This is a genomic window from Micromonospora sp. DT63 (assembly GCF_049841615.1).
Classification (GTDB): domain Bacteria; phylum Actinomycetota; class Actinomycetes; order Mycobacteriales; family Micromonosporaceae; genus Micromonospora.
In genome coordinates this window covers 495,136-551,410 of sequence record NZ_JBNCKQ010000002.1, presented here as the reverse complement: position 1 = coordinate 551,410, position 56,275 = coordinate 495,136, and the positions used below count along the sequence as shown (strand labels likewise).

The following is a 56,275-nucleotide window of genomic DNA, read 5'->3' as shown; positions in this document are numbered from 1 at the left end:
CGGTGCCCAGCGCTCGGGCGGTCGCCTCCAGGTCGGCCGCCGGCACGCCGGAGAGCTGTTCCGCGCGGGCCGGCCACCACGCGGCGACGCTGCGGCGGACCGCGTCGAAGCCGCTGGTCCGCTCGGCCACGTACGCCTGGTCGACCCACCCTTCGGTGAGCGCGATGTGCAGCAACGCGTTGGCCACGGCGAGGTCGGTGCCGGGCAGCGGTTGCAGGTGCAGGTCGGCCTGGCGGGCGGTGGCGGTGACGCGGGGGTCGACGACGATGAGCCGGCCGCCACCCCGGCGCTGCTCGGTGAGCCAGCGCACCAGCGGCGGCATGGTCTCGGCCGGGTTGGCGCCGACCAGCAGCAGGGTGTCCGCCCGGCCGAGGTCGGCCAGCGGAAACGGCAGTCCCCGGTCGACACCGAAGGCGCGCAGGCCGGCAGCGGCCGCCGAGGACATGCAGAACCGTCCGTTGTAGTCGATGTTGCGGGTGCGCAGCGCGACCCGGGCGAACTTCCCCAGCGCGTACGCCTTCTCGTTGGTCAGCCCGCCGCCGCCGAAGACGGCGACCGCGTCCCGACCGGAGCTGCCCTGGATGGCGCGCAGGCCGGTGGCGATCCGGTCCAGCGCGGCGTCCCAGGTCGCCGGGCGCAGCTCGCCGCTGACCGGGTCGCGCAGCAGCGGGGTGGTCAGCCGGTCCGGGTGGTCGAGCAGCTCGGCGGACGTCCAGCCCTTCTGGCAGAGCCCGCCCCGGTTGGTGGGGAACTGGCGGGGGAGCACGCTCACCCCGGTGTCGTCCTCGCGCAGCGTCATCCCGCACTGGAGGGCGCAGTACGGGCAGTGCGTCGCCACCTCCCGGGGGGTTCGCCCCGGTCGAGTTGCCGGCCGTGCACCGTCTGTCATGTCCCGAAAGCGTGCCGGCGGGCGGTTTCCGGTCCGGGTCTCTTCTGTTTCGGTCCTGTCAAGTGGGGCTCACACCGCACAGGGGCAGCGGACGTGACGGGTGGGTCGGTCCGCCGACCTGCCGTCCGCCGCCCGTGGCGAGCGCCGCCCGCGTCCCATCCAGCGGTCGGTGCTGTGCCGACCCCACGCCCGTCGCTTAGTATGTGGGAAAGTTGTCTCACTAAATGGGAGTGGCGATGAGCGTGACGGACGTCTTCGACGCGGTGGCGGGCACCTACGACGAGGCGCGTCGGCGGCTGATTCCCTGCTTCGACACCTTCTACGGAGCAGCGGTCGAGGTGGCGGCGCCACCACTGCGCGCCGCGCTGGCCGCCGGTCGTACACCTGAGGTGTTGGACCTGGGCGCGGGCACCGGCCTGCTCTCGCTGCTGCTCGCCGCGGCGGTGCCCGGGGTCCGGCTGACCCTGGTGGACGGTGCGCCGGCCATGCTCGCCCGCGCCACCGAACAGTTGCGCGACCGGGGCGTGCCGCACCGGAGCGTGCGCGCCGACCTGTCCGACGAGCTGCCGCCCGGGCGGTACGACGCGGTGGTCAGCGCGCTGGCGATCCACCACCTGGACGACGACGGCAAGCGGGCGCTCTACCGGCGGGCCGCCGCCGCGCTGGCGCCGGGCGGGGTGTTCGTCAACGCCGAGCAGGTGGCCGGTCCGACGCCGGCTCTGGACCGGCGCTACGACGAGGTGTGGCTGGCGCGGATCACCGAGCTGGGCGCGTCCCCCGACGAGATCGCGGCCTCCCGGGAGCGGATGCGGCACGACCTGCCGGCGACAGTCGCCGACCAGTGCCGGTGGCTCGGCGAGGCCGGCCTGGTGGACGTCGACTGCTACGTCAAGGAGTGGCGCTTCGCCGTGTTCGGCGGCCGGGCCCGGTGACGGTATGTGCGTTTCGGCGGCCGGGGACGAGCCGGCCGGCGCGTGGATGACTGATGGTCATACCGCTGGGTAGTCTCAGCGGCATGACTGCCAAGGTGACGCTGTCGTTCACGGACGAGACGATCGAGGAGGCCCGACGCTTCGCCAAGCGCGAAGGGCTGTCCCTCTCGGCGTGGATGGACCAGGCCGCCCGCGAGAAGGCGCTGCGCGAGGTCTTCACCGCGCACGCCGCCGCCGTGGGCCGTGCCGGCCTCGACCTGGAGTCCGCCGCCCTCGCCGACGCCCGCGAGGTCGGCATGGTCAACGACCTCTTCTCCGGCGGACGGCCAAGTGCTGCGTAGGGGTGAGGTCTGGCGCATCGAGGGCGCCCGGGAACGCCTCGGGCTCGTGATCAGCTCGGACGTCTACAACTCCACCGACGTGCCCATCGTGATCGTCGTCGAGGTGGTCGAGGAGTCGCTCCTGCGCGACTCGCCCCTCGCCGTGCCGATGGGCCGGTACGTGGTGATGCCCGACCGGATCTCCGCACCGATGAAGAAGTGGTTCACCGACTGCGTGGACGTCGCCGACACCGACACCATGCTCCGGGTCGGCCGCGCCCTGCGTATCCTCCAGCAGCTCTGAGCCACCGGACCTCACCACCGCCGCCGGCCCGTGGTGCGGTAGGCGTATCCGAGCCGACCCGTGACGGGCACTGCCAGGTAACCCCGCCTTCCTAGCGTTCCTCCTCGTCGCATCGACGAGGAGGAGCCGCCGTGAGCACGCTCACCAGCACCGCAGTCACCGCCGAGCCACCTGCCGTCGCCGGGCGTCGGCGCCCGCTGGACGACTGGCGGCCCGAGGACCCCGACTTCTGGCGTACGACAGGCGCACCCATCGCCCGCCGCAACCTCTGGGTGTCGATCTTCGCCGAGCACGTGGGCTTCTCCGTGTGGAGCCTCTGGTCGGTGACCGTGCTCTTCCTCGGCCCCGCGTACGGCATCGACCCGGCCGGGAAGTTCCTGCTCACCGCCGTGCCGGCCGCGCTGGGGGCGGTGCTACGGCTGCCGTACACCCTGGCGGTGGCCCGCTTCGGCGGGCGGCGCTGGACGACAATCAGCGCGCTGCTGCTGCTGGTCCCGACGGTGCCGATGACTGTGCTGCTGGAACCGGGGGTGTCCTACTCCACGCTGATGGTGCTCGCCTGCCTCACCGGCGTCGGCGGCGGCAACTTCGCCTCCTCGATGGCGAACATCAACCTGTTCTACCCGTCCCGGCTCAAGGGGCGGGCCCTCGGGCTCAACGCCGGTGGCGGCAATCTCGGGGTGCCCGCGGTGCAGCTGGTGGGGCTGGCGGTCCTGGCCACCGCCGGGGCCGCGTACCCCCGGCTGGTGCCCGCGGTCTACCTGCCGCTGATCGTGCTGGCCGCGCTGGCGGCGGCCCGCTGGCTGGACACCGTGCCCGGCGCGCGCAACGAGCCCGGGGCGCTGCGCGAGGCTGCCCGGGACCCGCACACCTGGGTCATGTCGCTGCTCTACATCGGCACCTTCGGCTCGTTCATCGGGTTCGGCTTCGCGTTCGGCCAGGTGCTCCAGCTCCAGTTCGCCGAGCGGTTCCCCACAGCCGTCGACGCCGCCTGGCTGACTTTCCTGGGGCCACTGGTGGGCTCGCTGATCCGGCCGCTGGGTGGCCATCTCGCCGACCGGCTCGGCGGGGCCCGGGTGACCTTCTGGAACTTCGTGGCGATGGCGATCGGCGCCGGCACGGTGCTGTACGCGGCCCGGGAGCGCTCGTTCGGGCTCTACCTGACCGGGTTCCTCGCCCTCTTCGTCTTCTCCGGCGTCGGCAACGGCTCCACGTACAAGATGATCCCGGCGATCTTCCGGGCCCGGGCGGCCGACGCCGTGGCCGCCGGCACGCGTGACCCGGAGGCCGCCGCGCGGTGGGCCCGGCGGATGACCGGCGCGTTGATCGGCATCGCCGGGGCGATCGGCGCCTCCGGCGGAGTGCTGGTCAACATCGCCTTCCGCCAGTCGTTCCTCGGCTCCGGCAACGCCGATGCCGCCTACCTGGCGTTCATCGGCTGGTACGCGCTGTGCTTCGCGGTGACCTGGTTCGTCTACCGTCGTCCGGGGTCCCACCGGCTCGCCGGGGTGTGATCCGGGTCATGGTCGGCGCGTCGCCGCGCGGCATCCCACCCCCGTTTTGACCTGCCGATGGGGCGCCGGGTATCGTTGCCTGCTGTTGTACGACATCCAGAGGCGTGCCCTATCAGGTACGCTTGGTCGTTCGTGCGCGCTGGTCCGGCCTGCTAGATCTGGTCACCTCGGCGCGCGACCCCAGACCGACGACGAGACAAGGTAGACCTGTGCGTACGTACAGCCCGAAGCCGGGTGAGATCGAGCGTCAGTGGCACGTCATCGACGCCTCTGATGTCGTGCTGGGCCGCCTGGCCACCCACGCCGCCACGTTGCTGCGTGGTAAGCACAAGCCGACTTTCGCGCCGCACGTCGACACGGGCGACTTCGTCGTCATCGTGAACGCGGGCAAGGTTGCGCTGACCGGCAACAAGCGCCAGACCAAGGTCGCTTACCGCCACTCGGGTTACCCGGGTGGTCTGAAGCAGGTCGGCTACGACGAGCTGCTGACCAAGCGTCCCGAGCGGGCCATCGAGCTGGCCGTGAAGGGGATGCTCCCGCACAACAAGCTCGGCCGTCAGCTGATCAAGAAGCTGAAGGTCTACGCCGGTGCCGAGCACCCGCACCTCGCGCAGCAGCCGGTGCCGTTCGAGATCAAGCAGATCGCGCAGTGAGCGCGGGCGAAGGAAGCAGCATGACCGACATCACCACCGAGACCGAGGTTGCCCCGGAAGCCCCTGAGGCCACCGAGGCGCCGGCGCCCGTCGCCCGCGCGCCTCGTGGTGACCGGCCGATCCAGACCGTGGGCCGCCGCAAGGAGGCCATCGTCCGGGTCCGCATCGTCCCGGGCACCGGCAAGATCACCTGCAACGGCCAGGACCTCGAGGCCTACTTCCCGAGCAAGGTGCACCAGCAGCTCATCAAGGACCCGCTGGTCACCGCCGAGAAGCTCGAGCAGTTCGACGTCATCGCCAACCTGCGTGGCGGCGGCACCACCGGCCAGGCCGGTGCGCTCCGGCTGGGCATCGCCCGCGCGCTGATCATCAACGAGCCGGACGACCGCCCGGCCCTCAAGAAGGCCGGCTTCCTCACCCGGGACGCCCGGGTCAAGGAGAGCAAGAAGTACGGCCTCAAGAAGGCCCGTAAGGCTCCCCAGTACTCGAAGCGCTGATCTTTCCCAGCGCGTTGTACTTCTGACGGACGGCCGGTCCGCCTCCCCTCGACCGGGGAGGTGGTCCGGCCGTTCCGCTTTCTCCTTCTCGGTAGTGCTCATCGGAGGTTGGCGGGTATGGGTCGGTTGTTCGGCACGGACGGCGTACGCGGGCGGGCGAACGCGGATCTCACACCCGAATTGGCGCTCGCACTCGCCGTGGCCGCCGCGCACACACTCGCCGAGACGGACCGCAGCCACCCGCCGCTCGCCGTTGTCGGCAGGGACACCCGGGCCAGCGGCGAGATGCTGGAGGCCGCCGTCGTGGCCGGGCTCACCAGCGCGGGCGCCAACGTGGTCCGCGTCGGCGTGCTGCCCACCCCCGCCGTGGCGTTCCTCACCGCCGAGTCGAAGGCCGACCTCGGGGTGATGCTCTCCGCGTCGCACAACCCCATGCCGGACAACGGCATCAAGCTCTTCGCCGCCGGCGGCCACAAGCTGCCCGACGAGATCGAGATGCGGATCGAGGCGGCCGTCGAGACGAACGCCACCACTGCCTGGGACCGGCCGGTCGGCGCCGGCGTCGGCCGGGTGCACGACCTGCTCGACGGGGCGGACCACTACGTCCAGCACCTCGTCGGCACCGTGCCGCACCGGCTCGACGGGATCAAGGTCGTCGTCGACTGCGCCAACGGCGCCGCCGCCGAGGTCGCCCCCGTCGCGTACCGGGAGGCCGGGGCCGAGGTCATCGCGATCCACGCCGAGCCCGACGGGCTGAACATCAACGACGAGTGCGGCTCCAACCACATCGAGGCTCTGCGCGAGGCCGTCGTCGAGCACGGCGCCCACCTGGGCATCGCCCACGACGGTGACGCCGACCGCTGCCTGGCGGTCACCGCCGACGGCGACGAGGTCGACGGCGATCAGGTGATGGCGATCCTCGCGCTGGCCATGCGCGACGCCGGCACGCTCACCCAGGACACCCTGGTGGCCACCGTGATGAGCAACCTCGGCCTGCGGTTGGCGATGTCCGCGCAGGGCATCCGGCTGATCGAGACCAAGGTCGGCGACCGGTACGTGCTGGAGGAGCTGCGCGCCTCGGAGTTGGCGCTCGGCGGCGAGCAGAGCGGCCACATCGTCATGCCCGCGCACGCCACCACCGGCGACGGGGTCCTCACCGGCCTGCACCTGATGGCCCGGATGGCCGCGACCGGCAAGACCCTCGCCGAGCTGGCCTCGGTGGTCACCAAGCTGCCGCAGGTGCTGATCAACGTGCCGGTCGGCGACCGTACCGTCGGGGCGAACGCGCCGGCCGTCCGCGCCGAGGTCGAGCGGGCCGAGGCGGAGCTGGGCGAGACCGGCCGGGTGCTGCTGCGCCCGTCGGGCACCGAGCCCCTGGTCCGGGTGATGGTCGAGGCCGCCACCGAGGCGACCGCCCGCGAGGTCGCCGAGCGGATCGCCGCCCTGGTGCGTACGGCCAGCCCCGTCGGGTCGTAGTCGAGTGGACCGGGGCTCGCGCCCGGCGCGTCAGCGGGTCAGGGCGCGCAACCGGGTGACCGCCTCGGTCAACACCTCCGGGCGCTTGCAGAACGCGAACCGGACCAGTCGTCGGCCGGCCTCGGCATCGTCGTAGAAGACCTGGGTCGGCACGGCCACCACGCCGCAGCGCTCCGGCAGCGACCGGCAGAACTCGACCCCGTCGGAGCCGCCGAGCGGCGTGATGTCGGCGGTGACGAAGTACGTCGCCTCCGACGTCAGCACCTCGAACCCGGCGTCGGTGAGGCCGCCCACGAGCTGGTCGCGACGTTGCTGGAGCCCGTCGCGGAAGCCCGTGTAGTAGTCGTCGGGCAGGGCCAGCGCCACGGCGACCGCCGGTTGCAGCGGGGCGGCGTTGACGTAGGTGAGGAACTGCTTCACGCGCAGCACCGCCGAGACCAGCGCCGCCGGGCCGCTCACCCAGCCGACCTTCCAGCCCGTGCAGGAGAACGTCTTGCCGGCCGACGAGATGCGCAGCGTCCGCTCCCGCATCCCGGGCAACGCGGCCAGCGGCACGTGTGGACCGGACGCGTCCGTGAACACCAGGTGCTCGTAGACCTCGTCGGTGACCGCGTACGCGCCGTACTCCTGGCACAGCTCGGCCACCAGCGCCAGCTCGGCCGGCGTGAACACCTTGCCCGTCGGATTGTGCGGTGAGTTGAGCAGCACCAGCCGGGTGCGCGGCCCGAACGCCGCCCGCAGCGCCGCCGGGTCGAACGCGTACCGACCGTCCGCGGCGGGACGCAGCGTGACCGGCCGCCGGACCGCGCCGGCAAGCGCGATCGAGGCGGCGTACGAGTCGTAGTACGGCTCGAAGCAGACCACCTCGTCGCCCGGCTCGCACAGCGCGAGGATGCTGGCCGCCACCGCCTCGGTCGCGCCCGCCGTGATCACGATCTCGCCGTCCGGGTCGTACGACAGGTCGTGGAACCGCCGCTGATGGGCCGCGACGGCCGCGCGCAGGGCGGGTATCCCCGGGCCGGGCGGGTACTGGTTGTGCCCGCCGCGCAGCGCCTCGGCGGCGGCGGCGAGCATCTCCGGCGGGCCGTCCGTGTCCGGGAAGCCCTGGCCCAGGTTGACCGCCCCGGTCCGGACGGCGAGGGCGGACATCTCGGCGAAGATCGTCGTGCCGAAGGGCCGCATCCGGGCCACCAGCGGGTCGACATCGGTGCTCGTCGTCACCTGCGCCAGCCTACGGGCACCCGCCGGCGCAACCCCAGCCTCACTCGGGCTCACAGCGGGTCATCCAGTACCCCTGGCTCTTGTCGATCACCGGCTTTCCGACGCCGGTGATCGTGATCGTGCAGTCGAGGGGCTTCTCGGCCACGCCGTCGGGCCAGGTCGCCTCCACCATGATCCGGCTCTGGCCGTTGGTGCGGATCGTCGTACGCCAGGGCAGCTTCGCGCTGTCGACGTGGATGAGGTCACTCTCGGCGTCGTAGTAGGCGATGTCCGCCTCACCCGCGCCGGACACCTGGTAGACCACTGTCACCGGCGCGGGCCCCGACGTGGGGCGCGTGATCGGTTTCTTGGTGGGCGTCGCGGTGGTGGTCTCGGGATCGGTGGGCGCGGTGGGCTCCGGCGCGGCGCTCGGCGGCCAGCCGTCGTCGTCGAAGGGGCCGGTGTCGTACGGGTCCTCGGCCACCGTGTCCGGGAGCAGTTGGCCGAGCAGGGGTCCGCCCACGCAGAAGCAGCCGCAGGCGCCGAGGACGAGCGCCGCGACGACAGCGGCGACGATCCCGACCACCCGACCGTTGCCGGAGGGCCGGCCGGGCGGCGGATAGCCCGGGTAGAGATAGCCCGGCGGCGGGTAGCCCGGCGGCGGGTAGCCCGGCGGCGGATAGCCGGGGTAGAGATAGCCCGGCGGCGGGTAACCCGGCTGCGGATAGCCGGGCTGCGGATAGCCGGCCGGCGTGGGCTCCGGTGACGGGGGTGGTGGCCAGGGGGTCGCCGCGGTGGGCGTCCACCCGGTTCCGGCGGGATCGGGTGTCCACGGCGCCGAGGGCGACGCGGGTGTCCACGGCGCCGGCGGCGCCCAGGGCTGGCCCGGAGCCAGTGGATCGGGCATCGGGAAGGAGCCCGGCGCGGCCCACTCGGACGGCGGCGTCGGCGGCTGTCCCGCAGTCGGATCCGGCGGCGTAGGGGTTGGTTCCGGGGGTGGCGTCGGGGACGCCTCGGGCGGCGGCGCGTCGGACATGGCTGCTCCGGGCGGGAGTGGGTATGGGCCAACGGGCCGGGGGAGCGCGCGCCGAGCCCGCCGGAAGACTGTCGTACCCGCTGGCCGTCCGCAACCCCGTCGGGTCGGTGGCACCGCGACCGGTCCCGTGACACTCGTCCCATTACTGTCCGCCAGCCACCGATCGCTCAAATTCGGTGCTTGTTTAGCCGACTTTCGAGCACCCACACTGAGCGAAACTGGGTTAGGCTGCGGGCCATGTGTGGAATCGTGGGATACGCGGGCGCGCGCCCGGCACTGGGCATCGTGCTCGACGGGCTGCGGCGGCTGGAATACCGGGGCTACGACTCGGCGGGCGTGGCGATCGTCTGCGACGGCCAACTGCTGACCGAGAAGAAGGCCGGCAAGCTCTCCAACCTGGAGAAGGTGCTCTCCGAGCGCGCCGCCGACGACCCGACCTCCTGCGCGGCCAGCCCCATCGGCATCGGTGACGGCACCACCGGCATCGGGCACACCCGGTGGGCCACCCACGGCGGCCCGACCGACCGCAACGCGCACCCGCACCTGGCCCCCGACGGTCGCGTCGCGGTGATCCACAACGGCATCATCGAGAACTTCGCCAAGCTCCGCGCCGAGCTGGAGGCCGACGGCGTCCAGTTCACCAGCGACACCGACACCGAGTGCGCCGCGCACCTGCTCTCCGCCGCGCTCGCCGACCTGCGCGCCGCCGGCCAGCCGGACGGTCCGCAGCTGCTCGCCGCCGGCATGCGCGTCGTGTGCCAGCGGCTGGAGGGCGCGTTCACCCTGCTCGCGGTCGACGCCGGGGTGCCCGGTGCGGTCGTCGGCGCCCGGCGCAACTCGCCGCTGGTCGTCGGCCGTGGCGAGGGGGAGAACTACCTGGCCAGCGACGTGGCCGCGTTCATCGAGCACACCCGCGAGGCCGTGGAGCTGGGTCAGGACCAGATCGTCCTGATCACCGGCGACAGCATCGAGATCACCGACTTCGACGGTCAGCCCGCCAGCGGCAAGGACTTCCACATCGACTGGGACTCGTCGGCAGCCGAGAAGGGTGGCTACGACTGGTTCATGCTCAAGGAGATCGAGGAGCAGCCGCAGGCCATCGCCGACACGCTGCTCGGCCGGCTCACCGAGACCGGTGAGATCGCCCTCGACGAGGTCCGCCTCAGCGACCAGGATCTGCGCGACGTCGACAAGATCTTCATCGTGGCCTGCGGCACCGCGTACCACGCCGGCATGGTCGCCAAGTACGCCATCGAGCACTGGACGCGGATCCCCTGCGAGGTGGAGCTGGCCAGCGAGTTCCGCTACCGCGACCCGGTGCTCGACAGGTCCACGCTGATCGTGGTGATCTCGCAGTCCGGCGAGACGATGGACACGCTGATGGCGCTGCGCCACGCCAAGGAGCAGAAGGCCCGGGTGCTGGCGATCTGCAACACCAACGGCTCGACCATCCCCCGCGAGTCCGACGCCGTGCTCTACACCCACGGCGGGCCGGAGATCGCCGTCGCGTCCACCAAGGCGTTCCTCACCCAGGTCGTCGCCTGCTACCTGATCGGCCTGCACCTGGCGCAGGTGCGCGGGATCAAGTTCGCCGACGAGGTCGGCGCGGTCGTGGCCCAGCTCCAGGAGATCCCGGGCAAGCTGCGTGAGCTGCTGGACCGCATCGAGGGAGTCCGCGAGCTGGCCCGGGACCTGAAGTCCGAGCCGACAGTGCTGTTCATCGGCCGGCACGTCGGCTACCCGGTGGCCCTGGAGGGCGCGCTGAAGCTGAAGGAACTGGCGTACATGCACGCCGAGGGCTTCGCCGCCGGTGAGCTGAAGCACGGCCCGATCGCCCTGATCGACAAGGGCACTCCGGTGATCTGCGTGGTGCCGTCGCCGGTGGGCCGCGGCATGCTGCACGACAAGGTCGTCTCCAACATCCAGGAGGTCCGGGCTCGTGGCGCGCGGACCATCGTGATCGCCGAGGAGGGCGACGAGGCAGTCGTCCGGTACGCCGACCACCTGATCTACGTGCCGCGTACGCCGACCCTGCTGGCCCCCCTGGTCACCACGGTGCCGCTGCAGGTGCTCGCCGCCGAGATCGCCGCCGCCCGGGGGCACGACGTGGACCAGCCCCGCAACCTGGCCAAGTCGGTAACCGTCGAGTAGTCGCCGCCCACGTCCGGGGCCCCGGCGCACCGCACCCGCGGTGCCCGGGGCCCCGTCGTGTGCGCGGTGCCGACCCGGCGCGGCCCAGCGGTGTCCGGGGCTCCATGGTGTGAGCGGTGCCGAGCCGGCGCGGCCGAGCGTCGACGGCGCGTCGTCAGCGGCCCAGCACCACACGGGCCATCCCGTCGAGCGCCGGGTTGCCCGGCTCCCAGTAGCCGGTGTGCCCGCCACGACCGCTCGGGAACACCCGGCCGCCGAACCCGGAGTCCGCCGGGTCGTGACCGAACCACAGCTCGTGGTCCGTCCGATCCGGCCACCCCGGCACGGCCGCGAGCGGAGCGGCGCTCAGCAGGGCCCGGCGGCCCAGCTCGTCCACCGGCCGGGCCAGGCGGATCACGTCGTCCGGGGCGCTGCTGGCCCACACCTCGGTGGCCGGGACGCCAAGCTCGACCGCGTGCTCCGCACCGACCCCCGGTGAGCCGACGAACATCAACGCGTCGGCCGCCAACCCGTGCTCCCGGGCGGCGATGCCCACCACCAGCGACCCGTAGCTGTGCCCGAGCACGGTCTGCCGCGCCGGCGGCCCCTCGTGGGTGGCGCGCAGCCCCTCCTGGAAGCGGTGCAGCGCCCCGCCGGCGTCCCGGGCCTGGTCGGCCGACGCCGCCTCGGTCAGGAAGTCCGGTGCGTCGTAGTCCAGCCACAGCACCGCCGCGCTGCGTTCACCCGGCGCGAGCGTCGCGCAGCGCTCCAGCACCCGGGCCGCTCGCCCCAGCTCGCCGGGGGCGTCGTCCAGGCCGGCGGTCATTCCCGGCACGTACGTCAGCACCCGGTCGGCATGGTCCGGGTCGCCGAGCGCCACCACCACCCGACCCTCACCGGCCGGGTTCAGCCCCAGCAGGTACGCCCGCGGCTCCCCGGTCGCCAGGCGCTCGGCCAGCGCGTCCAGGCCGGCCAGCCGCGCCGCCACCCCGCGCAGCCGCAGCGAGGCGAGCGGCCCCGGCGGCACCCGGGCCAGCAGCCGTCGACGTTCGGCCAGCAACTCCGCGCGTCGCGCGCCGAGGAGCAGGCGGTTGGCCTGGTCGCGGGCGGCCACCGGCACCCCGTCCAGGCCGCCGACGAGGGACGGTTCGTGCCCGACCAGCCACCGTCGCTGTGCCGGGGTCAACCCGGACCACCAGGCTCGCACCAGCGCCGGCGTCGCTCCGGCGGCCGGTCGGCCGGGCGGCGGTGGGGACGCCCAACCGGTGCCGGCGGCCCCGGCCAGCTCGTCCAACCGGTCGGCGGCCTGCCGGTCCGCCGCGTCGGCCAACTCCAGCGCTCTCCGCAGAGCCGCCCCCGCGCCCGCTTGGGCCGCGCCGGCCCGCTCGGTCGGTCGCAGGCGAGTCGGATCGACGTGCACAGCACCGGACCGGTCCACCACCAGGCCGGCCGCGTCGGCCCGGGCGACCGCCTCGGCGAGCCGCGCCTTCGCCACCAGGAGGCACCCGGCCAGCTCGGACAGCACCTGATCGGCCTCGATCAGCGCGGGCGCCACCGAGGTCACCTCGCCTCGCAGACCGCCCAGCCGAGCATCTGCCGCCACCGCGGCCGCGCCGGACCAGCCGCCCCGCAACCGCCCGGCGGAACCGGTTAGCGCGTCGGCATGCCGCTCGACCGGACCTGTCAACCCGGCCCAGGCCGCCCCGGCCACCCGCCAGCCGCCCGGATCGGCGGCCCAGAGCTGGCGGTAGCCGACGCCGCTCACCGGGGCAGGACGGCGAACCGGCCGGCGGCCCGGTCGTCCACCGTCTCGTACGCCTCGGCGGCGGCCCGGACCCCACCGGCGGTCAGCGCCACGTCCGCCCCCAGCCGGCAGAACCACGCGTGCGCGGCCGATTCCAGCCCCGCGAGGGCCGTGGCGGCCCGCCAACCCGGCGCCGGCACCAGCAGGCCGGCCGCCCGGGCCAGGCCCCACGCCAACCGGTACGCCTCGTCGTCGAGCGCACCGGCCACGGCGCGCAGCTCCTGCGGCCGGACGGCGAACGGCTCCTCGGTCATGACCCCACCCCCGTGCACGATCGGCATCCACGCGCTGACGCTAGGCAGGGCCGGGCCGTGCCGGAGTGCCCTGTGGACAGCCGGCTGCTGTCGTACTCCGGTGTGTCCACAGGCGTTGCCCACGGCGGGCCCGACGGCTAATCTGCCGCCCCGGCCGCCGGTAGGGTGGTCTGGTGATCGTCGCTGTCGGCATCGACGTCGTCCTGGTCGACCGGTTCACCCGGTCCCTGGCGCGGACGCCGCTGCTTGCCGACCGGCTCTTCACCGCGGCCGAGCGGGCCACCCGCTCCGGCACCCCACGCTCGCCCGAGTCGCTCGCCGCCCGGTTCGCCGCGAAGGAGGCCGTCGCCAAGGCGCTCGGCGCCCCGGCCGGGCTGAGCTGGCACGACTGCGAGATCGTGCCCGATGACACCGGTCGACCCTGGCTGACCGTCTCGGGCACCGTCGCGACGGCGGCCGTCGAGCGGGGCATCAACCACTGGCACCTCTCGCTGTCGCACGACGGCGGGATCGCGTCGGCGATGGTGGTCGCGGAACGGTGACGTCGGCCGGGTGGCCGTGACGGCCCACTCGCGAGCGGAATGGGGCACGGTGACATGAGAGCGGTGTGGCGGGCGGCTGACGTACGGGCGGCCGAGGCGGGGCTGAAGGGCACCCTGCCGGAGGGCACGCTGATGCAGCGGGCCGCCGCCGGGTTGGCCCGCCGGGCCGCCCTGCTGCTCGCCGAGCGGGGCGGGGTGTACGGCGGCCGGGTGCTGCTGCTCGTCGGCTCGGGCGACAACGGCGGTGACGCCCTCTACGCCGGGGAACGGCTGGCCCGCCGGGGCGTCGAGGTGTCCGCCCTGCTGATCTCCCCGGGACGGGCACACGCCGCGGGCCTGGCCGCGCTGCGCGCCGCCGGCGGCCGGCTCGTCGACCGCCCGACCGGCCCGGTCGACCTGGTCCTCGACGGCATCGTCGGTATCGGCGGCACGGGCGGACTGCGGGCGAACGCCGACGGGATGGTTCAGCGCCTCGACGACCTGCGCGGGCGCGACGGCGCTCGGGCCACCGTGCTGGCCGTGGACGTGCCGAGCGGGGTGGCGGTGGACACCGGGCACGTGCCGCTGGCCGCGTCCGGCCGGCCCACCGCGGTCCGCGCCGACGTGACGGTGGCCTTCGGCGCGTTGAAGCCCGCCCTGGTCGTCGGACCGGCAGCCGCCCTGGCCGGGCAGGTGGAGCTGGTCGACATCGGGCTGCGGCCCTGGCTGCGGGGCACCCCCGCGCTCCAGGTCACCGAGTGGTCCGACATCGTGCAGTGGTGGCCGGAGCTGGGCGCGGCGTCGGAGAAGTACACCCGGGGCGTGGTCGGGGTGGCGACCGGCTCGGCGACGTACCCGGGCGCGGCGGTGCTCTCCGTCGGTGGGGCGCTCGCCGGGCCGACGGGGCTGGTCCGCTACGCCGGTGGCGCACGGGCCGAGGTGCTGCACCAGCACCCCTCGGTGATCGCCACGCCGCGGGTCGCCGACGCCGGCCGGGTGCAGGCCTGGGTGTGCGGCTCGGGGCTGGGCACCGGCGACGACGCGGCTGCCGAACTGCGGGCCGTCCTGGCCGCCCCGGTGCCGGTGGTGCTCGACGCGGACGCGCTGACCCTGCTGGTGGACGGCTCGCTCGCCGACCGGCTGCGCGGCCGGGACGCGCCGATCGTGGTCACCCCGCACGACCGGGAGTTCACCCGGCTGTGCGGGGAGGAGCCCGGCGCCGATCGGGTCGGGGCCGCGCTGCGGCTGGCCGCCTGGATGAACGCGGTGGTGCTGCTCAAGGGGGACCGCACGGTGATCGGCACGCCGGACGGCCGGGCGTACGTCAACCCGACCGGGACCCCGGCGCTGGCCACCGGCGGCACCGGCGACGTGCTGGCCGGACTGCTCGGCTCGCTCCTGGCGGCCGGGGTGCCGGCGGACCGGGCGGCGGCCTCGGCCGCGTACCTGCACGGGCTCGCCGGTCGGGAGGCGGCCCGCGGCGGTCCGGTGACCGCGCCCGACGTGGCGACCGCGCTGCGCCCGGTCATCGCCCGGCTGGGCTGATCGTTGCTGTTCGGTGCCGGTTGGCCGGCTCGGCGGGCCGGGCCGTGCGTCGCCGCCCAACCGGATCGGGGCGGAAAGTAGGCTGGGCGTATGTGGCAGGCCGAGGTACGCGTCGATCTTGACGCGATCCGCGAGAACGTGAGCCGGCTCCGCTCCGGCACCACCGCCGAGCTGATGGCGGTGGTCAAGGGTGACGGGTACGGCCACGGCATGCTCCCGTCCGCCCGCGCGGCACTGGACGCGGGGGCCGACTGGCTCGGCGTGTGCACCCTCGACGAGGCGCTCACGCTGCGCCGGGCCGGGATCACCGCGCCGGTGCTGGCGTGGTTGCTCGCGCCGGGGTTGCCGTTGCACGAGGGGGTCGGCGCCGGGGTGGACCTCGCCGCCGCCAGCCTGCCGCAACTGGACGAGATGATCGAGGCGAGCCGGCGTGCCGGACGCCCGGCCCGACTGCACCTGAAGATCGACACGGGGTTGTCCCGGGGTGGCGCGACCGTCGACGAGTGGCCGGAGCTGCTCGACGCCGCCGCGAAGGCGCAGGCCGACGGCCTGGTCGAGGTGGTCGGTGTGTGGAGCCACTTCGTGTACGCGGACATGCCCGGCCACCCGACCACCGACCGGCAGCTCGCCGCCTTCCACGAGGGGCTGGCCATGGTCGAGCGGGCCGGGCTGCGCCCCCGCTGGCGGCACCTGGCCAACTCGGCGGCCACCCTGACCCGCCCGGACACCCACTTCGACCTGGTCCGCCCCGGGCTGGCCGTCTACGGCCTGTCCCCGGTGGCCGGCGACACCTACGGGCTGCGGCCGGCGATGACCGCGCGGGCCCGGGTGATGCTCACCAAACGGGTGCCCGCCGGCACCGGCGTCTCCTACGGGCACACCTACACGACCGAGGCCGACGCCAACCTGGCCGTGGTGCCCCTCGGGTACGCCGACGGTGTGCCCCGGCACGCGTCCAACACCGGGCCGGTGCAGCTCGCCGGTGCACGGCGGACGATCTCCGGGCGCGTCTGCATGGACCAGTTCGTGATCGACTGTGGCGACGACCCGGTGGCCGACGGCGACGTGGCGACCCTGTTCGGCAGCGGTGCCGACGGCGAGCCGACGGCCGACGACTGGGCCGAGGCGGTCGGCACGATCAACTACGAGATCGTCACCCGGTTCGGCAGCACGCGGGTGCCGCGCGTCTACGACGGCGAGCGCCCCTCGTGACGTACCGCATCCCGCGTCCGCGGACCGCCGTCGGCCGGGTCGCCGGCCTGGTCGGCGCCGCGGTCGGAGTGGCGGCGGCCGGCCTGGCCGCCGGCGTCGCGACCGAACGCACCCTGGTCCGCCGGCTCAAGGCCGACCCGGCCGACCCCTACGCGCACGAGAGGTTCGGCGAGCAGCGGTACGACGAGGCGTTCCGGCTGGAGCTGCCGGACGGCACCGACATCCACGTCGAGGTGGTCGAGCCGACCCGCCCGGTGCAGGGGCACCCGACGGTGGTGCTGGTGCACGGCTTCTGCCTGGACATGGGCACCTTCCACTTCCAGCGCCGGATGCTCGCCGCGCGCGGCGACTACCGTGTCGTCGCGTACGACCAGCCCGGTCACGGCCGGTCCGGCCGGTTGGAGACCGGGGAGTACGACCTGGCGGTGCTCGGCCGGACGCTGCGCCAAGTCATCGACCGGACCGCCCCCGAGGGGCCGCTGGTGCTGGTCGGCCACTCGATGGGCGGCATGACCATCATGGCGTTCGCCGAGCTGTTTCCCGAGCTGTTCGGTGACCGGGTGGTGGGCACGGTGCTGATGGCCACCTCGGGCGGGTTGATCGCGGAGACCAAGCTGGTCGCGCCGGCGCTGCTCGGCCGGGTCGGTGGCCCGATGCTCTTCATGGTCAGCAACGCCACCCGGTACGGCGGCCCGGTGATCGACAAGGCCCGCAAGTCCACGTCCAACGTGGCCTGGTTGCTGACCCGCAAATACGGCTTCGGCACCCGCAAGCCCAGCCCGGCGCTGGTGTCGTACGTGGAGACGATGAACTCCCGGACCTCCGCCGACACGGTGACCCGCTACCTGCGGACGCTGGCCACGCACTCGCGTTTCCCGGCGCTGGCCGCCTTGGCGAACGCGCCGGTGCTGGTGGTCGTCGGCGACAAGGACATGATCACTCCGGTGACACACTCGGAGGAGATCGTCCGGCGGTTGCCGCACGCCGAGTTCATCAAGATCAAAGACAGTGGTCACGTGGTGATGCTGGAGCACGCCGACGAGGTCAACGCCGCGCTGGCGCGGTTCCTCGAGTCACTGGAGAGCATGGAGGACCGGTGAGTTTCGTCGTCAAACTGCCGACCGTCGAGGACACTCGGGAGTTCGGCCGCCGGCTGGCCGGGCTGCTGCGGGCCGGTGACCTGGTGCTGTTGACCGGTCCGCTGGGGGCCGGCAAGACCGCGCTCACCCAGGGCGTCGGCGCGGGTCTCGGTGTTTCCGGTGACGTCACCTCGCCGACGTTCGTGATCGCCCGTGTGCATCGGCCCGACCCGGCGCGGGGTGGTCGGGTGGCCCTGGTGCACGCCGACGCGTACCGGCTGGGCGCCGCCAGCGACCCGCGTGCCGAGATCGACGACCTGGACCTGGACGCCTCGGTGGACGAGTCGGTGACCGTGGTGGAGTGGGGCGAGGGTCTGGTGGAGCAGTTGGTCGACGCGCATCTGCGGGTCCGTATCGACCGCCGCGACGACGACACCCGGATCGTCGAGCTGGACCCGGTCGGTGGCGACTGGGCCCGACGGATCGCCGAGCTGGGTTGAGGCCTGTCGGCGCGGGAGCTGTCGGACCCGGTGCCTAGAGTGCGGGGGACCGACCCGCGCTGGAAGAGGTTCCTGATGCCCGACGACGCCCCCGCCCTGGATCTGCTGGCCCTGCTGCCGGAGCAGTGGCGTGCCGTGCTCACCCCGCACCTCGATCCGGCTCGCACCGCCGCGCTTGCCGAGTTCGTCGCCCGGGAGTACGCGACGCAGACCGTCTTCCCGCCGTTGGAGGATCTCTTCTCGGCGTACCGGCTCTGCCCGCCGCAGAGCACCCGGGTGCTGATCCTCGGGCAGGATCCCTACCACCGCGCCGGACAGGCCCACGGGTTGAGCTTCAGCGTCCGCGAGGGGGTGGCGGTGCCGCCGTCGCTGCGCAACGTCTTCAAGGAGCTGGGCGAGGACGTGGGCGTGGCCAAGCCGCGCAGCGGCAACCTCGACGGCTGGGCCGCGCAGGGCGTCCTGCTGCTCAACGCGGTGCTGACGGTGCGCCAGGCCACGCCGGGTTCGCACGCCAACTCGGGCTGGGAGGAGTTCACCGACGCCACGATCCGGGCTCTGGACGCCGCGCCGGAGCGGGTGGTCTTCCTGCTCTGGGGCGGCTACGCGCGCAAGAAGGCGGCCCTGGTCACCAACCCGCAACACGTGGTCTTGGAGGCCGGTCACCCGAGCCCGATGAACCCGCGCGGCTTTCTCGGCAGTCGCCCGTTCAGCGCGGCCAACAAGGCGCTCGCCGACGCCGGCCGCCCCACCATCGACTGGGAACGCACCGCCGGCTGACCCCGGTGCCGCGGCCCGCGTCGTCGTGGGTTCAGCTCTCGACGGCGCGGTGCCGGGCGCGGTAGCGACGCAGAAGGTCGGCGGCCCGCGAATCGGTCAGCTCCAGCTCGACCAGCGGCACCACCCGATAGTCCCGCCCACCGTGACGCACCTGGATCGTCTCGGGCAGCTCGTCGCACATGGTGGCCCTGATCTCGCCGTACAGGGTTGACCACCGGTGCTCGCCCGGCTCCTCGGGCTCCAACCACACACCGCCGAACTCTTCCCAACGAGCGTTCCAGCGTTGGCCGTAGTTCGCCTCCAGCCAGGCGGTGAACCGCTTCGAATCCTCCCAACGCAGCGCGATCTCCACCGCGTCCACCGGCACTGGCGCACCCTGCAACAGCGCCGCCGTGCCGCCGATGAGCACCTGCGGGAAGTCTTTGAGCGCGTCCATCATCTGATCCAGCCCCAGATCGTCGACGCGCTGGGCGATCGGGCGGGCGGCCAGTTCGTCGATGCGGGCGTCGAGGTGCGCGTCCAAGGGCTCGACCCCGACCACCAACTGCACGTCCATCGCGGCGCACAACCGCTCCAGCACCGGGATGCTCGGCGCGCGTTCGCCGCGTTCGATGCGGGCCACGGCTGCCTGGCTGACCTCTGCGAGCCCGGCGAGCTGACGCTGGCTCAACTCGCGTCGCTGACGTTGTTGCCGCACTACGGCGCCGAGAAGGGTGACGAGGCGAGTCGATGGCATCCCAGCATGCTGGCCCAGATCGAGGCATTCCCGATAGCGCTGCGGCGGATTGACGACTGGCCGCCGTCCCCAGCGACATCAGCGTGGTCCGGGTCCGGTGGCTGGTGGCGGCTGTCCTGTTGAGCGTGATGCCGGTGAGTCATCAAGATGACTCACCGGCATCACGCTCAACAGGGTTGTCGCCCTCGCCCGTGCTGACGCCCCACCGGCGACCGCCAGCGGGCATCGGGGGCGGGGGCGTGGCCGGGCGGCGGTGGCGGGGCCGCTAGGCTGGCTAACCGTGCTCGTACTCGTGGTGGACAGCTCGACCCCCGCGGTGACCGCAGCGTTGGTGGAGATCTCGGCGGACGGCGTGACGTCCCGGGCGCACCGGTGCACGGTCGACGCCCGCGCGCACGGTGAACTGCTCGCGCCCCAGGTTGACGCGGTCCTCGCCGACGCCGGAGCGCGCCCGCGTGACCTGGGCGCCATCATCGCCGGGCTCGGCCCGGGGCCGTTCACCGGGCTGCGGGTCGGCCTGGTCACCGCCGCCACGATGGGGCAGGTGCTCGGCGTCCCGACGTACGGTGTCTGTTCCCTGGACGGCATCGGCTACCCGGCGGTGGCCGGCGAGCCGGTGCTGGCCGCGAGCGACGCCCGCCGCAAGGAGCTGTACTGGGCCGTCTACGACGGCGCCGGTCAGCGAATCGTCGGGCCCGAGGTGTCCACCCCGGCGGTGGCCGCCGCGCGCGCCCGGGAACTGGGGGCGACGGTCGCTGTCGGCGACGGGGCGCACCGCTACGCCGAAGCCCTGGACCTGCCGGTCCGGGTCGAGCCGCGCTACCCGGAGGCCACCGTGCTGGCGCAACTCGCCGCCGAGCGGATCCGGGCGGGCGCACCCAGCGAGCGGCTCACCCCGCTCTACCTGCGCAGGCCGGACGCCGTGGCGGCGATCGGTCGCAAACCGGTCCTGCCGTGAGCACGACGGTACGGCTGGACCCGTTCCGCTGGTGGCACATCGATGAGGCGATGCCCATCGAGAAGGACCTCTTCGGCGCGGATCACTGGTCGCCGGCGATGTTCTGGAACGAGCTGGCCAACGGGCACCACTACCGGGTCGCCACCGACGCCGACGGCGCCCTGCTCGGCTACGCCGGGCTCGCCGGAGCCCCACCGGACGAGGTGTGGGTGCAGGTCATCGCGGTCCGCCGGGACGTCCAGCGCCGCGGCGTCGGGCGTGTCCTGTTGGAGGAACTGCTCGCCGAGGCGGCCCGGCGTCACGCCCGCAGCACCCTGCTGGAGGTCGCCGTGGACAACGTCGCCGCCCAGCGGCTCTACGCGATGTACGGGTTCGAACCGATCGGGGTGCGTCGCGGCTACTACCAATCGAGCAACACCGACGCGCTGGTCATGCGGCGCGACGCCGAGCCGACCGGGGACGGACCACACGACCATGGCTGACGAACCGCTGATCCTGGGCATCGAGACCTCGTGCGACGAGACCGGCGTCGGCATCGTACGCGGGCACACCCTGCTGGCCGACGCGCTCGCGTCCAGCGTCGAGGAGCACGCCCGCTTCGGGGGCGTGGTGCCCGAGGTGGCCAGCCGGGCCCACCTGGAAGCCATCGTGCCGACCATGCAGCGCGCGCTGACCGAGGCCGGTGTCACCCTGGCCGACATCGACGCCATCGCGGTCACCTCCGGGCCCGGTCTGGCCGGCGCGCTGCTCGTCGGCGTCGCCGCCGCCAAGGGGTACGCGCTGGCGGCCGAGAAGCCGGTGTACGGCGTCAACCACCTCGCCGCGCACGTCGCGGTGGACACCCTGGAGCACGGCCCGCTCCCGGAACCCGCGATCGCGCTGCTGGTCTCCGGCGGGCACTCGTCGCTGCTGCTGGTCGATGACCTGGCCCGGGGCGTCACCCCGCTCGGCGCCACCATCGACGACGCGGCAGGTGAGGCGTTCGACAAGGTCGCCCGACTGCTGGGTCTGCCGTTCCCGGGCGGCCCGCCCATCGATCGGGAGGCCCGCGCCGGGGACGCCGCCTCGATCGCGTTCCCGCGTGGCCTCACCGCCGCCAAGGATCTCGCCGCCCACCGGTACGACTTCTCGTTCTCCGGACTGAAGACGGCTGTGGCCCGCTGGGTCGAGGCGCGGCAGCGCGCCGGCGAGCCGGTGCCGGTCGCCGACGTGGCCGCGTCCTTCCAGGAGGCGGTCTGTGACGTGCTGACCAACAAGGCGATCGCCGCCTGCCGGGCGCAGGGGATCGAGACGCTGGTGATCGGTGGGGGAGTGGCCGCGAACTCCCGGCTGCGGGCGCTGGCCGAGCAGCGGGCCGAGAAGTACGGCATCCGGGTGCGGGTGCCCCGGCCGAAGCTGTGCACCGACAACGGGGCGATGGTGGCTGCGCTCGGATCGCACCTGGTCGCCGCCGGGGTCGCGCCGAGCCGGCTGGACCTGCCGGCCGACTCGGCGCTGCCGCTGACAACTGTCAGCGTGTGACGGGGGCACCGGAAATGATCGTGCGGATGTGGGAGGCGCGCGCCGAGGCGTACGGCGTCGCCGACCTGATCACCTGGGTGTGCGACACCGCCCTGCCGGAGTTGGAGCACGACCCTCTGCACGTTTCCAGCGAGGTCTTCTCCTCCACCGACCACCGTGTCGTGGTCATCTCCAAGTGGCGCAGCAGCCCGCGTCCGTTGCCCGATCCGCCCGCCCTGCTGGTGGCCCGCGCCCCGCACTCCTGGGACTTCACCCAGGTGGATCGCTGACGGGGCCACCAGAGGCGGTGGTTCAGCTGCGGCGCAGCATCCGGTAGGTGGCGATCCCGCCGGTGCCGAGCGCCGCGAGGAAGACCAGCCAGACGACTGTGCTGCTGACCCCGACCTGCGGGCCGGTGTTCGCCGCGGCGGCGGCCAGCAACCCGTCCTGGCCGGGGGCGGGCAGCGCCGCCGGGGGTAGCTCCGGCCAGCGGACCAGCCCGGTGGACTCCAGCATCTGCATGTGGTGCTGCACGAAGGCGTTGGCGTCCTCGCACAGCTTGCGGACGGTCGCGTCGCGGGTGCTGGCCCGGACCGCGCCGATCACCGGAAAGATCTTGCCGTGGGCGACCCGGAGCCGGGTGACGAAGATCTGGTCGAACCGGGCGCCGGAGGCCTTCTGCATCTCGGCCAGCCAGCCCTTCTGCTCGGCGGTCGGCTCGGTGGGGATGGTCGCGCCGAGCTTGTTGGCGGCGTCCACGACGAGCTGGTCGAGCTTCTGGTGCTCGTTGGCGATGCCCGCACCGATCTCCCGGACCTTCGCCGACTGCCCCTTCTCGGCGGCCATCTGACCGGCCGGCATCTCCCACAGCCCGGCCAACCGCACACCGTTGAGCAGTGTCATGTCGGCGGCGTTGAGCTGCTGTCCGCCGGCGGGGGCGGCGATGGCCACTCCGGGCAGGACACCGACCCCCGCGATGATCGCGATGAGCAACATCGCCGCGCGGTGCATCCGGTTGCCCGGCCGACGACGGGCGGATCTGAGCGGTGCCATGTCTGCGGTGCCTCCTCGGTCCGGACCGAAACGCGTTCGGACCGGGCAGCCGCATCCTGCCGACCGCCCGTCCGCCCACTGGTACGGACTGATCGCCCGATCAGTTCATCGGTACGTCCCGTGGAAATGCGTGCTGTGGACGAGCCGGAGCCCTCCGCGCGACGCCGGTCAGCGGGTGACGGCGAGGAAACCGCCGAGCAGCAGCAGGGTGAGTGCGGCCACGGCGAAGAGCACCAGCAGCTCCCGGCGGCCGTGCCCGATCTGGTCACCGGCGTCGGCCGTCGCGGCGGCGGGGTCGGGCAGGGCCGGCAGGTCCCGGGTCAGCGCGGCCAGGTCGCCGAGGGTGCGGGAGGCCCACACCGCGCCGGCCCGCTCGTCGAACTCGTCAAGCGTGAGCCGGCCCTCGGTGGTGTGCCGGTGCAGCTCGGCGACCACCCGGTGGCGGTCGTCGTCGGAGGCGCGCAGCTCGACATCCACGCGGGACAGGGTACGCGGATCAGCCCACGTCGAGGGGGTCGGCGAGGAGCCGTTCGAAGGCCAGTTCGGCGGCGCCGATCAGGGGCGCGTCCTCGCCCAGTTTGGGTGTGCGCAACCGGACGTGTTCCAGGCAGGCGCCGAGGGCGTTGGAGTTGAGTCGACTGCGGATCTGGGCGGCCGCGGCGAGGTAGAGGTCCCGCATGGTGCCGCCGAAGATGACCATTTCGGGGTTGAAGACGTTCACCAGGTTGGCCACCCCGAAGCCCAGCCAGTCACCGGCCTTGCGGACCGCCGTCTGGGCGCGGGCGTCCCCCCGGTCGGCGGCGTCGAAGACAGCAAGCAACGCGTCGCGGCCGCGGGCGTCGGACCGTCCGGCCGCGCGGAGCAGGCCGTGCTCACCGATCTCGGTCTCCCAGCAACCCCGGGCGCCGCACTCGCAGGGCATGCCGTCACGGACCACCTTCATGTGGCCGACCTCGCCGCCGTACCCGCCGTGTCCGGTGAGTCGCCGCCCACCGGCGATGATGCCGGCGCCGACGCCGACGTCCCCGTACAGGTAGATGACGTTGTCGCAGCCGGCCGCGACTCCCCGGGCGTGCTCGGCGAACGCCGCCACGTCGGCCACGTTGCCGACCGTCACCGGCACGTCGAGGCCCAGTTCGGCGCCGAGCGCGGCGCCGATCGGCTCGTCCACCCAACCCGTGGTGGGGCCGAGCCGGACGAGGCCGTCCTCGCGGCGGACCATCCCGCAGACCGCGACGCCAGTGCCGACGCAGATCGCGTCGGCGGGTACCGCCTGCTGCATCTCCTTGACCGCGCCGGCCAGCATCGGCGCGGCCTCCGCAGCCAGCAGCCCGCGTGGGCGGTCCAGCTCCCGGCGGTCCAGCACCGCGCCGCCCAGGCCGACCCTCGCGGCGCGCAGCCGGTCCACCTCGACGGAGTACGCGTACGCGTACACCCGGGCCGACTCGGGCCGGACGACAATGGACGGTCGTCCGGCCCGGCCGGTCTCCTTCGGCGTTCCCTCGCTGACCAGTCCGACGCTGGCCAGGTCGACGGTGAGCGCGCCGATGGTGCTCCGGTTCAGTCCCAGCGCGGTGGTGAGTTCGGCCCGGGTGGTCGCCCCGTGGACGTGCACGTGCCGCAGCAGGGCCCCGAGGTTCTGCCTCCGGACCTCCTCCTGGCTGGGTGCCGGGCGCATGCTGGTGCTACCTTCCGCGCGGTCAGCGGGTGCCGGTGGCTGCCGCGCGGCGACGGGAGAGCGCGTCGACGCTGGCGGCGAGCAGCAGCACGACGCCGGTGACCACGTACTTGACTCCCGCGCTGTACCCCATCAGGCCCATTCCGTTTTCGATGACCGCGACCACCGCGCCGCCGAGGATGGCGTCGAGGACGCGGCCCTTGCCGCCGAAGAGGCTGGTGCCGCCGATGACTGCCGCGCCGACCGCGTAGAGCAGTACGTTACTGCCCCCCGTGTTCGGGTCGACCGAGTTGGCCCGGCTGGCCGCCACGATGCCTCCGACGGCGGCCATCGACGAGCAGATCATGAAGACCGAGATCCGGATGCGGTCGACGCCGATGCCGGCCCGGCGGGCCGCTTCCCGGTTGCCGCCCACGGCGTAGATGTGCCGGCCGTAGCTGGTGCGCTGCAGTACGAAGGTCCAGATGACCAGCAGCACCGCGATGATCGGCACCACGATCGGCACGCCCTTGAGCGAGCTGATCAGGACGTTGCGGCTGCGCTCCAGGTTGAGGACGTACACGGCGGTGCCGAGGATGATGGCGAGCCCGGCGATCCGGAGCGCCACCACGGCGATCGGGTCGGTGATCAGGCCGCGGGCCACCCGGTTGCGGTGCCGCAGCAGTTGCACCGCCGCGTAGCCGGCGACCGCGAGGATGGCGAACGCCCAGCCCAGGGCGGGGCTGAGGTTGCGGTTCGCGATGGCGACCAGCACGTTGTCGCGGACGGAGATGTTGGTGCCCTCCTTCACCAGCAGCAGCACGATGCCCTGGAAGGCGAGGAAGCCGGCGAGGGTGACCACGAAGGACGGGATACCGACCTTCGCGACGAGCATGCCGAGGGTGGTGCCGATGACCAGGCCGGTGGCGATCGCGGCGAGCACCGCGACCCACCAGGGGTAGCCGAGCACGGTGACCACGTTGGCCAGTACCGCCGCGCAGACGCCGCTGGCGAAGCCGGCGGAGAGGTCGATCTCGCCGAGCAGCAGCACGAAGACCAGACCCATCGCGATGAGCGTGACCGCGGCGCCCTGGGTGAAGAGGTTGGCGAAGTTGCCGGCCGACAGGAACGACGACGGCCGCATGACCGCGAACACGGTGCAGAGCACGATCAGGCCGAGCACGGCCGGCAACGCGCCGACGTCGCCACCGCGTACCCGACTGATGTAGTTGCGGGCGTGTCTCCCGACGGTCGGCGGCGGTGTGACGGCCGCCGGGCCGTCCTTGCGCACGGCGGTGGTGGTCATCGGACGCCTCCTGAGATCGAGTCGGCCGCCTGCGGGCCGTCGCCGTTGCCGCCCGGGTCGGTGGCGAGGCCGAGCCCGCCCGAGCGCCCGGCGGTGATCAGCTCAACCACCTGGGCGTGAGTGATGTCGGTGGTCTTCACCTGGGCGACCATCTGGCCGAGGTACAGCGCGGCGATCCGGTCGGAGACGGCGAAGACGTCGTTCATGTTGTGCGAGATGAGGACCACGGCCAGGCCGTTGTCGGCGAGGCGGCGGACCAGTTCGAGGACCTGCGCGGTCTGTGCCACACCGAGCGCCGCGGTCGGCTCGTCCAGGATGACGAGCTTGCTGTTCCACAGCACCGCCTTGGCGATGGCCACGGTCTGGCGCTGACCGCCGGAGAGGCTGGACACGTGCTGGCGAAGCGAGGTGACGGTACGGATGGAGAGCCCCGCAAGGGTCTCGGCGGCAAGCTGTTCCATGGTCGGCTCGTCCAGGACGATGCCGCTGTGCTTCTCCCGGCCGAGGAACATGTTCTGCACGATGTCCAGATTGTCGCAGAGCGCGAGGTCCTGGTAGACGACCTCGATGCCGAGGGCTGCGGCGTCGCGGGGGCTGCCGATGTGCACCTGTTCGCCGTTGAACAGGACCTCACCGGCGTCGGTGGGGTAGATGCCGCTGATGCACTTCACCAGGGTCGACTTGCCGGCGCCGTTGTCGCCGACCAGAGCGGTCACTTCGCCCGGGTGGACGGTCAGGGCGACGTCGCGGAGCACCTGGACGGGACCGAAACTCTTGTCGATCCCGCGGAGCTCCAGCAGGGGGGTCGCGGACACGGGGGTCTCCTTCTTAAGGGAGGGTCGGGGCCCGTCCGGCGGGCGCCGCCCGGCACGGGAGGGGTGCTCCCGTGCCGGGCGGCGGTGGTCGTCCCGGCGGGTACTGCGGCGTCGGTCAGCTGATGCCGGCGTCGGCGCAGGCCTTGGCGTACGCCGCGGTGCAGACCGTTTCCTTGGTCACGTAGCCGTCGGCGATGACGTCCTTGATGTTGTCCTTGTAGATGGCCTTCGGGGTGAGCAGCACCGAGGGGACGTCACGGCCACCCTCCGGGTCCTTCACCGTCTGACCGGTGTCCTTCTTCTCGCCCTTGGCGAGCGCGATGGCCAGGTCGGAGGCGGCCTTCGCCTCTTCACGGACGGCCTTGTAGACGGTCATGCACTGGTCACCGGCGAGGATGTTCTGCAGGCCCTCGGTGCTGGCGTCCTGGCCGGTCACCGGCACCTTGCCGTTGAGCTTGTTCTTCTTGAGGATCGAGATGGCCGCGTTGCCGAGACCGTCGTTGGCGGCCAGCACGCCGTCGATCTTGCCGTTGGCCTTGGTGAGCTGCTGCTCGAAGATCGTCGTGGCCTGCGCGTTGTCCCAGGCCGGCACGGCGTCCTCGGGGCCCTTGACGTACTCCTTGGAGTCGAACTTCGGCTTGAGCACCGAGTCGTAGCCGGCCTTGAACAGGGTGGCGTTGTTGTCGGTGGGGGAGCCGTTCAGGTACGCCACGACGGGGTTCTTGACGTTCTTCTCAGTCAGGCACTTCGACAGGCCCTCGCCCTGGAGCTTGCCGACGGTCTCGTTGTCGAAGCTGACGTAGTACTGGGCGGAGCCGCCCAGGGTGAGCCGGTCGTAGTCGATGGTGGCGACGCCCTGCGACTTGGCCTTGTCGAGCACTGCCTTACCGGTGCCGGAGTCCAGGTTGACGATCATCAGGGCGGTGACGCCGCTGGTGATCATCTGGTCGGCGATGGTCTGGAAGGCGGTCTTGTCGTTCTGGGCGTTCTGAATGTCGTACTTGACGCCGGCGGCCTTGAACGCCTCTTCCAGGAACCTGCGGTCCGCGGTCTCCCACCGGGCGGAGGACTTGCTGTCCGGGAGGATGACGCCGATCTTGGGGGTCTTGGCGGAGCTGGGCTTGTCGGAGCCGGAGTCGTCGCCGCAGGCGGTCAAACCGCCGGTCGCGAGCAGGCCCACGGCGGCGATGGTGAGGATCCCCTTACGCATGTGCAGGGTCCTTTCGGAGGTGGGGGAGGTGTTGTTTTGTTGTGTCCGGCAACGTATTTCGCGTCACACTGGTCCCACAAGACCGCGCAGGTGCCAAGTTTGTTGGAAGCGATAACAATTCAGCAACGCGACTGTTACTCCCCGGATATCCCACGGGGAGCCGACGTAACGACTGTCGTCAGCGGGTCTGCAACGGCGCGGTGCGGGCCTCGGTCAGCGCCACCAGATCCGCCGCGGCCAGTTCGAGTTGCAGGCCGCGTCGACCAGCCGAGACGTAGATCGTCGGCAGATCCAGCGCGGATTCGTCAAGCACGGTGGGCAGGCGTCGGCGCTGCCCGAGCGGACTGATCCCGCCCCGTACGTAGCCGGTGGCCCGCTCGGCGACCGCCCGGTCGGCCATCGTCGCCCGCTTGCCGCCGACCGCCGCCGCGAGCGCCTTGAGGTCCAGCTCGCCGGTAACCGGGACGACCGCCACGGTCAGCGCGCCGTCGACCTCGGTCACCAGCGACTTGAACACCCGCTCGGGCGCCACGCCGAGCGCCTCGGCGACCAGCGCGCCGTAGTTCGGCGCGTCCGGGGAGACCCGGTACGGATGGGTGCGATACGCGATCCCACGCTTGCCCAGCAGCGCCGTCGCCGGAGTGCCCTGTCCCGCCACACCGACGACGCTAGTGGACCGGGTGGCCGACCAACACGGTCGGTGCCCCGGCCGTCCGGGTGAGCACCAGGCTCGCCGCCTGGTCGCCGGCCAGCCGCAGATCCCGCCGCAACTGCTCCGGCGTGAGCGCGGAGCCCCGCTTGAGGATCTCCACCCGGCCCACCCGCCGCTCGCGCAGCAACGCCCGCAGGCGCTTCAGCGAGAACGGCAGCACGTCGGTGATCTCCAGACACCTGGCGTACGGGGTGCGGGTCGGCCGGTCGGCGTAGAGGTAGGCGATGCTCGGGTCGGCCAGCGTGGCGTCCAGCTGGTCGGCCAGTTCGGCGACGAGATGCGCGCGGACCACCGCCGGGTCCGGGTCGTACAGGTAGCGGCGCGGTGGCCCGACCGACGCCTCGGTGGCGCCCGAGCCGGTGAGCTGGAAACGGTGCGTCTCGGCGCCCACCTGTCGGTAGAGGGTCGCGCGGCGGGGCACCTGGGCCAGGTCGCCGCACCAGAGCGCGGCCTCGACCAGGTCGCCGTCCACGCCTACCCACTCCGCCTCCGCGCCCGCCGGGATGAGCGCGTGGTCCAGGCCCGGCGCCACCTTCACCACCGTGCGCGGCACTCGCTCGGCCAGCCCGGTGACGAAGTCCCACGGCGGCGAGTAGGCGCGCGGGTCGAAGATCCGCCGACCGGTGCCGCTCGTGCGTCGGGCCGGGTCACAGAAGACGCCGTCGACCCGCGAGACGTCGAACGCCGTGGCGTCGCCGCACTCGACAGTGAACAGCTCGGCCAGCCCCGCGGCGGCGGCGTTGGCGGCGGCCATCGCGGCGGTCACCGGGTCGGCCTCCACCCCGTACACCCGGATGCCGGAGCGGGCGGCGGCGAGCGCGTCGGCGCCGAGGCCGCAGCCGAGGTCGGCCAGCGTGCGTACGCCCGCCGCGCGCAGGCGCTCGGCGCGACGCTCGGCGACGACCCGGCGGGTGGCCTGCTCCAGCCCGGCCCGGGTGAGGAACATCCCGGCGGCGGCTGGGCCGAACTTGCCGACCGCCCGGTGACGCAGCTCGGCCTGGGTGAGCGCCGCCGCGGCCAGCGCGGGCGGCACCCCGGCGGCGCGCAACGCCGACGCCGCCGCCAGTGGATCACCGCCGGCCAGCCCGGCCGCCGCCGTGAGGGCGGCCGACCCCTCAGGGGTACGCAGCGCCGCCAGCTGTTCGAGATCCACCCGGCCATTGTCCCGGCCGAGGCGGAAATACCGGCTGGCGGGGCGCGACTCGCTGGCACTCTCCTTGACGGAGTGCTAGCCACGGAATAACCTGCGATTAGCACTCTCACCCTGAGGGTGCCAGCTTCCGGGTCTCGCGACCCGGGTGCGCACGCCAGGCGGACCGGCACCCGCGACGACGGCCCCGCCCGGTGGCATGAGGCAGATTGACGCTGGTCAGCCCCGCTGGCCGGCAACGAAACCAGTACCCCAGGAGGGTATGCCCGTGACTACCGCGACCAAGGTTGCGATCAAGCCGCTCGAGGACCGCATCGTGGTCCAGGCGAACGAGGCTGAGACCACCACGGCGTCGGGCATCGTGATCCCCGACACCGCCAAGGAGAAGCCGCAGGAGGGCACCGTCCTCGCTGTCGGCCCGGGGCGCGTCGACGACAACGGCAACCGGGTTCCGGTTGACGTGCAGGTCGGCGACACCGTCCTCTACTCGAAGTACGGCGGCACCGAGGTCAAGTACGCCGGCGAGGAGTACCTGGTGCTCTCCGCCCGCGACGTCCTCGCGGTCATCGAGAAGTAAGCAACCGATCAGTGTCGCTGCCCCGGTCCGGCTCGCCGGGCCGGGGCAGCGTCGCTTCGAAGGGACATTCATGGCGAAGATCCTGAGCTTCTCGGACGACGCCCGGCACCTGCTGGAGCACGGTGTCAACGCCCTCGCAGACGCGGTCAAGGTCACCCTCGGCCCGCGCGGGCGCAACGTCGTCCTGGACAAGAAATTCGGTGCGCCGACGATCACCAACGATGGTGTGACCATCGCCAAGGAGATCGAGCTCACCAACCCCTACGAGAACCTCGGCGCGCAGCTGGTCAAGGAGGTGGCGACCAAGACCAACGACGTCGCCGGCGACGGGACCACCACCGCGACCGTGCTGGCGCAGGCGATGGTCCGCGAGGGCCTGCGCAACGTGACCGCCGGGACCAACCCGGCCGGCCTCAAGCGGGGCATCGACGCGGCGGCCGCCAAGGTCTCCGAGGCGCTGCTCGGCCGGGCCGTCGAGGTCGCCGGCAAGGAGTCGATCGCGAACGTGGCGACGATCTCCGCGCAGGACGCCACCATCGGCGAGCTGATCGCCGAGGCGATGGAGCGGGTCGGCCGCGACGGTGTCATCACCGTCGAGGAGGGCTCGATGCTCACCACCGAGCTGGAAGTGACCGAGGGTCTCCAGTTCGACAAGGGCTTCATCTCGCCGAACTTCGTCACCGACCTGGAGGGTCAGGAGTCCGTCCTGGAGGACGCGTACATCCTGGTCACCACCCAGAAGATCTCGGCGATCGAGGAGCTGCTGCCGCTGCTGGAGAAGGTCCTGCAGAACAGCAAGCCCCTGCTGATCATCGCCGAGGACGTGGACGGTCAGGCGCTCTCCACCCTGGTGGTCAACTCGCTGCGCAAGACCCTCAAGGTCTGCGCGGTCAAGGCCCCGGGCTTCGGCGACCGGCGCAAGGCCATGCTCCAGGACATCGCGATCTCCACCGGCGCGGAGCTGGTCGCCCCGGAGCTGGGCTACAAGCTCGACCAGGTCGGCCTGGAGGTGCTCGGCAGCGCCCGGCGCGTCGTGGTCGACAAGGAGAACACCACGATCGTCGACGGCGGCGGCCAGAAGGCCGATGTCGACGACCGGGTCTCGCAGATCCGCAAGGAGATCGAGGCCTCCGACTCCGACTGGGACCGGGAGAAGCTGGCCGAGCGGCTGGCGAAGCTCTCCGGCGGCATCGCCGTGATCAAGGTGGGTGCGGCGACCGAGGTCGAGATGAAGGAGCGCAAGCACCGCATCGAGGACGCCATCGCGGCGACCAAGGCCGCGGTCGAGGAGGGCACCGTGCCCGGCGGTGGCGCCGCCCTGGTGCAGATCCTTCCGGTGCTCGACGACGACCTGGGCTTCACCGGTGACGAGAAGGTCGGCGTCTCGATCGTGCGCAAGTCGCTGGTCGAGCCGCTGCGCTGGATCGCGCAGAACGCCGGTCACGACGGTTACGTCGTGACGCAGAAGGTCGCCGGCATGGAGTGGGGCAACGGTCTCGACGCCGCCAAGGGCGAGTACGTCGACCTGGCCAAGTCCGGCATCATCGACCCGGTGAAGGTGACCCGCAACGCGGTCACCAACGCCGCCTCGATCGCCGGTCTGCTGCTCACCACCGAGAGCCTCGTGGTGGAGAAGCCGGAGCAGGCCGAGCCGGCCGCCGCCGGTGGGCACGGCCACGGCCACGGCCACCAGCACGGCCCGGGCTTCTGATCCGGTAGCGACACCCGTTGCGGGGCACACCGTCGTACGGCGGTGTGCCCCGGTTCGTCTCCGCGATCATTACCAAGCGCTGACGTGGTTGGCGACCCGGCGAGACGAACGCGCACACTGGGCCGATGAGCACCACGTCGCGGCGGTACGCCGCGCTGGCCGGAGTGACCGCCGCCGCCGTCGCGATCGGGATCGCGGAGCCGGTGGCGGTGCTGACCGGCCCCCGGTCGGCGCCACTGGTCGCGGTCAGCGGGGTGGTGGTCGACGCCGTCCCCGAGCCGCTCAAGCAGTTCGCCATCGACGTCTTCGGCACCGCCGACAAGATCGCCCTGCTGACCGGAACGGCACTGCTGCTGGGTGCCTTCGCCGCGCTGCTCGGGATGCTGGCGGTCCGCCGGCTGGCCCTGGGCCTGGCCGGCATCGCGGCGTTCGGCGTCGTCGGTGTGGCCGCCGCGCTGACCCGCTCCGGCGCGGACGTCTTCGACGCCCTGCCGTCGTTGGTCGGTGGCACGCTCGGCGCCCTGGTGCTCTGGCTGTTCATCGCCGGCCCGTTCGAGCTGGACCCCTGGCCCTGGGCACCACCCGCCGACCCCCGCTCGGCAACCACGCCGGTGTCGCTCGCCGGGCCGACTGAGAGCCTGCCGATCCCAGTGACCCCCGCCGCCCCGCCGGTGCCGGTGACCCCCGCCGCGCCGGCCCCGGCTGTCGATCCGGAGTCGCGCCGACGGTTCCTGACCGGCACCGGCGTACTGCTCGGCACGGCGGCCGTGGCCGGTCTCGGCGGGCGCTGGCTGTCCGGTCGACGCGGTGTGTCCGCCGCCCGGGACGCGATCCGGCTGCCCGCGCCGATCGCCCCGGCACCGGCGGTGCCGGCGGGCGCGGACCTGTCGCTGGCCCAGCTCGCGCCGTACGTCAGCCCGAATTCCGGGTTCTACCGGATCGACACCGCCCTGGTGGTGCCGCAGGTGAACCCGGACACCTGGCGGCTGCGCATCCACGGCCGGGTGGGCACCGAGCGCACCTACAGCTACGCCGATCTGCTGGCCCGGCCGTTGGTCGAGCGGTACGTCACACTGGCCTGCGTCTCGAACGAGGTCGGTGGCGATCTGATCGGCAACGCCCGCTGGCTGGGCGTACCCCTGCGGGAACTGCTGGACGAGGTGCAGCCGGAGCAGGACGCCGACCAGGTCGTCGGCCGCTCGGTCGACGGTTGGACCTGTGGCACCCCCACCGCAGCGCTCCGCGACGGACGGGACGCGCTGCTGGCGATCGGCATGAACGGCGAGCCGTTGCCGGTCGAGCACGGGTTCCCGGTCCGGATGGTGGTGCCGGGTCTCTACGGCTACGTGTCGGCCTGCAAGTGGGTGACCGAGCTGGAGCTGACCCGGTTCGCCGACTTCGACGCGTACTGGGTGCCGCGCGGTTGGTCCGCCCAGGGCCCGATCAAGACCCAGTCGCGCATCGACGCCCCGCGTCGGCGCAACCGGTTGACCGCCGGTCCGGTGACGGTGGCCGGTGTGGCCTGGGCGCAGCACCGGGGCATCAGCCGGGTCGAGGTACGCGTCGACGACGGCCCCTGGCAGGAGGCGGAGCTGGCCCCGACGGTGTCGGTGGACACCTGGGTGCAGTGGTCCTGGCGCTGGGACGCCACGCCTGGCGACCACCGGCTCCAGGTCCGGGCAACCGACGCTACGGGCGAAACCCAGACCGAGCGTACGCAGAGCGTCGCCCCGGACGGCGCCACCGGCTGGCACACAGTCCCCGTCAACGTCCGCTGATCTGGCTCACGCCGTGCACTGAGCCGGTCGGGGCCGCGCGCTGAGCCCGTCGGCGGCCAAGGGAGGACCTGCACCTTCGTTCTTCCTTTGCTCTGCTTCAACCCAGGAAACACGCCGTGTCCGTTATTCGGACAGGGGGTGTTTCCTCCGCTGAAGCAGAGCAAAGGACCGCAGGCATACCCCCGGCATCGCAAAGGACGGCAGGCCTACCGGTGGGTGGGCAGAGCGAAAACGTTCAGCGCACGGCTGCGTGGGCCTGGCATGGCGGCGGAGCGAGCGGCGGCGCCGGTCCGCCGTCCGTCAGAAGTTGCCTCGCGGTCGTGGTGCCGTGACGCGAAACCGCGCTCCCCATCGGGAGCGCGGTTTCGGAGAGTGCTGGTGTGTCGGGTCAGGCGACGTTGCGCTGGGCCGGGACCGTCGACTTGTGCGGGCGGCCCAGTCGCGCCTCCAGGCGGGCGACGTCGACCCGGATCTGCCGCCGGTCGGCCAGGTCCTCCCAGCCGACGGCGAGCAGGCGCAGCCGCTCCGACTCGCTGAAGCCGCCCCAGACGCCGTACGGCTCGCGGACCGACAGGGCGTGCGCGGCGCACTCGGCGCGGACCGGGCAGGCGCGGCAGACCGACTTGGCGGCGGACTCCCTGCGCAGCCGGGAGGAGCCCCGCTCCCCGTCCGGGTGGAAGAACTGGGCGCTGTCCCGGCCCCGGCAGGCACCGAGCCGCTGCCAGTCCCAGAGATCGACGATGGGTCCGGGCAGTCTACGTACGTTCGACATCAGCACCCCTCCTCCCGCGCGGCACCGCGAGAATTCTTGTGGCCGGCTTCCGGGCGGCGGGCCGCGCAGGCGCACCGTTCCCGGCCTGGACCTCCCGGTACCCGGGCTGTCGTCGGCTCACACGTGTGTGATCCAAAACGTCCGACAACTTGCGGCTTTTGCCCCATCTGTCGGAAAAGTTCAGATGATTGCCGGGAACCCCCTCCCCAGCCGACGCCGTCATGGTCTGCTCGTGTGCGGAGAGGAGACCACCACAGTGCGTACCGTTCTTGTGTGCGTTCGGACACCGCTCGCGGCTCAGCACCTCACTTCTGCTGCCGCCCGGCTGGGGTTGTCCGCGATCGTCCGTACCGCCGTCTCCGATCCCGAGGTGATGCTGCGACTCGCCGAGCGGCCAGCCGACGTGGTCCTGGCCGACACGGCACTCACCCGGCCGGACAGCGCGGGCTTCGTCCGTCGGGTGCTGGCCCGCGCGCCGCAGGCCGCGGTCCTGCTGCTCGGCGCCGAGGAGTCCGAGGCCGCCGCCGCCACCATCAGCGCCGGCGCCCGGGGTCTCATCCAGAACGCCGACCATGACCTGACCAGCGCGGTCGCCAAGGCCCTGCTGCTGCTCACCGCGCCCGGCCGGGCCTCCCGGCAGCGGGTCACCGACCCGGCGCGGGACACCGCGGCGGTCGGCGGCTCGGGCCGCTCCGCGCCATCGGTGCGCGGCTCCGCCGAACCCGGCTGGACGGCCGCGCCCGGCGACGGGTCGCCGGGCATGCCGTCGGTGCCGGTGCAGCGGGGCGACGACGAGGTCGAATCGGCGACCGACGGGTCGGCCGCCGGCCCGACCGACCCGAACCGGCCCGCCCCGAGCGCCCGCCCCAACCGGGCGGCGATCGGACTCACCGAACGAGAACTCCAGGTGCTGCTCGGCATGGCCGAGGGCAAGAGCAACGCGGAGATCGGCCGGGAGCTGTTCGTGTCCGAGGACACCGTCAAGACACACGCGCGACGGCTGTTCCGCAAGCTCGGCGCCCGGGACCGTGCCCACGCCGTCGCCGCCGGCTTCCGCGCCGGCCTGGTCTCCTGACCCGCGCACCGGGGTCAGCCAGCGATCAGTCGGCCGTGGTGGCGGTGCCCGGTTCGTCCTCGGTGCCCTCGGTCAGGGTGTCGTGCACCCCGTCGGCGTATCCACGGGCGTAGTCCCAGGTCACGTAGTGGTCCGGGTCCGGGTCGTACGCCGGCTCGTGCACCCGGGGCCGCCCCGAGTTGAGCAGGTGCCGCAGGTTGCCCCGCAGCAGGTCCCAGTCGAAGTAGTGCGGTTCCCGGCAGTCCTCGCATTCGATGACCAGCCCGCGCACCCCGATGGGCGCCAGCAGGGCCTGGTAGATCTCCAGGTCGGCGAGGTCCTCCAGCACATCCTGCCGCTCGACGTCGGTCAGCGGATCCGGCGTCGCGTCGTCGCCCGGATCGTCCAGGCCCGCGGTCGGGTCGGCCGGGTCGCCGTTGAACGGGTCGATGGGCTCGTCGTGCACCCCCTCACCGTAGACCCAACGCGGCGCGAACGTCCGCCCCCCGGCACGGTGCCGACGCGGCCGCCGCCGACGGAGGTCGCCCAGGTCACTGGGTACGATAGGACGACGTGCCGGCACCGTGGCGTGTTCCGGTGCCCGCCCGCGCCACCTCGCTGAAGCCCATCCGAGCAGCTCAGGGGAGCAATCGTGGAAAATTCGCCCAGCACCGATCTTCCGGCCGGCGTCGAGCACGCCGACCTGGGCGGCCACCTGCCCGAGCTGCCCGCCGGCTCGGCCCGGGTCGTTCCGCTCGGGCTCACCTTCGATGACGTGCTGCTCCAGCCGGGCGAGTCGGACGTCGTCCCCAGCCGGGTCAACACCCGGACGAAGCTCACCCGCGGCATCGAACTGACCGTTCCGCTGCTCTCCAGCGCCATGGACACGGTCACCGAGGCGCGGATGGCGATCGCCATGGCCCGCCAGGGTGGCATCGGCGTGCTGCACCGCAACCTGAGCGTGGAGGACCAGGCCCTCCAGGTCGACCTGGTCAAGCGCTCCGAGTCCGGCATGATCACCAACCCGGTGACGGCCAGCCCGGACGACACCCTGCGCGAGGTCGACGAGTTGTGCGGGCGCTACCGCATCTCGGGTGTGCCGGTGGTGGACGGCGAAGGTCAGCTGGTCGGCATCGTCACCAACCGCGACATGCGTTTCGTCTCCGAACCGGAGACCCCGGTCCACGAGATCATGACCCGGACGCCGCTGGTCACCGCCACCGTCGGCGTGAGCAAGGACGACGCGCTGGCGCTGCTGCGTCGCCACAAGGTCGAGAAGCTGCCGATCGTGGACGACTCGGGTCGGCTGCGCGGGCTGATCACCGTGAAGGACTTCACCAAGAGCGAGCAGTACCCGAACGCCACCAAGGACGACGCGGGCCGGCTGCGCGTGGCCGCCGCCGTCGGTGTCGGCGAGGACTCGTACAAGCGGGCCCGCACGCTCGTCGACGCCGGCGTCGACGTGCTGATCGTGGACACGGCGCACGGGCACCAGCGGGCCGTGCTGGACATGGTCCGCCGGCTCAAGAAGGACGTCACGATCGACATCGTGGGCGGCAACGTGGCTACGTACGCAGGTGCGCGGGCGCTGGTCGAGGCCGGTGCCGACGGGATCAAGGTCGGTGTCGGCCCCGGCGCGATCTGCACGACCCGGATCGTCGCCGGAGTCGGCGTCCCGCAGATCACCGCGATCATGGAGGCGGCCCGTGCCGCCCGCCCGGCCGGCGTCCCGGTGATCGGCGACGGCGGCATCCAGTATTCGGGCGACATCGCCAAGGCCCTGGTCGCCGGCGCCGACACGGTGATGCTCGGCAGCCTGCTGGCCGGCTGCGAGGAGAGCCCCGGCGAGCTGATCTTCATCAACGGCAAGCAGTACAAGGCGTACCGCGGGATGGGCTCGCTCGGCGCGATGCAGTCCCGGGGGCAGGCCAAGTCGTACTCGAAGGACCGGTACTTCCAGCAGGACGTGCTCGCCGAGGACAAGCTGGTCCCCGAGGGTGTCGAGGGGCAGGTGCCCTACCGGGGCCCGCTGTCCGCGGTCGCCCACCAGCTCACCGGCGGGCTGCGGGCCGCGATGGGGTACGTCGGCGCGGAAAGCATCCCCGAGCTGCACCGGCGTGGCCAGCTGATCCGGATCACGGCGGCGGGGCTCAAGGAAAGCCACCCGCACGACATCCAGATGACCGTCGAGGCGCCCAACTACCACTCCCGCTGACCATCCCCCAACAACCTGGAGTCCCCCATGCGTGACGTGGTCGAGATCGGGCTGGGCAAGACCGCGCAGCGCGGTTACCACCTGGACGACATCGCCATCGTGCCGAGCCGCCGGACCCGGGACGTCGACGACGTCTCGACCGCGTGGCAGCTCGACGCGTACCCGTTCGGCATTCCCTGTGTCGGGCACCCCTCGGACGCCACGATGAGCCCGTCCTCGGCGGTCCGGCTCGGTCAGCTCGGCGGTCTCGGCGTGCTCAACGTCGAAGGGCTGTGGACCCGCTACGAGAACCCGACGAAGGTGCTGGAGGAGCTGGCCGGCCTCGACGAGGACGCCCGCGCCACCAAGCGGCTCCAGGAGGTGTACGCCGAGCCGATTCGCCCGGATCTGATCGCCGAGCGGGTCCGCGAGCTGCGCGCCGGCGGCGGCACGGTGGCGGTGCGGGTGTCCCCGCAGCACACCCTGGCGCTGGCCCCGGTCATCCTGGACGCTGGCGTGGACATCCTGGTCATCCAGGGCACCATCGTGTCGGCCGAGCACGTGTCGACTACCGACGAGCCGCTGAACCTCAAGGAGTTCATCGCCGACCTCGACCTGCCGGTCATCGTCGGCGGTTGCACCGACTACAAGACGGCGCTGCACCTGATGCGCACCGGCGCGGCCGGCGTGATCGTGGGCATCGGCGGCGACGACTGGTCGACGACCGAGTCGGTGCTGGGCATCCGGGTGCCGATGGCCACCGCGATCGCCGACGCCGCGGCGGCCCGTCGGGACTACCTCGACGAGACCGGCGGCCGGTACGTGCACCTCATCGCCGACGGCGACATCCAGACCTCCGGTGACATCGCCAAGGCCCTCGGCTGTGGCGCGGACGCGGTGATGCTCGGCGAGCCGTTGTCGCTCTGCGACGAGGCGCCCGCCGGCGGCGCCTGGTGGCACTCGGCGGCTAGCCACCCGTCGCTGCCCCGCGGCGCGTTCGAGGTCGCCGGTGAGCCGCTCGGGTCGATGGAGCAGCTGCTCTTCGGCCCGGCGGACGAGGCCGACGGTCAGCTCAACCTGTTCGGCGGGCTGCGCCGGGCGATGGCCAAGTGCGGCTACCGCGACCTCAAGGAGTTCCAGAAGGTCGGCCTGGTCCTCGACCGCTGACGATTCGACGCTGGAAGGCCGGCCCGCGATCGCGCGGAGCCGGCCTTCCGTCGTCTGCCGGTAGGGCTGTCGCCCTCGATACGGCCATCGGACGACGTGTTGCTGGCTACGCTCGTTCCTGACCGGGGATGGCGGAGAAGGAGTCGTGCATGGTCCTGAGCGGACGCTCACCGTCCCGCCGCCGGCTGACCGCCGCCCTCACGGCGCTGAGCTGCGCCGTCACGCTGACCGCCGCCTGCACGGGCGACGACGACGGCGGGTTCCGACCCGGTGCCGCGGACATCGGCGACCCGTACGTGCCGGGCCGTGGCAACGGCGGCTACGACGTCACGCACTACGGGCTGGACGTCCGCTACGACCCGAAGACCGACCGGCTCACCGGTCGGGCGACAATCACGGCGACTGCCACCCAAAATCTGTCCCGTTTCAACCTGGACCTGGTCGGTCTGAACGTCGGCGTGGTCACCGTCGCCGACGAGCGCGCCGAGCACCGCCGCGACGACGGCGAGCTGGTGGTGACCCCGCGCGACCGGCTTGCGCGCGGCCGGGCCTTCACCGTGGTGGTCGACTACGCGGGGGTGCCGACCGCCGTGACCGATGGTGAGCTGGGCAGCGGCGGCTTCCTGCACACCGACGACGGGGCGATAGCTCTCGGCCAGCCCGACTCCGCGGCCACCTGGTTCCCGGTCAACGACCACCCGTCGGACAAGGCCAGCTACGACATCGCGGTGACCGTCCCGGACGGACTGTCCGCGTTGAGCAACGGGGTGCCCGGGCCCAGGAGCAGCGCCGACGGGTGGACCACCTGGCGCTGGTCGGAGCGCACCCCGATGGCGAGCTACTTGAGCACCCTCGTGATCGGAAACTATCGGGTGGTCACTGGCGAGCACGCGGGGCGCCCGCTGGTCACCGCCGTGGCGGCGAGCCTGCCGGCGAACGGTGGGGCTGCCGGTTCACTGGCCCGCACCGGCGAGATCGTGGACTTTCTGGCCAGCCGTTTCGGCCCGTACCCGTTCGACGCGTACGGCGGGATCGTGGTCGCCGACGACCGGGTCGGGTACGCGTTGGAGACCCAGTCGCGGCCGGTCTACGGGCCCGCCTTCTTCACCGACGACCGTCCCAATCCCGGCGTGGTGGCGCACGAGCTGGCCCACCAGTGGTTCGGCGACAGCGTGTCCCTGCACCGGTGGAGCGACATCTGGCTCAACGAGGGCTTCGCCAGCTACGCCGAGTGGCTGTGGGAGGAGCACGACGGCGGCCGGACCGCGCAGCGCAACTTCGAGGTGCAGTACGCGTCGACCGACTGGTCCCAGCCGTCGGTCGAGCCGGGACGGGAGCGGATGTTCGGCACCGCCGTCTACAAGCGTGGCGCGCTCGCCGTGCACGCGCTGCGCCGGACGGTCGGTGACGACATCTTCTTCCGCATCCTGCGCACCTGGACCACGGAGCGGGCGTCCGGCACCGCCACCACCTCGGACTTCGTGGCGCTGGCCGAGCGGGTGGCCGGCCGGCAGCTTCGGCCGCTCTTCGACGCGTGGCTGGTGGGCGGAGCGGCACCGACCCTGCCGTGACGGCCCCGTGATCATCTGTCGATAGGCTGCCGCCTGCGATCGGGCAGGAGCGCCGGTCGCGCGGGGTGGCGAGGCCCCCCGCACCGGGCGTACGGGGAGGGTTCGTGATGCGGGGAACGCGGCGCAGGCTGCGGGTGGGTGCCGGTCTGCTGGTGACCGGGGCGCTCGTGCTGTCCGGATGCGACTCGTCCACCAAGGAGGCCGCGGCCCCGACGCCGAGCGCGTCCCCGACGCCGTCGCGGACCTTCACCGCCGGGGCGGCCGGGGTCGGCGACGCGTACTTCCCGACCTACGGCAACGGCGGGTACGACGTCGGGAAGTACACCGTGAAGGTGCGCTACGACCCGGCGAAGGACCAGTTGACCGGTACGACGACGGTGCAGGCCACGGCGACGGCGGACCTGTCGACGTTCAACCTCGACCTGGCCGGTCTGACGGTCAAGACGGTCACCGTGGACGGCACGCCGGCCACCCACAGCCGGGAGAAGAACGAGCTGGTGATCAAGCCGGCGGCCGGCCTGATCACGGGCAACGGGTTCGTCGCGGAGATCGTGTACGAGGGCGTGCCGAAGCCGCTGAAGAACGAGGTGCTCGGCGAGGGCGGGTTCCTGCACACCGCCGACGGCGCGATCGCGCTGGGCCAGCCGGAGTCGGCGAGCACCTGGTTCCCGGTCAACGACCACCCGTCCGACAAGGCCGCGTACGACTTCGAGATCACCGTCCCGCAGGGCGTCACCGCAGTCAGCAACGGCGTGCCGGGCGGCAACACCACCAAGGACGGCTGGACCACCTGGAAGTGGTCGGAGAAGTCGCCCATGGCCAGCTACCTGAGCACCGTGGTGATCGGCAAGTTCCGGATCACCACCGGCCAGCACAAGGGCAAGCCGGTCTACAGTGCCGTCACCACGAAGGTGGCCAAGGGCGCGTCGGACGCGTCGATCGCGCAGACCGTCAAGGTGGCCGACTACCTGGAGAGCGTCTTCGGGCCGTATCCGTTCGACGCGTACGGCGGCGTGGTCGTCTCGGACAGCCGCATCTCGTACGCGCTGGAGACGCAGAGCCGCCCGGTCTACTCCGCCGGCTTCTTCCGGCGGGGCGAGAACACCGAGGTGGTCGCCCACGAGCTGGCCCACCAGTGGTTCGGCGACAGCGTGGCGCTGGCCAAGTGGGAGGACATCTGGCTCAACGAGGGCTTCGCGACGTACGCGGAGTGGCTGTGGGCCGAGCACACCAAGCAGTACACCGCCAAGCAGGCGTTCGACATCCGCTACGAGCGGGTCCCGGCCGCGGTGTGGAAGACCCCGCCGGGCAAGCCGGGGATGAAGGACCTGTTCAGCGAGTCGGTCTACCAGCGTGGCGGGATGACCCTGCACGCGCTGCGGGTGGCCGTCGGTGACAAGGCGTTCTTCCAGATCGTCAAGACCTGGGCGGCGGAGAAGCGCAACGGGACCGCGACCACGGCCGAGTTCGTGGCCCTCGCCGAGCGCATCTCCGGCAAGCAGCTCGACGCCCTGTTCGAGGCGTGGCTCAACGGCACCAAGAAGCCCGCCCAGCCCAAGAAGCTCTGACCCGCACCCCCCACTCCCCGCGATCTTGCACTTTCTGCCCCGGCGAAAGGGGTGAGTGCGGCGCAATCGGCGACCGAAAGTGCAAGATCGCGGGGCTGGGGGCTGGCGGGGTCAGGTCTTGACGACCAGCTTGGGGTGGGCCGCGAGGTACGCGTCCGCGCGGCCGGCCCGGAGTTCGGTGATGAACGTCCGGCCCTCGCTGGTGAGTTGTTCGCCCCGGTAGGCGCTGCCCTTGCCGACACCCGCGCCGGGCAGGCCGACCAGCACGAACTTGTTCTCCGGCACCCCGCTGAGCGCGTACGCCAGGTCGACGATCCGGTTGCCGCCCACGTAGATCAGGGTGTCGCCCAGCGCGGCGACCACCTGGTCGACGCGCTCCGGCTGCCGGGCCAGGCCCTCATCGAGGATCTTGCCGGTCAGTGCGCGGACGAGCTGCTGCTGGTGGCGCTGGCGGGCGTAGTCGCCGCCGGTGATGTAGCGCTGCCGCGCGTAGTCCAGCGCCTGCCACCCGTTGAGGTGCCGCTCGCCCTTTTCGTAGACCTGCTGCGGCCCGGTGTACCCGCCGGGGGCGCTGTCCCGGTACTTGCCGTCGGGCTTGCGGTGCAGCGAGGCGACCCGCTGGTCGACGTAGATGTCCACCCCGCCGAGGGCGTTCACCAGCCGGTCGAACCCGGTGAAGGTGAGCACCGCCCCGGCGTCGATCCGCAGGCCGGTGTAGCCGCTCACCGTGCTGCGCAGCAGCTCGTACCCCTGGGCGGTGCTCGGCTGCTTGGGCTTGCCCGGCACCCGGCTGCCGAAGCTCATCGAGTGGGTGAGCTTGGTCCTGCCACCCTTGTAGCCGGCCTTCGGAAACGCCGGAATGTCCACCAGCAGGTCGCGGGGGAGCGAGAAGAGGTACGCCCGGCCCAGCCCCTTCGGCACGTGCAGCACCAGCACGGCGTCGGAGTGCGGTTCCCAGCCGGGAACGCTGACCCGGGTGTCCACCCCGACGAGCAAGAGCGTCAGCGGGCCGGTGATGTTCGCGCCCGGAGGCGGGCCGGTCGGGCTGGGCGTGGCCGTGGGCGTGCCGACCGGCGACGGGCTCGGCGAGCCGGCCACCGGAGTGCCGGCGGGCGAGTCGCCCCCGGTCAGCCGGGTGATCACCACCGTGCCGCCAGCGATCAGCGCGACGACGGCGAGGGCGGCCAGCCCGAGCACCAGCCACCGTCGCCGCGGCTCCATCGACCCCAGGTTCATCGTGTTTTCCTTCCACCCGTATCCGGCACAACGCTCCGACAGGTGCTCCGGGTTGCGGCCGGAAGGCGCCGGGTCGGTCGGCCGGTGCATGATCGCGCGAAAACGGGCGCTGGCGCGAGCGCTACTGACGAGTAATGATGCCTTCATGCGGTACGACGTGGTCGTCATCGGGTCCGGCTTCGGCGGCAGCGTCACGGCGCTGCGCCTGGCCGAAAAGGGTTACTCGGTAGGCGTCCTGGAGGCCGGCCGCCGCTTCGCCGACGACGAGTTCCCGCAGACGTCCTGGCGGGCCCGCCGGTTCCTCTGGGCGCCGAAGCTGGGCTGCTACGGCATCCAGCGGCTCACCCTGCTCCGCCCCGCCGAGCGGCGATCCGGCGGCGGCGTGCTCGTGCTCTCCGGCGCGGGAGTGGGCGGCGGCTCGCTGGTCTACGCCAACACCCTCTACGAGCCGCTGCCGGCGTTCTACACCGACCCGCAGTGGCGGGACATCACCGACTGGCGCGACGAGCTGGCCCGCCACTTCGACCAGGCGAAGCGGATGCTCGGCGTCACCACGTACCCGATGGACACCGGCGCGGACCGCGCCATGCGGGCGGTGGCCGACCGGATGGGGGTGGGCCACACCTTCCACGCCACCCCCGTCGGCGTGCACATCGGCCGCCCCGGCGAGCGCGTCGCCGACCCGTACTTCGGGGGCGTCGGTCCGGAGCGCACCGGCTGCCTGCACTGCGGCTCGTGCATGACCGGCTGCCGGCACGGGGCCAAGAACACGCTGGTCAAGAACTACCTGTGGCTCGCCGAGCGGCTGGGCGTCACAGTGCACCCGCTGACCACTGTGACGGCCGTCCGTCCGGCCGCCGACGGCGGGTACGAGGTGCACACCGAGCGCACCGGCGCCTGGCTGCGCCGACGGCGGCAGGTGATCCACGCCGAGCAGGTGGTCTTCGCCGCCGGGGCGCTGGGCACCCAACGGCTGCTGCACGGCATGAAGACCGACGGCGCCCTGCCCCGGCTCTCACCCCGCCTGGGTGAGCTGACCCGGACCAACTCGGAGGCGATCCTGGGCGCGTCGATCTCCCGACAGGAGGCCCGGCAGCGGCGGACCGACTTCACCGAGGGGGTGGCGATCACCAGCTCGTTCCACCCCGACCCGCAGACCCACATCGAGCCGGTCCGCTACGGGCGCGGCTCCAACGCCATGGGGCTGCTCCAGTCGCTGCTTGTCGACGGCGGCCCGCACCGCGTTCGGCGCTGGCTGGGCAGCATCGTCCGGCAGCCGGGGCTGGCCGCCCGGATGCTGTCCGTGCGCGGCTGGTCGGAGCGGACGGTGATCGCCCTGGTGATGCAGTCGGTGGACAACTCGCTGTCCACCCGCTGGCGGCGCGGCGTGTTCGGTCGCCGGCTGGTCACCGGGCCCGGTCACGGCACCCCGAGCCCGACCTGGATCCCGGCCGGCAACACTGCCACCCGGCTGCTCGCCGAGGAGATCGGCGGTACGCCCGGCGGCTCGCTCACCGAGCCGTTCGACATTCCGATCACCGCGCACATCCTGGGCGGGGCGGTGATCGGCGCCACCGAGGCCGACGGGGTGATCGACCCCTGGCACCGGGTGTACGGCCATCCGGGGCTGCACGTCGTGGACGGCGCGGCGGTGTCGGCGAACCTGGGCGTCAACCCGTCTCTGACGATCACCGCGCAGGCGGAACGGGCGATGTCCTTCTGGCCGAACAGGGGCGAGGAGGACCCCCGGCCGGCGCTCGGGGATCCGTACCGGCGACTCGACGCGGTGGCGCCCCGGCAGCCGGCGGTGCCGGCCGATGCTCCGGCCGCGCTACGCCCCTGACAGCGGGCGGCGCAGGATGTGGTTGATGCCGAACACGGTGTCGCTGACCCGTACGTCGGTGTAGCCGATCCGCCGGTAGAAGCCGTGCCCGGTGAGGCTGGCGCCGGTCTCCATGAACTCGTGCCCCTCGGCGCGGGCCAGCTCCTCGACGTGTCGCATCAACCGGCGGCCGACGCCCCGGCCGTGCGCGTCCGGGTCGACGAACATGGTGTAGACCTTGTTGCCGTCGCGGGACACCGTGCCGACCGGCCGCCCGTCCTCTTCGGCGACGTAGATCCGACGCTCGACGCCGAGCTCGCGGAACCGGTCGGCGGTGAAGTGGGCGCACATCTCATCGATCAGCTCGGCCGGGTAGTCGCGGCTGTTCACCTCGCGAAGACAGCGGACGACCAGGGCCGACAGCGCCTCGCCGTCCTCGGGACGGAACTGTCGTACGGTCACCTCGGTCATCGGCGTGCCTCCGTCCGGTCCGCGCTCGGGTCGCTGAGCACGGTATCGCCGCGCGTGGCGCCGGTGCGGTCCCGCGGAACGTTGTGGGTCGTACCGGATGAGGTGGGCGACGCGCCGCGCCGAGTGCGTGGGGCGCGGCTCGGGGCGGCCGTGACTGTCGGTAGGCTTTGTGCACATGAGCCTGCCTCGCCCTGTCCTCGTGGTGGACTTCGGAGCCCAGTACGCCCAGCTCATCGCGCGCCGGGTCCGCGAGGCGAAGGTCTACTCCGAGATCGTGCCGCACTCGATGCCGGTCGCCGAGATGCTGGCGAAGAACCCGGCCGCGATCATCCTCTCCGGTGGCCCGGCCAGCGTGTACGCGCCGGACGCCCCGCAGATCGACGCCGGCGTGTTCAGCACCGACGTGCCGCTCTTCGGCATCTGCTACGGCTTCCAGGCGATGGCCCAGGCGCTCGGCGGCACCGTCGCGCACACGGGCAACCGCGAGTACGGCGGCACGCCGCTGCGCCCCCGCCTCCTCGAGCCGGGCGTGCTGCTGCGCGACCTGCCGGCGGACCTGCCGGTCTGGATGAGCCACGGCGACTGCGTCACCGAGGCCCCCGAGGGCTTCACGGTCACCGCCGAGTCGGCGGGCGCCCCGGTGGCGGCCTTCGAGGACGTGGCCGGGCGTCGAGCCGGCGTGCAGTTCCACCCGGAGGTCGGGCACACGGCGCACGGCCAGGAGATGCTCCAGCGCTTCCTGTACGACATCGCCGGCATCGAGCCGACCTGGACGCCCGAGAACATCATCGACGAGCAGGTGGCCCGGATCCGCGCCCAGGTCGGTGACAAGGAGGTCATCTGTGGCCTGTCCGGCGGGGTGGACTCCGCGGTCGCCGCGGCGCTCGTGCACAGGGCGGTCGGTGACCAGCTCACCTGCGTGTTCGTCGACCACGGCCTGCTGCGTGCGGGTGAGGCCGAGCAGGTCGAGAAGGACTACGTGGCGGCCACCGGCATCAAGCTGAAGGTCGTCGACGCCGCCGACCGGTTCCTCGGCGCGCTGGCCGGGGTGACCGATCCGGAGCAGAAGCGCAAGATCATTGGCCGGGAGTTCATCCGGGTCTTCGAGGCCGCCGCCCGCGAGATCGCCTCGCACGGCGATGTGGAGTTCCTCGTCCAGGGCACCCTCTACCCGGACGTGGTGGAGTCCGGCGGTGGCTCCGGCACCGCCAACATCAAGAGTCACCACAACGTCGGCGGCCTGCCCGAGGACCTGAAGTTCGCCCTGGTCGAGCCGCTGCGCACCCTGTTCAAGGACGAGGTCCGGGCGCTCGGCCTCCAGCTCGGCCTGCCCGAGGCGATGGTCTGGCGGCACCCGTTCCCCGGCCCCGGCCTGGCCATCCGGATCATCGGCGCGGTCGATCAGGAGCGCCTCGACCTGCTGCGCCGCGCCGATCTGATCGCCCGCGAGGAGTTGACCGCGGCAGGTCTGGACCGGGGTGTCTGGCAGTTCCCGGTGGTGCTCCTCGCCGACGTGCGCAGCGTCGGCGTGCAGGGAGACGGGCGCAGCTACGGGCATCCCGTGGTGCTGCGCCCGGTCTCCAGCGAGGACGCGATGACCGCCGACTGGTCCCGGCTGCCCTACGACGTGGTGGCCCGGATCTCCACCCGGATCACCAACGAGGTCGCCGAGGTCAACCGGGTGGTCCTGGACGTGACCAGCAAGCCGCCGGGCACCATCGAGTGGGAGTGACAGTGGCTCACGCGGCGGGCGGCGTGTGGGGCGGGGTCGTCGGCGGGTAGGGCGGCGTCGGCGCGTACCCCTGCTGCGGTCCGCTGGGCGCGGGCCCGGCGGTGGGCTGCGGCGCGGCGCCCGCCGGGTGCGGCCAGGCGGGCGCGCTGGTGGGCTCCTCGGGCATCAGGAACCACATGATGGGGTACGCGAAAAGCGCGAGCCCGCCGGTGAGCAGGCCGGTGACCGCGAAGGCCACGCGGACCAGTGTGGGGTCGACGTTGAAGTAGCGGCCGAGGCCGCTGGCGACCCCCGCCACCATGCGGTCGGTGGTGGGTCGCCGGAGCTGCTTGTACGGGGCCTGGGGAGCGGCGGTGGATGTCATGTCTCCACGGTCCGCGCCGGTGCCCGGCCCGCCCTCGGTGACCGCCCGGATCCTTACCCTGACCGATCCCTGAGCGGGTAGCAAAGAGTCAGGAATCCGACTCTTTTCCGTCCCGGTAACGCCATCCGGGGAGAATTTGGTCCCGTGACCACCTTGCTGGAGCCGCTTCGCAGGATCGCGGCATACGCAGTTTGTGCTGATTCAGACGGCCGAGTGTTGCTGGTCCGCGCATCGGAGCGCTCCGGCACCCCCGGCACCTGGTCGCTGCCTGGCGGGGCGGTCGACCACGGTGAGGACCCGAACCACACAGTCGTCCGCGAGACCGCCGCCGAGACGGGCCTCTCGGTCGCCGTCTCGGGCCTGGCCGACGTGCTCGCCGACATGCGGGCGCTGCCCGAGCGGGGCATCACCATCCACACGGACCGGTTGATCTACCGGGTGGCGGTGCGTGGCGGCACCCTCGCCGACCGGGTCGGCGAACGCCCCACCGACCTGGCCCGGTGGTACACGCTCGACGAGGCCCGCGAGTTGCCGCTGCGCTCGTTCACCGCCCGTGCCCTCGGTCTGCCCGCCTCCTCGGCCGACGTGGTGCCCGACGAGGTGCCCGAGTTCCCCTCCTTCTACGCGGTGCCCGGCCCGGACGGGCTGCACCGGGCGCAGCGCTTCGCCGCGTACGCCGTGTGCACCGACCCGGCCGGCCGGGTGCTGCTCACGCGGATCTCCGACGGCTACCCGGGCGCCGGCTGCTGGCACCTGCCCGGCGGCGGCACCGACTACGGCGAGCAGCCCGGCGCGGCGCTCATCCGGGAGTTGGTGGAGGAGACCGGCCAGGCGGGCCGCCTCGTCGAGCTGCTGGGTGTGGCGAGCCACCGGGACGCCGCCTCGCTCGGCCCGGAGGGTTACCCGATCGACTGGCACGGCGTCCGCGCCTTCTACCGGGTCGTGGTCGACGAGCCCAACGCGCCGACGATCACCGACGTCGGTGGCTCCACCTGCGAGGCCCGGTGGTTCGCCCGCGAGGAGCTGGGCGCCCTCGGAACCGACCGCCTGACCGAGGTGACGGCAGAAGCAGTCCAGGCAGCCCAACTAACCTGACCCCCCACCCCCACCCCCCGGGCTGCGCCCGGGTTCCCTCCTTGCGGCGATCATGAAGTTATTGTCGGGACACGCGAGATGGACGGCGATAACTTCATGATCACCGGCCGGAGGGCGGGTGCGGGGGAGCGGGGGCTGGTTGTGGAGCTGGTGCGGCGGGTTGCGGTTTATGGTTTGTTGTCGGCTTCCGGGCGGGTTCTGGTTGTTCGGGAGCCGGCGGGGGGCCTCTGGTCGCTGCCCGGGGGGTCGGTCGCGCACGCCGAGCACCCTGAGCGTGCGGTCGTGCGCACGGTGGGCGAGCAGACCGGGCTGACCGTGTCGGTGGGGCGGTTGCGGGCCGTGGTCGCGGACGTCAGCCCTCCCACGCAGGACGGTGTCTCGCTGCACACCGACCGGTTGCTGTTCGAGATGACAGTCGACGGCGACGTGTCGGGTGACACCGGAGGCGGCACGATCGAGGCCCGCTGGGTCAGCCCGGAGGACGCGGCCCGGCTGCCGTTGACGCCGTTCAGCGCCGAACTGCTCGGACTGCCGGTCACCCCGCTCCCCGCCGACGCGCCCCCGTCCGCCGAGCCGCTCCCGCCGCTGCACCCGGATCGGCGGCTGCGCTTCGGGGCGTACGGGCTGGTCACCGACCCGGCCGGGCGGATCCTGCTCACCCAGATCGCGGACGGCTATCCCGGTGCCGGCAAGTGGCACCTGCCCGGCGGTGGCACCGATCACGGCGAGCAGCCGACCACCGGGCTGCTCCGTGAGCTGGTGGAGGAGGGCGGTCAGGTGGGCCGGGTGGTCGAACTGCTCGGCGTGGACAATCTGCACAACCCGGCCGCGCTCGGCCCGGAGGGGCGTCCGCTGGACTGGCACGGCGTCCGGGTGATCTATCGGGTCCTGGTGGACGTACCCACCGACGCGGTGGTGACCGAGTCGGCCGGTGGCTCGACCGCCCGGGCGGGCTGGTTCACCATCGCCGAGACCGCTGACCTGCCGCTGACCGGTATCGCTGCCTCGGCAATCGGACAGCTGGGTCGATAGCACCCGGCTCAGCGAGCCGAGATGGTGGCCCTCCGGTACAGTCGGAGGCGGGAATGGTGGAGGAAACGGGCGATCAAGCCCCGGATGGGAATAACAAGGCGGTTCGCGCGGTTTGCACCAGATATAAGTACCGCCGGCAGCTATCGCCAAGCCACGTTCCCCTATGCGATGGTGTACTCCGCAAAACGGCTGCCGGGCCACGCAAGGTCCGGCACGAGACAGCCGGACACCCGCCCCAAACGGCGGCAAGCCGATCCGGTGATGGAGGAAACGTGCCGAGAGCCCCATGGCGCCGGCGTCGTACGACTGACAGTCCGCGCCCCGCAGGGCGTCGCTGGGCGGGCCCGTTGCGCCGCAGCAGCACGTTCGCCCGCCAGGTGCTGCTGGTCCGGGTGGGTCGCCGTGACGGCGACCTGCGGACCACCGACGTGACACTGCCCGAGCACCGGTACGCCGACCGCCAGCGCCGCCGTTACGGCCTGGACCGGCTCAGCCGCCCGTCGCTCGGCGTCAATCGGGCCGAGATCGAGGCGGTCATGCCGGTCAGCCCGGCGCTGCCGCCGATGGCGCACGCCGACGAGGCGTCGTCCCGGTCGATCCCACTGCTGCCCGGCGAGCGCACCGTCGCCCGCCGGATGAAGTTCGGTCTGGTCAACGCCTGCACCCTGGCCAGCCTCATGCTCGGCATGCTGGCCATCTTCCTCGCCATGCAGGGCGAGGTGCGCATCGCCGCTCTCTGCCTGATCGCCTGCGTCGGCTTCGACGGCCTCGACGGCGCGTTGGCCCGCCGGCTCGGCGTGGCCAGCCCGTTCGGCGCTCAGATGGACTCGCTGGCCGACATGTGCTCGTTCGGCCTCGCCGCGCCGGTGGTCGTCTACGCCTCGCTCGCCGGCTCGGTGTCGACGGCTGCGGCCGCGGTGGCCTGCGCCCTGGTCGCGGCGTGTGCGGCGATCCGGCTGGCCCGCTTCAACGTCTCGCCGAAGGACGGCCGCTTCTTCTGCGGTGTCCCCACCACCATGGCCGCGGCCGTGCTCGCCGTGACCGTGGCGATCGGCCTGCCGGTGCCCGGCCTGGTGCTCGTCGCCGGAGTCGCGCTGCTCGCCTTCGCGATGGTGTCCAGCTTCCCGTACGCCAAGCTCGCGCGCCTGGTGAAGCTGCCGCCGTGGCTCTGGCTGGCCCCGGTGGTCGGCGCGCTCGTCGACATCCGGCTCACGTTCGCCCTGATCGTGGTGGGCTACCTGGTCAGCGGGCCGGTGCTCTGGCTGCGCCAGCGTCGTACCGCCTGATCCGACACACGAAAAAGGGGCGCCGCGGACAGCGGCGCCCCTTTTTCGCGTCTCGACGTCAGCGCCAGCGGGCGATGACCGTGGAGCCGCCGACCACCTTGTCGCCCGGCCCCACCAGCGGGTCCGCGGCCTCGGCCGGCAGGTAGACGTCGGTCCGCGAGCCGAACCGGATGAGCCCGAAGCGCTCCCCCTTGGCCAGCAGCGCGCCGATCGGCGCCCGCTGCACGATGCGGCGGGCGATCAGGCCGGTCCGCTGCGCGACCACCACCGTGCCACGGCTGGTGTCCAGAACGGTGTACGCGGCGACGTTGTGCTCGGCGTCCGGCTTCATCGCGTTGACGAAGCCGCCGTCGGCGACGAAGTAGTCCACCACCTTGCCGGCGACCGGAGCCCGGTTGACGTGCACGTCCAGCACGGAGAGGAACACCGCGACCCGCAGCCACTCGCCGTCGCCGAAGCGCTCGTCGTGCAGGCGCTGCACCGACAGGACCTTGCCGTCAGCGCTGGCCACCACGGCGTTCGGGTCCTCCGGGACGTCCCGCTGGGGATCGCGGAAGAACGCGGCTACCGGCCCGGCGGCCAGCGCCGGCAGCAGCCACAACCTGCTCGACGGCCGCGCCACCCGGGCCAGCGCCGCCAGACCCAGCGTGATGCCCGCCGCGGCCACCCCGTTGGAGTCGATGTGCATTCCCCGGGTCAGCGGCACGCTCGACGGCCGGTACGCCGGGGCCAACCGGTCGGCCGCGGCCGGGCTGGCCGGGGTGAACCGGAGTCGGTAGACGCGTACCGGCGGCGTGTTCCGCAGCACCAGGTCCCCGCCGACGCCGTAGAGGGCGTCGTGGCGGGCCAGCTCGGTGGCCGCGCCGGTCGTCCGGCCCGGCGTCGCGGTCGTCGCCACGCTCAGCACGCCGCCGTCGGTCAGGTACTTGGACAACCCGTCGACGCCGCTCCGGGTCTCCTCGGCGGTGCCGATGAACGCCTCGCCGGCGATGACCACGGCGGCGGCCTCGGCGTCGGCGAGCGAGTCGACCACCCGGACACGGTCGGCGACCCATCGGCCCTGAGCGGTGACGTGCTCGCGGAGCACGGAGGTGCCGGACGAGTCGGCGGGCACCACGGTGAGCTGGTCACCGGGGAGCAACGCCTCGATGGCCGCGGCCAGCACCGCGGACTCCGGGCTCGCGCCGACCAGCAGGGCGGCCTTCGGGTCGTTCATCCGGGCCAGCTCGGCGACGAGGGTACGGGCGGCTCGCTCGCCGATGCGGACCGGACCGGACCGGCCGGTGGTACGCATGGCGGGGGACTGCGTCATGTCGGGCGGGCTCCTGACGGGGTAGAGACGGGAATCGCGGCGGGGCGCCATGGCGGGGACGGGCCGGCCGGCGGAGGCGAGATCTCCACCGGTCAGCATATGCGCCCGCCCGCGCCGGCCGCACCGCCGTGGAGGTGGTGCGGGCCGCCGCGGGCGGGGAGCAGGGTCAGGATTCCCGCCGTCGGCTCTCCCGATCGTCCGCCGGATCGTCGCCGGTCGTCGTGCTGAGGTGATCGGGTCGGGTCGGCTGGTCACTCCCGTCAACGGGCTGGCCGGAGACCGGCGACGTCGGCGGCTCCGACGCGCCGTGGGCCAGCCAGGCCGGGTGGATGGCGTCCGCCGACGCCTCCGGTGCCCGCATCTCGGCGGTCGGGGCCTCCGGCAGACGCATCTCGGCGGTCGGCGCCTCCGGTGCCCGCGTCGCCACGGTCGGGGCCTCGGGCGGCAGGGGAGTGTCCCAGGTGGAGTGTTCGGCGGTCCACGCCGGAACACCCGCTCCGGAGGTCGGGGTGGGTGCCCCGGAGGTCGGCACGCCGGGCTCGGCGGCGGTGACCGGCCCGAACGCCGAGGTCGACGTGCCGGGTTGCGGGGCCGCGATCGTGGCCGGCTCGGCGACGTCGTTCGGCTCCGGGCGGCCGGATCGGCCGGAGCGCAACGCGCCGACCAGACCGAAGATCCCGATCAGGATCAGCGCGCCGGCCAGGAACCAGCCGACCGGCGGGAGTGCGAGCCCGAGCAGCTGGGCGAGCAGCCACCAGGCCGACAACGCCAGGAACACCAGCCCGAAGGCGAACGAGAGCAGGTCCGTACGGTGAGCCTTCACCGGGTCACCTCCAGGTTGCCGGCATTGACGTGGATGTACAGGCGCAGCTTCCCGCCGCCGGGGCCGTCCGCGCCCAGGTCGGTGGACTCCCGCTGGCGGCCGTCGATCCCGCCGGAACGGTTGCCGAAGATGGTGGCGTCGCCGGCATTGACGTCGGCCACGGTGGTGACGTCCACGTTCGGCGGTACGACAACTGTCGCCTTACCGAAATTGATCGCGACGGTCACCTGGCTGTCCTGCTTCGAGAAGTCGAGGCCCCGCAGGTCGAGCACGGCGTCACCGAAGCTGTTCTCGTACCGGTCGGCGAGGTCGCGGTAGTCGGTGGGCGCCCAGGTGACCGCGCCGTCCACGCCGCGGATGCGGTCGTAGGACTCGGCGACCGTGGCGGTCCCCAGAGCCGCGGCGGTCACCAGGCCGAGCGCGATCAGCCAGCGGGCCCGACCGAACCAGGTGCCGACCAGCAGCCCCAGCCCGATCGTCGCCAACGCGGCCGCGAAGTACGCCGAAGCGCTGACGGCGAAGACGTCCAGCAGGTCGAGCAGGGCGACGACGCCGAGGGCCAGGAAGATCAGCGAGAAGGTCACCGCGCCGAGCGGCGAACGCTCCCGGGGCCGCTTCGGCGGCTTCGGTGGTTTGGGCGGTGGGTACGCGGCCGGTGCCGGCGCGGCGTACGGGCCGTGCGGCGCGAACGGTGGGCGGTACCCGCCCGGCGTCGCCGAGACCGGGTAACCCGACGGACCGGCGGGCACGGCGGTCACCGGCGCCGACGGCCAGCCGGCGGTGGAGGTGACCTCGGCGGCCGTGTCGCTGCCCGGCCAGCTCTGCCCGGGCGCCGGCCAGGCGGCCTCCTGCGGTCCCGTGGTGGCGCCGGCCGGCTGCCCGGAGACCGGCCCGGTCCCGGACGACAGCGCCGCCCCGGACACCTGCTGCGCGCCGGCGAACGGCTGCGTGGCGGTGGCCGGCCGGGTGCCGTGCACGGGTGCGCTCGGCGGCTCACCCGGCGCCGCGGCGGCGTACGCCGGAGCGCCATCCGCCAACGGCGCGGTCGCCAGCGGCCCGGTGGACGGCACCGTGCCGTGCGTCGGGGCGGGCCAGGCGACCGGCGGAACCGGCCCGGGTGGCGTACCTGTCGGAGTGGGCGGCACCGGCCCACCCGGGGCGCCGGGCTGTGGCCCACGGCTGTCCCGGTTGAGCAGCAACGCGCCGCCGATCAGGATGGCCGCGCCGAGCAGCACGGCCCGGAAGGCGTCGGTGACGATGTAGCCGAAGCTGGCCGCCACCAGGATGCCCAGCACGATCACGGTCACCGGGGACATGCTGGAACGGCCGCGCCCCAGCATCGACTCCACCGGGGATGCCGTGTCGCCCTCGTTCGGGATGATCAGCCAGGCGGCGACGTACACCAGGATGCCGATGCCGCCGAAGAACCCGAGCACCGCGAGCAGCACCCGCCAGAGCACCGGGTCGGTGTTGGTGGCTCGTCCGATCGCGGCGCAGACCCCGGCCAGGTAACGACCGTCGCGCGGCCGGACCAGCCCGTACCGCGAGGTGAAGCCGGTGCCGCCCAGCGGCCCCACGGACGGCCCCGGCCCACCGGGCCCTCCAGGCGTACCCGCGCCGCCGCCGGCCCCGTAGCCGGCACCTGTCGTACCGCCGCCGGGCCCGTAGCCCGCGCCGGGCGCGAAGCCGTCGTCGGGCCCCTGGCCCGGGCCGGGCGCGTAGCCGGCGCCGGGCGGGTAGCTCGGTGGCTCGTACGCGCCGGGTGTCGGTTCGGCGGCCGGGCCGGTGCCGGCGGGCGGGCCGAACGTGGTGGGCTCGGTCCAGCCGGCGGGTGTTCCGGCTGGGGCGGGCGGTACTGAACCGCCCGGCTGTGCCGACCCGGGGTGGGGCGGCGGGGCAGCTTCCTCGGTCATGCCTCGATCCTGCTGCCCGCTTCGCCCGAACGACCTCAGGACCCGACCCTGACCCCACCCTGAGATCCGAGCGGCCGGAATGTCGGGGGCGTCCCCGTGGTCGGGGGACGCCGCAGCGTGTGACGATCGGACTCACCGACATCCGGACAGCCCACCACCGTGACCAGGGAGCCTGCGATCAGCACCGTGACCCCGCCTCCGCGCCTCTACCGCGCCCCCGAGCATCGGATGGCCGCTGGCGTCGCCGCCGGTATCGCCGACCACCTCGGCATCTCGGTGCTGCGCGTGCGGGTCGCGTTCATGGTGCTGCTCGGGCTGAGCGGGCTCGGACTGCTGCTCTACGCGGCCTTCTGGGCGGTGGTGCCGCTGCGACCCGGCGACACCGCCGTGCCGCCCCGGCGCGACGTGGCCCAGCTCCTGCCGTTCGTCGGGATCGGGCTCGGTGTCCTGCTGATCCAGGTGATGGTCTTCGACTCGGTAGGCGCGGCGGGCACCGCCGGTTGGCTGGTGGCCATCATCGCGGTCGGCGCCGGGGTCATCTGGCACCAGTCGGCGCCCGAGCGGCGACGGCGCTGGGGCGACACGATGCCGGTCCCGTGGCTCGGGGCGGTCGTCGAGGAGAGTGACCGGCGGGCCTTCGTGCTCCGGTTCATCGGCGGCGGGGTGCTGGTCGCGGTCGGCATCATCGGTGTCGCGGCGGTCTACTCGCCGGCACAGAACTTCGACGCGGTGATCAACGGGGTGATCTTCGCGCTGGTCGGGTTGGCCGGGGTCGGCGTGGTCGCGGCGCCGGTGCTCTGGCGGACGTACAGCCAGCTCCGCGCGGAGCGCGAGGGCCGCATCCGCGAGCAGGAGCGGGCCGAGCTGGCCGCGATGGTGCACGACCAGGTGCTGCACACGCTGGCGCTGATCCAGCGCAACGCCGGCGACGTCAAGACGGTGCAGCGGTTGGCCCGGGGCCAGGAGCGTTCGCTGCGCAACTGGCTCTACAAGCCCACGGCGTCACCGAGCGAGCGCTTCGCGGCCGCCCTGGAGCAGGCCGCCGCCGAGGTCGAGG

Annotated in this window: 53 protein-coding genes and 1 pseudogene (2 of these 54 running past the window's edge); 32 read left to right on the top strand and 22 right to left on the bottom strand. The window is 72.7% G+C overall.

The features are described from left to right. On the bottom strand, positions 1-889 hold the 5' end (the start) of the coding sequence (locus ACLQ27_RS09330; protein WP_425866356.1) for a molybdopterin oxidoreductase family protein. It extends 1,232 nt beyond the left edge of the window; the window shows 889 of its 2,121 coding nt (coding positions 1-889); its start codon is at positions 887-889; its stop codon lies beyond the left edge, outside the window. A gap of 236 nt (positions 890-1,125) precedes the next feature. Here ACLQ27_RS09330 and ACLQ27_RS09325 point away from each other — a divergent pair, with 236 nt between their 5' ends. From ACLQ27_RS09325 to glmM, 7 genes are all read left to right on the top strand, one after another. Then, positions 1,126-1,821, top strand: coding sequence for a class I SAM-dependent methyltransferase (locus ACLQ27_RS09325; protein ID WP_357494449.1), 696 nt, complete (start codon positions 1,126-1,128; stop codon positions 1,819-1,821). 53 nt (positions 1,822-1,874) lie between these two features. After that, positions 1,875-2,162, top strand: a complete 288-nt coding sequence (locus ACLQ27_RS09320; protein ID WP_234589286.1) for a DUF6364 family protein — start codon at positions 1,875-1,877, stop codon at positions 2,160-2,162. Further along, positions 2,152-2,445, top strand: coding sequence for a hypothetical protein (locus ACLQ27_RS09315; RefSeq protein WP_234589287.1), 294 nt, complete (start codon positions 2,152-2,154; stop codon positions 2,443-2,445). The genes ACLQ27_RS09320 and ACLQ27_RS09315 overlap by 11 nt, the downstream gene beginning before the upstream one ends. A 131-nt stretch (positions 2,446-2,576) precedes the next feature. Continuing rightward, complete coding sequence (locus ACLQ27_RS09310; RefSeq protein ID WP_357494446.1) at positions 2,577-3,959, top strand: nitrate/nitrite transporter; 1,383 nt, start codon at positions 2,577-2,579, stop codon at positions 3,957-3,959. Positions 3,960-4,168: 209 nt separating this feature from the next. Then, positions 4,169-4,612 (top strand): 50S ribosomal protein L13, encoded by a 444-nt coding sequence (gene rplM / locus ACLQ27_RS09305; RefSeq protein WP_007465158.1) that lies wholly within the window; start codon positions 4,169-4,171, stop codon positions 4,610-4,612. A 20-nt stretch (positions 4,613-4,632) separates the two neighbouring features. Next, the gene (rpsI, locus tag ACLQ27_RS09300) at positions 4,633-5,109 is read left to right on the top strand and encodes a 30S ribosomal protein S9 (protein WP_234589289.1); all 477 of its coding nucleotides are present in this window, start codon (positions 4,633-4,635) and stop codon (positions 5,107-5,109) included. 117 nt (positions 5,110-5,226) lie between these two features. Then, on the top strand, positions 5,227-6,585 hold the full coding sequence (gene glmM / locus ACLQ27_RS09295) for a phosphoglucosamine mutase (protein WP_357494444.1): 1,359 nt from the start codon (positions 5,227-5,229) through the stop codon (positions 6,583-6,585). A 30-nt stretch (positions 6,586-6,615) separates the two neighbouring features. On the opposite strand, the gene ACLQ27_RS09290 is transcribed toward glmM, so the two are convergent. Both ACLQ27_RS09290 and ACLQ27_RS09285 read right to left on the bottom strand, forming a co-directional pair. Beyond that, on the bottom strand, positions 6,616-7,806 hold the full coding sequence (locus ACLQ27_RS09290; RefSeq protein ID WP_357574595.1) for a pyridoxal phosphate-dependent aminotransferase: 1,191 nt from the start codon (positions 7,804-7,806) through the stop codon (positions 6,616-6,618). Positions 7,807-7,846: 40 nt separating this feature from the next. Next, complete coding sequence (locus tag ACLQ27_RS09285) at positions 7,847-8,692, bottom strand: MmpS family transport accessory protein (protein ID WP_425866352.1); 846 nt, start codon at positions 8,690-8,692, stop codon at positions 7,847-7,849. A gap of 366 nt (positions 8,693-9,058) precedes the next feature. Between ACLQ27_RS09285 and glmS the strand changes: the two genes are divergently transcribed. Next, positions 9,059-10,972, top strand: coding sequence for a glutamine--fructose-6-phosphate transaminase (isomerizing) (gene glmS / locus ACLQ27_RS09280; protein ID WP_234589296.1), 1,914 nt, complete (start codon positions 9,059-9,061; stop codon positions 10,970-10,972). Between the two features lie 154 nt (positions 10,973-11,126). Here glmS and ACLQ27_RS09275 read toward each other — a convergent pair whose 3' ends face one another. Further along, complete coding sequence (locus ACLQ27_RS09275) at positions 11,127-12,716, bottom strand: alpha/beta hydrolase (protein WP_357574597.1); 1,590 nt, start codon at positions 12,714-12,716, stop codon at positions 11,127-11,129. Next, complete coding sequence (locus tag ACLQ27_RS09270) at positions 12,713-13,009, bottom strand: hypothetical protein (RefSeq protein WP_357494436.1); 297 nt, start codon at positions 13,007-13,009, stop codon at positions 12,713-12,715. The genes ACLQ27_RS09275 and ACLQ27_RS09270 overlap by 4 nt, the downstream gene beginning before the upstream one ends. 173 nt (positions 13,010-13,182) lie before the next feature. Between ACLQ27_RS09270 and ACLQ27_RS09265 the strand changes: the two genes are divergently transcribed. The 6 genes from ACLQ27_RS09265 (at position 13,183) to ung (ending at position 18,643) form a co-directional block, all read left to right on the top strand. Beyond that, entirely contained in the window at positions 13,183-13,551 is a 369-nt protein-coding gene (locus tag ACLQ27_RS09265; RefSeq protein WP_234591615.1) for a holo-ACP synthase, read from the top strand. Between the two features lie 54 nt (positions 13,552-13,605). Further along, the gene (locus ACLQ27_RS09260) at positions 13,606-15,075 is read left to right on the top strand and encodes an NAD(P)H-hydrate dehydratase (protein ID WP_425866348.1); all 1,470 of its coding nucleotides are present in this window, start codon (positions 13,606-13,608) and stop codon (positions 15,073-15,075) included. A gap of 90 nt (positions 15,076-15,165) precedes the next feature. Further along, positions 15,166-16,287 carry an alanine racemase gene (gene alr / locus ACLQ27_RS09255; protein ID WP_234591121.1) on the top strand — a complete coding sequence of 374 codons (1,122 nt, stop codon included), beginning with the start codon at positions 15,166-15,168 and terminating at the stop codon, positions 16,285-16,287. Then, positions 16,284-17,387: an alpha/beta fold hydrolase gene (locus ACLQ27_RS09250; protein ID WP_357494432.1), complete on the top strand. Its 1,104-nt coding sequence runs from the start codon at positions 16,284-16,286 to the stop codon at positions 17,385-17,387. The genes alr and ACLQ27_RS09250 overlap by 4 nt, the downstream gene beginning before the upstream one ends. Beyond that, complete coding sequence (tsaE, locus tag ACLQ27_RS09245; protein ID WP_357574598.1) at positions 17,384-17,866, top strand: tRNA (adenosine(37)-N6)-threonylcarbamoyltransferase complex ATPase subunit type 1 TsaE; 483 nt, start codon at positions 17,384-17,386, stop codon at positions 17,864-17,866. The genes ACLQ27_RS09250 and tsaE overlap by 4 nt, the downstream gene beginning before the upstream one ends. A 75-nt stretch (positions 17,867-17,941) precedes the next feature. Next, on the top strand, positions 17,942-18,643 hold the full coding sequence (gene ung, locus ACLQ27_RS09240; RefSeq protein ID WP_357494428.1) for a uracil-DNA glycosylase: 702 nt from the start codon (positions 17,942-17,944) through the stop codon (positions 18,641-18,643). 31 nt (positions 18,644-18,674) lie between these two features. Here the strand turns inward: ung and ACLQ27_RS09235 are convergent, their stop codons facing one another. Further along, positions 18,675-19,379 (bottom strand): helix-turn-helix domain-containing protein, encoded by a 705-nt coding sequence (locus tag ACLQ27_RS09235; protein ID WP_425866345.1) that lies wholly within the window; start codon positions 19,377-19,379, stop codon positions 18,675-18,677. Positions 19,380-19,659: 280 nt separating this feature from the next. Here ACLQ27_RS09235 and tsaB point away from each other — a divergent pair, with 280 nt between their 5' ends. Genes tsaB through ACLQ27_RS09215 form a run of 4 tightly spaced genes read left to right on the top strand, consistent with a single transcriptional unit; the run spans position 19,660 to position 22,127 of the window. Continuing rightward, the gene (tsaB, locus tag ACLQ27_RS09230; RefSeq protein WP_425866343.1) at positions 19,660-20,337 is read left to right on the top strand and encodes a tRNA (adenosine(37)-N6)-threonylcarbamoyltransferase complex dimerization subunit type 1 TsaB; all 678 of its coding nucleotides are present in this window, start codon (positions 19,660-19,662) and stop codon (positions 20,335-20,337) included. Further along, positions 20,334-20,819 (top strand): ribosomal protein S18-alanine N-acetyltransferase, encoded by a 486-nt coding sequence (gene rimI, locus ACLQ27_RS09225; RefSeq protein WP_357574599.1) that lies wholly within the window; start codon positions 20,334-20,336, stop codon positions 20,817-20,819. The genes tsaB and rimI overlap by 4 nt, the downstream gene beginning before the upstream one ends. After that, complete coding sequence (gene tsaD / locus ACLQ27_RS09220; protein WP_357494420.1) at positions 20,812-21,858, top strand: tRNA (adenosine(37)-N6)-threonylcarbamoyltransferase complex transferase subunit TsaD; 1,047 nt, start codon at positions 20,812-20,814, stop codon at positions 21,856-21,858. The genes rimI and tsaD overlap by 8 nt, the downstream gene beginning before the upstream one ends. Positions 21,859-21,872: 14 nt before the next feature. Further along, on the top strand, positions 21,873-22,127 hold the full coding sequence (locus ACLQ27_RS09215) for a hypothetical protein (protein ID WP_039906914.1): 255 nt from the start codon (positions 21,873-21,875) through the stop codon (positions 22,125-22,127). A gap of 22 nt (positions 22,128-22,149) precedes the next feature. Here ACLQ27_RS09215 and ACLQ27_RS09210 read toward each other — a convergent pair whose 3' ends face one another. From ACLQ27_RS09210 to ACLQ27_RS09175, 8 genes are all read right to left on the bottom strand, one after another. Then, positions 22,150-22,890 (bottom strand): DUF4142 domain-containing protein, encoded by a 741-nt coding sequence (locus ACLQ27_RS09210; RefSeq protein ID WP_234591094.1) that lies wholly within the window; start codon positions 22,888-22,890, stop codon positions 22,150-22,152. Between the two features lie 168 nt (positions 22,891-23,058). Further along, positions 23,059-23,367, bottom strand: a complete 309-nt coding sequence (locus tag ACLQ27_RS09205) for a DUF1707 SHOCT-like domain-containing protein (protein ID WP_234591092.1) — start codon at positions 23,365-23,367, stop codon at positions 23,059-23,061. A gap of 19 nt (positions 23,368-23,386) precedes the next feature. Beyond that, entirely contained in the window at positions 23,387-24,568 is a 1,182-nt protein-coding gene (locus ACLQ27_RS09200) for an ROK family protein (RefSeq protein WP_234591089.1), read from the bottom strand. 22 nt (positions 24,569-24,590) lie between these two features. Further along, complete coding sequence (locus tag ACLQ27_RS09195) at positions 24,591-25,853, bottom strand: sugar ABC transporter permease (RefSeq protein WP_425866340.1); 1,263 nt, start codon at positions 25,851-25,853, stop codon at positions 24,591-24,593. Then, complete coding sequence (locus ACLQ27_RS09190) at positions 25,850-26,668, bottom strand: ATP-binding cassette domain-containing protein (RefSeq protein ID WP_234591084.1); 819 nt, start codon at positions 26,666-26,668, stop codon at positions 25,850-25,852. Before ACLQ27_RS09190 ends, ACLQ27_RS09195 begins: the two co-directional genes overlap by 4 nt. Positions 26,669-26,783: 115 nt before the next feature. Next, positions 26,784-27,878, bottom strand: a complete 1,095-nt coding sequence (locus ACLQ27_RS09185; RefSeq protein WP_234591082.1) for a sugar ABC transporter substrate-binding protein — start codon at positions 27,876-27,878, stop codon at positions 26,784-26,786. Positions 27,879-28,056: 178 nt separating this feature from the next. Continuing rightward, on the bottom strand, positions 28,057-28,536 hold the full coding sequence (gene ybaK, locus ACLQ27_RS09180; protein WP_357494415.1) for a Cys-tRNA(Pro) deacylase: 480 nt from the start codon (positions 28,534-28,536) through the stop codon (positions 28,057-28,059). A gap of 10 nt (positions 28,537-28,546) precedes the next feature. Continuing rightward, positions 28,547-29,743: a THUMP-like domain-containing protein gene (locus ACLQ27_RS09175; RefSeq protein WP_357574601.1), complete on the bottom strand. Its 1,197-nt coding sequence runs from the start codon at positions 29,741-29,743 to the stop codon at positions 28,547-28,549. A gap of 259 nt (positions 29,744-30,002) precedes the next feature. Here ACLQ27_RS09175 and groES point away from each other — a divergent pair, with 259 nt between their 5' ends. From groES to ACLQ27_RS09160, 3 genes are all read left to right on the top strand, one after another. After that, a complete protein-coding gene (groES, locus tag ACLQ27_RS09170; RefSeq protein ID WP_030330046.1) occupies positions 30,003-30,317 on the top strand; it encodes a co-chaperone GroES in 315 nt (104 codons plus the stop codon). 70 nt (positions 30,318-30,387) lie between these two features. Beyond that, positions 30,388-32,028, top strand: coding sequence for a chaperonin GroEL (groL, locus tag ACLQ27_RS09165; protein ID WP_357494411.1), 1,641 nt, complete (start codon positions 30,388-30,390; stop codon positions 32,026-32,028). 125 nt (positions 32,029-32,153) lie between these two features. Next, complete coding sequence (locus ACLQ27_RS09160; protein WP_425866336.1) at positions 32,154-33,806, top strand: molybdopterin-dependent oxidoreductase; 1,653 nt, start codon at positions 32,154-32,156, stop codon at positions 33,804-33,806. A gap of 388 nt (positions 33,807-34,194) precedes the next feature. Here the strand turns inward: ACLQ27_RS09160 and ACLQ27_RS09155 are convergent, their stop codons facing one another. Further along, the gene (locus ACLQ27_RS09155) at positions 34,195-34,578 is read right to left on the bottom strand and encodes a WhiB family transcriptional regulator (protein WP_234589302.1); all 384 of its coding nucleotides are present in this window, start codon (positions 34,576-34,578) and stop codon (positions 34,195-34,197) included. A gap of 256 nt (positions 34,579-34,834) precedes the next feature. Between ACLQ27_RS09155 and ACLQ27_RS09150 the strand changes: the two genes are divergently transcribed. Continuing rightward, entirely contained in the window at positions 34,835-35,653 is an 819-nt protein-coding gene (locus tag ACLQ27_RS09150; RefSeq protein WP_357574603.1) for a helix-turn-helix transcriptional regulator, read from the top strand. Positions 35,654-35,678: 25 nt separating this feature from the next. Here the strand turns inward: ACLQ27_RS09150 and ACLQ27_RS09145 are convergent, their stop codons facing one another. Beyond that, a complete protein-coding gene (locus tag ACLQ27_RS09145; RefSeq protein ID WP_234589304.1) occupies positions 35,679-36,098 on the bottom strand; it encodes a DUF5319 domain-containing protein in 420 nt (139 codons plus the stop codon). A 186-nt stretch (positions 36,099-36,284) separates the two neighbouring features. Between ACLQ27_RS09145 and guaB the strand changes: the two genes are divergently transcribed. From guaB to ACLQ27_RS09125, 4 genes are all read left to right on the top strand, one after another. Further along, the gene (gene guaB, locus ACLQ27_RS09140) at positions 36,285-37,847 is read left to right on the top strand and encodes an IMP dehydrogenase (RefSeq protein WP_234589309.1); all 1,563 of its coding nucleotides are present in this window, start codon (positions 36,285-36,287) and stop codon (positions 37,845-37,847) included. 27 nt (positions 37,848-37,874) lie between these two features. Then, the gene (locus tag ACLQ27_RS09135) at positions 37,875-38,993 is read left to right on the top strand and encodes a GuaB3 family IMP dehydrogenase-related protein (RefSeq protein WP_234589311.1); all 1,119 of its coding nucleotides are present in this window, start codon (positions 37,875-37,877) and stop codon (positions 38,991-38,993) included. A gap of 149 nt (positions 38,994-39,142) precedes the next feature. Continuing rightward, positions 39,143-40,564, top strand: coding sequence for a M1 family metallopeptidase (locus ACLQ27_RS09130; RefSeq protein WP_425866333.1), 1,422 nt, complete (start codon positions 39,143-39,145; stop codon positions 40,562-40,564). Between the two features lie 107 nt (positions 40,565-40,671). Then, positions 40,672-42,132, top strand: coding sequence for a M1 family metallopeptidase (locus ACLQ27_RS09125; protein WP_357494402.1), 1,461 nt, complete (start codon positions 40,672-40,674; stop codon positions 42,130-42,132). Positions 42,133-42,243: 111 nt separating this feature from the next. On the opposite strand, the gene ACLQ27_RS09120 is transcribed toward ACLQ27_RS09125, so the two are convergent. Further along, complete coding sequence (locus ACLQ27_RS09120) at positions 42,244-43,368, bottom strand: LCP family protein (protein WP_425866331.1); 1,125 nt, start codon at positions 43,366-43,368, stop codon at positions 42,244-42,246. A 145-nt stretch (positions 43,369-43,513) separates the two neighbouring features. On the opposite strand from ACLQ27_RS09120, the gene ACLQ27_RS09115 reads away from it, so the two are divergent. Further along, entirely contained in the window at positions 43,514-45,211 is a 1,698-nt protein-coding gene (locus ACLQ27_RS09115) for a GMC family oxidoreductase (RefSeq protein WP_357574606.1), read from the top strand. Here the strand turns inward: ACLQ27_RS09115 and ACLQ27_RS09110 are convergent. Continuing rightward, positions 45,200-45,661 (bottom strand): GNAT family N-acetyltransferase, encoded by a 462-nt coding sequence (locus ACLQ27_RS09110; RefSeq protein WP_425866329.1) that lies wholly within the window; start codon positions 45,659-45,661, stop codon positions 45,200-45,202. The genes ACLQ27_RS09115 and ACLQ27_RS09110 overlap by 12 nt on opposite strands. A gap of 175 nt (positions 45,662-45,836) precedes the next feature. On the opposite strand from ACLQ27_RS09110, the gene guaA reads away from it, so the two are divergent. Further along, complete coding sequence (gene guaA / locus ACLQ27_RS09105) at positions 45,837-47,393, top strand: glutamine-hydrolyzing GMP synthase (protein ID WP_357494394.1); 1,557 nt, start codon at positions 45,837-45,839, stop codon at positions 47,391-47,393. Positions 47,394-47,400: 7 nt separating this feature from the next. Here guaA and ACLQ27_RS09100 read toward each other — a convergent pair whose 3' ends face one another. Further along, positions 47,401-47,757: a PspC domain-containing protein gene (locus ACLQ27_RS09100; protein ID WP_425866327.1), complete on the bottom strand. Its 357-nt coding sequence runs from the start codon at positions 47,755-47,757 to the stop codon at positions 47,401-47,403. Between the two features lie 144 nt (positions 47,758-47,901). Here ACLQ27_RS09100 and ACLQ27_RS09095 point away from each other — a divergent pair, with 144 nt between their 5' ends. The 3 genes from ACLQ27_RS09095 (at position 47,902) to ACLQ27_RS09085 (ending at position 51,170) form a co-directional block, all read left to right on the top strand. Beyond that, the gene (locus ACLQ27_RS09095) at positions 47,902-48,852 is read left to right on the top strand and encodes an NUDIX hydrolase (protein WP_357494390.1); all 951 of its coding nucleotides are present in this window, start codon (positions 47,902-47,904) and stop codon (positions 48,850-48,852) included. A gap of 96 nt (positions 48,853-48,948) precedes the next feature. Further along, complete coding sequence (locus ACLQ27_RS09090) at positions 48,949-49,884, top strand: NUDIX hydrolase (protein WP_425866817.1); 936 nt, start codon at positions 48,949-48,951, stop codon at positions 49,882-49,884. 347 nt (positions 49,885-50,231) lie between these two features. Further along, positions 50,232-51,170 carry a CDP-alcohol phosphatidyltransferase family protein gene (locus tag ACLQ27_RS09085; protein WP_234589336.1) on the top strand — a complete coding sequence of 313 codons (939 nt, stop codon included), beginning with the start codon at positions 50,232-50,234 and terminating at the stop codon, positions 51,168-51,170. Positions 51,171-51,228: 58 nt separating this feature from the next. On the opposite strand, the gene ACLQ27_RS09080 is transcribed toward ACLQ27_RS09085, so the two are convergent. From ACLQ27_RS09080 to ACLQ27_RS09070, 3 genes and pseudogenes are all read right to left on the bottom strand, one after another. After that, complete coding sequence (locus ACLQ27_RS09080; RefSeq protein WP_425866326.1) at positions 51,229-52,482, bottom strand: phosphatidylserine decarboxylase; 1,254 nt, start codon at positions 52,480-52,482, stop codon at positions 51,229-51,231. Positions 52,483-53,121: 639 nt separating this feature from the next. Beyond that, positions 53,122-53,305: pseudogene (locus ACLQ27_RS09075) on the bottom strand (hypothetical protein); the annotation flags it as partial. Further along, on the bottom strand, positions 53,302-55,218 hold the full coding sequence (locus ACLQ27_RS09070; RefSeq protein WP_425866324.1) for a PspC domain-containing protein: 1,917 nt from the start codon (positions 55,216-55,218) through the stop codon (positions 53,302-53,304). The gene ACLQ27_RS09070 and the pseudogene ACLQ27_RS09075, both read right to left, overlap by 4 nt. Before the next feature lie 159 nt (positions 55,219-55,377). Between ACLQ27_RS09070 and ACLQ27_RS09065 the strand changes: the two genes are divergently transcribed. Beyond that, a protein-coding gene (locus tag ACLQ27_RS09065) for an ATP-binding protein (RefSeq protein ID WP_234590204.1) crosses the window boundary here: on the top strand, positions 55,378-56,275 show its 5' portion. The gene runs 368 nt beyond the window's last position; 898 of the gene's 1,266 nt are visible here — the first part of the coding sequence; the start codon lies at positions 55,378-55,380; its stop codon lies beyond the right edge, outside the window.

Coding starts and splice junctions, on each gene's coding strand:
- ACLQ27_RS09325 (WP_357494449.1), top strand. CDS start 1,126: ATGAGCGTGACGGACGTCTTCGACGCGGTGGCGGGCACCTACGACGAG.
- ACLQ27_RS09320 (WP_234589286.1), top strand. CDS start 1,875: ATGGTCATACCGCTGGGTAGTCTCAGCGGCATGACTGCCAAGGTGACG.
- rpsI (WP_234589289.1), top strand. CDS start 4,633: ATGACCGACATCACCACCGAGACCGAGGTTGCCCCGGAAGCCCCTGAG.
- glmM (WP_357494444.1), top strand. CDS start 5,227: ATGGGTCGGTTGTTCGGCACGGACGGCGTACGCGGGCGGGCGAACGCG.
- ACLQ27_RS09285 (WP_425866352.1), bottom strand. CDS start 8,692: ATGCCCGATCCACTGGCTCCGGGCCAGCCCTGGGCGCCGCCGGCGCCG.
- glmS (WP_234589296.1), top strand. CDS start 9,059: ATGTGTGGAATCGTGGGATACGCGGGCGCGCGCCCGGCACTGGGCATC.
- ACLQ27_RS09270 (WP_357494436.1), bottom strand. CDS start 13,009: ATGACCGAGGAGCCGTTCGCCGTCCGGCCGCAGGAGCTGCGCGCCGTG.
- ACLQ27_RS09260 (WP_425866348.1), top strand. CDS start 13,606: ATGAGAGCGGTGTGGCGGGCGGCTGACGTACGGGCGGCCGAGGCGGGG.
- alr (WP_234591121.1), top strand. CDS start 15,166: ATGTGGCAGGCCGAGGTACGCGTCGATCTTGACGCGATCCGCGAGAAC.
- ung (WP_357494428.1), top strand. CDS start 17,942: ATGCCCGACGACGCCCCCGCCCTGGATCTGCTGGCCCTGCTGCCGGAG.
- ACLQ27_RS09235 (WP_425866345.1), bottom strand. CDS start 19,379: ATGCCATCGACTCGCCTCGTCACCCTTCTCGGCGCCGTAGTGCGGCAA.
- tsaD (WP_357494420.1), top strand. CDS start 20,812: ATGGCTGACGAACCGCTGATCCTGGGCATCGAGACCTCGTGCGACGAG.
- ACLQ27_RS09215 (WP_039906914.1), top strand. CDS start 21,873: ATGATCGTGCGGATGTGGGAGGCGCGCGCCGAGGCGTACGGCGTCGCC.
- ACLQ27_RS09210 (WP_234591094.1), bottom strand. CDS start 22,890: ATGGCACCGCTCAGATCCGCCCGTCGTCGGCCGGGCAACCGGATGCAC.
- ACLQ27_RS09200 (WP_234591089.1), bottom strand. CDS start 24,568: ATGCGCCCGGCACCCAGCCAGGAGGAGGTCCGGAGGCAGAACCTCGGG.
- ACLQ27_RS09195 (WP_425866340.1), bottom strand. CDS start 25,853: ATGACCACCACCGCCGTGCGCAAGGACGGCCCGGCGGCCGTCACACCG.
- ACLQ27_RS09185 (WP_234591082.1), bottom strand. CDS start 27,878: ATGCGTAAGGGGATCCTCACCATCGCCGCCGTGGGCCTGCTCGCGACC.
- groES (WP_030330046.1), top strand. CDS start 30,003: ATGCCCGTGACTACCGCGACCAAGGTTGCGATCAAGCCGCTCGAGGAC.
- groL (WP_357494411.1), top strand. CDS start 30,388: ATGGCGAAGATCCTGAGCTTCTCGGACGACGCCCGGCACCTGCTGGAG.
- ACLQ27_RS09160 (WP_425866336.1), top strand. CDS start 32,154: ATGAGCACCACGTCGCGGCGGTACGCCGCGCTGGCCGGAGTGACCGCC.
- ACLQ27_RS09155 (WP_234589302.1), bottom strand. CDS start 34,578: ATGTCGAACGTACGTAGACTGCCCGGACCCATCGTCGATCTCTGGGAC.
- ACLQ27_RS09135 (WP_234589311.1), top strand. CDS start 37,875: ATGCGTGACGTGGTCGAGATCGGGCTGGGCAAGACCGCGCAGCGCGGT.
- ACLQ27_RS09130 (WP_425866333.1), top strand. CDS start 39,143: ATGGTCCTGAGCGGACGCTCACCGTCCCGCCGCCGGCTGACCGCCGCC.
- ACLQ27_RS09125 (WP_357494402.1), top strand. CDS start 40,672: ATGCGGGGAACGCGGCGCAGGCTGCGGGTGGGTGCCGGTCTGCTGGTG.
- ACLQ27_RS09120 (WP_425866331.1), bottom strand. CDS start 43,368: ATGAACCTGGGGTCGATGGAGCCGCGGCGACGGTGGCTGGTGCTCGGG.
- ACLQ27_RS09115 (WP_357574606.1), top strand. CDS start 43,514: ATGCGGTACGACGTGGTCGTCATCGGGTCCGGCTTCGGCGGCAGCGTC.
- ACLQ27_RS09110 (WP_425866329.1), bottom strand. CDS start 45,661: ATGACCGAGGTGACCGTACGACAGTTCCGTCCCGAGGACGGCGAGGCG.
- guaA (WP_357494394.1), top strand. CDS start 45,837: ATGAGCCTGCCTCGCCCTGTCCTCGTGGTGGACTTCGGAGCCCAGTAC.
- ACLQ27_RS09100 (WP_425866327.1), bottom strand. CDS start 47,757: ATGACATCCACCGCCGCTCCCCAGGCCCCGTACAAGCAGCTCCGGCGA.
- ACLQ27_RS09090 (WP_425866817.1), top strand. CDS start 48,949: ATGATCACCGGCCGGAGGGCGGGTGCGGGGGAGCGGGGGCTGGTTGTG.
- ACLQ27_RS09080 (WP_425866326.1), bottom strand. CDS start 52,482: ATGACGCAGTCCCCCGCCATGCGTACCACCGGCCGGTCCGGTCCGGTC.
- ACLQ27_RS09070 (WP_425866324.1), bottom strand. CDS start 55,218: ATGACCGAGGAAGCTGCCCCGCCGCCCCACCCCGGGTCGGCACAGCCG.